Source organism: Actinopolyspora sabaoui, assembly GCF_051225635.1.
In the GTDB taxonomy this organism is placed as follows: Bacteria; Actinomycetota; Actinomycetes; order Mycobacteriales; family Pseudonocardiaceae; genus Actinopolyspora.
This window is the reverse complement of the sequence record NZ_JBMIHH010000002.1, coordinates 345,660-402,146: the sequence shown is the minus strand read 5'-3', so window position 1 is coordinate 402,146 and position 56,487 is coordinate 345,660. Positions and strand designations below refer to the sequence as shown.

The following is a 56,487-nucleotide window of genomic DNA, read 5'->3' as shown; positions in this document are numbered from 1 at the left end:
ATGGTCCTGGCCGTTCTGCGGGATCTGTTGGGTCGACGCTGTCACTGGTGACCTCCACGGTCGAACGAATGGTAACCGGGCATTCCGGTCGCATCCTGGCACTGATGGGGGCAGGTACTCGAACCGTTGGGTCCAGGTAAAGGGAAAGTAAGGGACGAAAGGTGCGGTTCGGGCGCGGTGAGGGTTCGCGGTGGCGTCCTCTACCCTGGCTGACGTGCAGCAACAGCAGCAGGAGACGCCCGAGGGCCCGGAGGAACCACACGGCGGGGAGACCTCCGGCGCGAACCGGCCACCGCGCGGTGGCGACCTCGCGCGGGACATCACGCTCTACACCGTCGCCAGGTTCGGACTGCTAGCCGTGATGGCCGGTGTGCTGGTGCTTTTCGATGTTCCGTTGCTGGTGGCGCTCGCGGTCGCCGTGGTGGTGGCGATGCCGCTCTCGCTGGTGGTTTTCTCCGGGCTGCGCCGCAGGGTAGCGGCGGGGATGGCCGAGCGGGCGGCCGAGCGTTCCGAACGTAAAGAACAGTTGCGGGCGCAGCTGCGCGGCGAGTCCGACGGCGTCGAGTCCGACCCGCCGGTGGACGACGAGGAGCCGGACTCCGACTCGCCTCGTGACTGAACTCACCTTCCGGTTCGGTGCTCACCCCCCCGTCCGGCGATTTCGCGAGAAATTGACAAGGCCCGGGGCGCACAGCGGCAGGCCGATGACTTCGGCGGTGGGCTGTTCGGCACGAAAGTATGCTTCCAGCCGCAGCACGGCCGGATGGTGTTCATTCGGAGTCCCCTCGCTTCCGTGGTTCCTCGGGAGCCGGTCCGGTGCTCGTGGGCGGAGCGTTCGGTGGCGGGCCGCCGAAGGCGAGTACGGCGGCGTAGTCGCTCAGTTCGTGGGACAGGTGCCGCAGTGCCGAGGCGGTTTCGGCGCACTGTCGGGCAGTGGCCTGACCGACCGCTATGTCGTGGATGGTGCGGTTCAGCAGTTCCGGATCGTGGTTCAGGGCGATGTTCGGCCGCATCGGGTGACCGGTCACGAGGCATCACCGGCGCGCGGCGCCGTTTCCGGCCCGGTTCCCCGCGTACGGGGAGCTCCGTGTTCGGCTGTTGTCATTCCGGTTGTCCTTTCCGCGTCGCTGGGTAGTTTCGGGAAGTCGTTGGGTCGTTGTGGGGAGTCGCTGGGTCGTTCCGGGAGTCGTTGTCGTTCCGGCGGTCGGGGCGCGTGGTTTTCGCGCCTGGTTGGGAACCGCCCGGCCGGGACGGGGAAGGGGAGCAGCCCGGCCGGGCGGCGGACGGTCCGACTCCGGAGGTCGGGGCTCACGGGGCCGGACCGTGGTTCACAGGGCGCGTAAGCCGGTGAGGATGCGGGCGAGCAGTTGCGGGTCCGGTGGGGCGAGAGTTGTCGGCGTGTTGGTCTCGGCGGCCCGCCGGGGTAAGTGGGTATTGCCGGGGCGGCGCTTCACGAGCGCGGGTAGTGGCAGCGTGCCGCGCCAGCGGGACCAGCGCCCCGTCCTGATCACGGGCATGATCTCCGTGGGAGCCGCGTCGGCCCGGAGTTGCGCTGGCGGGGGCGCAGTGGGCAGCGCTTCCGCGGGCGGGGCCTCAGGCATCCGATTCGTTCGCGTCGTCGGTGGGAGTGCTGTCGCCGGGGAGCTCGCCGGTGGGTAGCTCGCCGCTCGGCAGCGAGGTGGCGTGCTGGCGCAGTGCGGCGGCGAGTTCGTCGAGCACGGTGGCGGTGTCGCGGCACTGCGTCGCGGTGTAGCGCCGCCCGCCGATCTCGAAGGCGGCGTCGCTGAGCATCCACTCGCCGCGCCGCAGTAGGACGGACAGCTGGGTGTGCGGATGGCTCATGACCGCTCGCCCGCCTGGATCGCGACGTCGAGCACGTCCCGCAGCAGTTTCGCCTGCTCGACCGTCCACTCGGTCCGGTTGTAAACGGTCGGCGTGTCGATCCGGATAACCCTCGGCGTCCACTGTGACCGCCAGATCAGCAGCGATGACGAGCCCGACTCGTCCCGACACCGCACCCGGATGCCCGGGTGCGACACGTCGTAGGTGTGTGGCATCGGTGTTACCTCTTCTGTCCATCCATTCCATCGTTACGCGAAACAGATTGCCGCTAATGGAAACATTATTGCAATTCCCCAAACGGGGGATAGTACGCAGTACACACAAGCGGTTAATGTTTGTTTCATGCGGCGAAACAGTGGAGGAACACCGAAAGCGCGCGCTCTCGGTGCGGAGCTACGCGAAGTTAGAAGCAACGCAGGTTACAGCTTGCGGGATCTGGCCAGAGAACTCGAAGTGAGTCACGTGCGGCTTCAGCGTTATGAATCCGGTGAAACAGTTCCCGCGTCAGAATTCGTCGCCGCCTACGTGACAACGCTGAGCGCGCCCGCACAGACGCGAGAACGCCTCACGAACATGGCTCGCGACGCGGACAAGCTCGACTGGCTGTCGACCGCCACTTCAGGTGCGCGTAAAGAGCTGACCACACTGATCGAGTTCGAGCGCAGCGCGAGTCACATTACCGAAGTCGCTACCGGTGTGATTCCCGGTTTGTTGCAGACTTCGGATTACGCACGGGCCGTCATGCAACATCTCCCGCTCGACGAAATCGAAACGATGGTGCTGATGCGCGTCGGTCGCCGCGAGATCCTCACGAAGCCGAAGTCGCCACACCTGACGTGTTTCATCTCCGAAGCGGCTTTGCTTGAGACCATCGGCGGTCACGCTGTAATGGCCGAACAGCTTCGACATGCCGTGAAGATGAGCGAGTGGGACAACGTCGATGTTCGGGTGGTTCGTATCGGAGCGACCGCGCTGCACCCGGCACACATGGGATCGTTCATCCTGTTCGAGTTCCCGAAAGCCACTCCGATCGTGCACATGGAGCAGTACCACTCATCGGTGTCCCTGCACAATCCGGGCACCGCAAAGGCCTATCAGGACGCGGTTACTAGCCTGCACGAAGTGGCGATGAGCCCCGAGGCGTCGGCAGAGTTCATCGCCAACTGTGCAGATGAAAAGGAGAACGACATTGACGATACACCCTGAAGGTTGGCGGAAATCGAGCCGCTCAGGACAACGTACGAGCTGCGTTGAGGTCGGTCGTACTGCGGACGGCGCGGCGGTGCGCGACACCAAGGACCGCTCGGCCGGATACTTCACCACTACCGATTCCCAGTGGTCGGCGTTCATCGACGCGGTGAAGGCCGAGAAGTTCGACTGAGTCCGCGGTGAGAAGCCCAGCGCCTCCGGATCCGCTCCGGAGGCGCTTTTCGCGTGAGGTCAGCCCGTTCGAGCCGCTGTCGACGTGGCCTCGTAGTCTATGCCCCGGACTGCTAACCCTCGCCTGCGCGGGGCCTATCAACGTGGCACGGCGGCCCATCTTGTCCATCGAGGTCTATCCCCGCGTGCGCGGGGCCTATACGCGGCCCCGCGGTGCTCGCCGAGGGACTCGGGGTCTATCCCCGCGTGCGCGGGGCCTATACGATCCCGCGTGAGCCGAGGTGCGAGTAGAGGGGTCTATCCCCGCGTGCGCGGGGCCTATACTCACTGCGCTGGGATTCTAGCGGTGCGAACGCGCTGTGAGAACCACTTCGTGCTGTCCTCCGGTCGGCTGCTTGGGGCGACGAGCTTCGGGGCGTTCCGCGCCAGGAACGACATACGCTCGTGCTCCTGGGTGGCCCTACTGGTTCACGTCGGCGTCCACAGTGAACTCCAGGTGGCTGATCGAACCGATGTCGATCCCGTACCGAGCATAGATCTTGGTCGTGTTCTCGCCGGTGAGGTCTTGCTCGGCGTACCCGAGCCGGTCGGCGACAGCTAGTACCGCCGATGTGCTGTCGGCCTCGATCTCGGCATACGGCGGTATGTGCGGCCACGAATCGACGGTGACCTCGGCACCGTCGAGTTCGAACCGTACCCGCGTGTTCTCCTGGTATGCCTTCGGGCGGTATCCCAGCTTGTCGAGCAGGATGTTGGTCGTTTCGAAGTCCGAGACCGCGACCTCGGTTTCGGTGGTGCCGCCTATGCCGTCGTCAGCTATCTCCTTGATCGTGAGCGTGGTCTCGGTACCCGTGTCGCGCAGGCGAACCCATCGCGATTGATCTCCGACGACGATGTCGTAGACGTAGCGACGTTGCCATGCCTTGTCGATCCTGCGTCCGCCGAGCCCGACGACGCGGCGTTCGAACTCGTCCGGATCGATCTCCAGTATCTTCGCCTCGTGCTCGATCGCCATAACGTGATGATCCCTTCGTTGCTGTGAGGAGTGCGGCGTGCTCCGAGTCGGGGAGGTAGCGTGCTGAACGAGCCGGGCGTACTCCGCTTCGCGGAACCGTACGACCTCGGTGGCGAGCTCCCCCGATAGGAACTCGTCAAGAGGTTGACACAGGTCCATCCGTTGGATGCAGACGCCGATCATCCATCGACCGTCGCGAGCTCGGTACAGGCGCAAGCCGTAGAAGCCCTCCTGACAGTCGGTGCCGTTGTTGAACCAGCACCCGGCGCACGTGTCCGGCAAGCGTGTGGGGCGCAGCCGCTTGAACGAGATGTGCCTACCGTCAGCCATGCGGTACTCGGTCCGTGCACCGGAGACGCCTGCCGCGACATGGTTCGCGACGGCGACCGCGCCTCGCTCGGCGAGGACACGCTCGATCGCGTCGACTGAGGCCGCCCCGTGATCAAGGCTGTTCAACAGGCGAACCGAGATCGCTGCCGAGTACTCGTCGAGCAACCGGTGGACCCGTTCGACGTGCGTGTGGTCGAGCACGACGATGTTCGCTTGTGCTCCGATGCCGTGTCGTTCGCAAGCCGCGATGGAAGCACGCAGCGCCGCGAGCTTCTTCTCGGCCCGTGCAGTGTCCTGAAACCGCCTGCTCTGCACCTGAGCGAGCTCAGCCGCAGTGGTGCCGAACACCGAGAAGTTCACGTGATCGAGCCCAGCACGAGAGCAGGGGCCGAGCACCTCGGTGCCGTTCTCGCCGTTCGAGGTCATGCGTACTCGATACCCGGCGCCGCGAGCGAGGCGTACGAGCTCTGCCAACCGGGGGTGCAGGGTGGGTTCGCCTCCCGTGATGTGCAACTCGCTCAGTCCGAGCTTACGCAGCGCACGAAGGGCATGTTGGTATTCCTCGGTCGGTTCAACTGTCGTGGGCAAGAAATTCGCCCCATTGCTCGCCGCATAGATGGACATACGCCCCGACTTGCCCGTTGTGACGAATTCTCCCGCCGCTCGGCGCCGATTGTCAGCCACCACCGGCGTGCCCTCGTTGTGGCAAAACGTGCACGTCATCCCGCACGCGTCCACAACCTTGACTCGCAAAGTCGCATCCTTGTTCACATAGGTCGGAACGTTCGCGGCAAGATCCGACATCATTCGATCTCCCGAGTTGATTACAGCCCGTGGGGTGGAGTGGAGCAGGTCGAGTAGGTCGGACTTCGGCGTTACCGGTGCAGCAACGTCTCCTGATCAATTGGGCAGCCGGTACAGCACTCGTAACGGACGGGAGGAATACCGAACAACAGGAAGGCGAGGCAGCCGCACTCGGCGATAACCACTTCGCGGCCCTCGTAGAGCCGAATCATCGGCTGTTCAGGTACTTCATGCCGAACGAACTCTCCTCGAAGGCCTACCGCGTATACGCGTGCACCGTCCTCGGTCCGAGTCTTCGGAGGCGTGGTCCGCCCGCAGCGTTCGTGTGATGGCGCTGCGTGCGGGTGTTCGTACGTGAACCCCGGATGCGCTTCGGCGTGTCGCCCCCAGAAGAGTCTCGTAGTGCGCCGCGTTCGGCGCGGAGCCCGCTGCTCGCGTACGAACGGACGTTTCGCTGCTGCACGGGTCGCTCGCACGCTCGCGGTTGCGGCGGGCAGTGCGATCGATACGGGTCTCCGCATGGGTCCGACCTCTCCCTCGTTTCGGCAGTGACACGACGAGCCTCCGTCGTTGGGACCCGGGACGGGAGGGAGCGAGGTTGGGAGTGCAAGGGGAGAGTTCTGGGAGAGTTGAATTTCTCCGCTGGTAGTCGGTCCGTTACTGTCAGACACGGACTGATCGGAGGAGAAGGTGTGCCGGAGCCCAACGAAGCCCTACGCGTGGCACGGCAACGCCTTGGGTCGCCGTCATCACCAGGTCAGCCGATGACCCGCCAGGAACTGGCCGAAGCCGTGAATGCCCAGACCTACCGGCTGACGGAGAAGATCACCGAGGTCGACGCCAACCACATCGGCAAGTGGGAGCGCGGTGTCATCCGCTGGCCTGCCGCTCACTACCGGCAAGCGCTACGGCACATCCTGAATGCCGACTCAGACCTCGAACTCGGGTTCAGGAGAAGTGGCAACGGGTGTACCACTGAGAACGTGGACAGAAGGACCTACCTCGGAACGACCCTCGGGCTTGGAGTCGGCGTAGCGCTGGCACGAACTCGCGGTATCGGTGGGACGGGTGATTCGAGGGAGGGACTCGTCACGTCGATCGCGGCACCGACCGAGTCTTATCGGCGCATGGAAGCGTCGGTCTCTTCGCAGCACCTCGCGCCCGCCGCTGAAGGACATCTGCGGTTGGTGAAGCAAGTCGTTCGGGACAAGCTGCCCGACGCGCGGGGCTTCGCCGCTCTGAGCGAGGTCGCCGGTTTTTCGGCGTGGCTCGCGGCTGATCGAGGCGATACGGTCCTCGCACGTGCGCGATACCAGGAGAGCATCCGATTCGCCGAGTCAGCGAGGAATCCTCTGTTGGTGTCCTACATGATTGGAAGCCTGGGACACTTCGCCGTCGAGATCGGTGACCCGCACCAGGGTGTGCGACTGCTCGACAAGGCGGCTCGTCAGCTCGACAACAGTAGCCCGGTCGCCGCCCGAGCATGGCTCGCATCCTTGCGTGCGGTCGCCTTCGGCGCGCTACGAGATCGAGCGGCGATGACCGAAGCGCTCACGACTGCGGAAAGACTCGCTGATCGACCTCCCGGCGAGGCCCGATGGCCGTGGGTGTTCGCTTTCACGTCGGCGAAGGTGGCTCGCTATCAGTCCAGCGCGCTGGCGAAATTCGGTGACCTCTCGGCGGCGAGGAGTGTCTACGCTGCCGCCGTCCCGGACATGACGGCTCCCAAAGCCCAGGCGCTCGCGAAGACCGAGCATGCGTTACTACTGGCACGGACAGCCCATCAGGACGAAGCCGCCGAACTCGGCTTGGAAGCGCTGCGGGTCGGCAAGCGGTACGGCTCCGAGCGGATCGTGTCGAACGTCCGGAGGTTGCGGTCCGAGCTGCCGGAGCGCAGCCGTGAGGTCGAGGATCTCGATCGGATGTTGACCCAGCTCTACGACGAGGACCAGTGGTGACGAAGCTAGCTATCACGGGACACCGGGGTCTTCCCGGCGATACGGAACAACTCGTGGACATCGCGCTCCGCGAGGAGATAGCGGCTACCCCCGAGGTCGTCGGGCTGAGTTGTCTCGCGGACGGTGCCGACAGCCTCTTCGCCCGGGCTGTGCTCGATCATGGGGGAGAGCTCGTTGTCATCGTGCCTGCCGCGCAGTATCGGGAGGGGCTTCCCGCAGAGCATCACCCGACGTACGACGCTCTCATGTCACGTGCTTCGGACGTGGTGCGGCTCAACCACGTGGAATCGACCTCGCGGTCCCATATGGACGCCAGTCTCGAAATGATCGACCGAGCCGACCGACTGATCGCGGTGTGGGACGGTGAACCGGCACGCGGCTACGGTGGCACCGCTGACATCGTGACGGCGGCGGAAGATCGTGAACTGCCGGCCACCGTGATCTGGCCGGAGGGCGCCCGCCGCGACTGATCCCGGGCATACTCGGCTGGACCAGCGTGGTCTATTCCCGCGTGCGCGGGGCCTATGGTGTTCGCGGTCGCGTCCTGGCGGAGCCGGAGGGTCCATCCCCGCGTGCGCGGGGCCTATGCCCCGCCGGGCCGCCGGGGCGGGCCCCCCTTTGGTCCATCCCCGCGTGCGCGGGGCCTATGCGCTGCAGAAGATCCAGCCGCTGCTGCAGCGGGGTCCATCCCCGCGTGCGCGGGGCCTATACTCACTGCGCTGGGATTCTGGCGGCGTGAACGCGCTGTGAGAACCACTTCGTTCCGTCCTCCTCCGGCGTTCCGCTCATGACGACGAGGCTCAATCGCTCGTTCTCGCGAGCCACCCTCCCGTCGTCGCGTACGGCCATTGTGGACCGTGCTGTGTCGATTCGGCTCCAAGCCCCGGACGAGTTCTCTCCCGCTCTTCGGTGGAGCCTTTCTCACGTCGATCCCCTTCGTCCCTTTTCAAGATCGAGTTCCGCCGACCTCTTGTGATTGCCGCGCTTCGCCGTTAACGTTCCCAAAACTTACAGCGTTAGTTATCTGCGCCACACCCACCTGTCCGTGCGAGTCCCCGTAAGCTTCGACACGAAGGGTGCATACCAAATGGTCGGTACGTCCCAGCCGAACTCCCGAAAAGTGGCCTTCGCCAGCCTCATCGGCACCACCATCGAGTGGTACGACTTCTTCATCTACGGCACCGCCGCCGCGCTGGTGTTCAACAAGCTGTTCTTCCCCGAGCTCGACTCGATGGTCGGTGCGATCGCCTCCTTCGCCACCTTCGCCGTCGGCTTCATCGCGCGTCCACTGGGCGGCGTCGTGTTCTCCCACTTCGGCGACCGGCTCGGGCGCAAACCGATGCTGATCTGGTCGTTGATGCTGATGGGCGTCGCCACGCTGCTCATCGGACTGCTGCCCACCTACGAGACTATCGGTGCCTGGGCGCCGCTGCTGCTGGTCGCACTGCGCTTCGCGCAGGGAATCGGCGTCGGCGGCGAATGGGGCGGCGCCGCACTGATGGCCGTCGAGCACGCCCCCGAGAACCGCCGCGGCTTCTACGGCTCCTGGCCGCAGGTCGGCGTACCCGCCGGACTGCTGCTGGGTAACCTCACCTTCTCGGCGATCTCGGCCAGTGTCGGCAACGAGCAGTTCTTCGCCTGGGGCTGGCGGATTCCCTTCCTGCTCAGCGCGGTACTGATCGTGGCAGGCCTGGTCATCCGCATCACGATCAGTGAGAGCCCGGTGTTCGAACAGGTGATGAACACCAAGGAGAAGGCGAAGATGCCGGTGCTGGAGGCGCTGCGCTCGCACCCGAAGACGATCCTGCTGGCGACCGGCATGTTCCTGGGCACGCACGCCACCTTCTACATCACCAGCACCTGGATGGTCTTCTACACCACGCAGGAGGGGCTCTTCGAGCGAACCACGGTGCTCAACGCGAACTCGCTGCTGAGTTTCGTCGACATACCGCTGATGCTGCTGTTCGGGCTGCTGTCCGACTTCTTCGGCAGGCGCAGGATGGTGCTCGGCGGCATGGGCGTGATGGCGCTGATCGCCGTGCCCTACTTCATGCTTGTCGGCACTGGCTCGATAATGCTGTACCTGCTGGGCGGCATGGTGATGCAGCTGTGCCGGACCGCGGTCTACGGACCGCAGTCCGCCTACTTCTCCGAGCTGTTCTCCACCCGGCTGCGCTACAGCGGTATCTCGGTGAGCTACCAGCTCGCGTCCATCCTCGGCGGCGGCATCGCGCCGATGATCTGCACCTGGTTGTACGGCACCACGGGTTCGGCGATGTCCATCGCGGTGTACGTGATCGTGCTCGCGGTGATCTCGTTCGGCTCGGCTTATCTGCTGACCGAGACCTACAAACGTGACCTCACCGCCGACGAGTCGGTCACCACCCCGGCCGGGGAGCGCTAGGACGTTCGGTTTCCGATGTGGACACCGTGGGCGCCCAGGCTCGTTCGTCGCCGGGGCGCCCTCGGCGTGCACAACCGTCAATTTCTCGCGAAATCGCCGCCGCGCCCAGGCGTGGCAGCGCTGTCGGCGTCAATTTCCCAAGAAATCGCGCAGGCGCCGCGTAGTGTGACGATCTAGGGCATCCTGGGGAGCATGTCTTGTGCTTCTGGCGTCGGCTCCCGGTTCGGGCGCACCGGGATTTCCCGCGTTACGGCCTGCGCGGGTGCGCTGCTGGTATTCCTGAGCGGCTGCGGCGGTGGCGGCGGCACCGATACCGATTCCACCGGCACCGGGCGAACGTCGACATCGGCGCCGTCGTCCTCCGCGACCACCCCCACCTCCACCACTCCCACGGAGCAGCGCGACAAGCTGGCCGAACTCTCCGCCGAGCGGATGTGCTCGCTGGTCGAGCCCGCCGAGCTGCGTGAGCCCGCGTTCGCGGTGGGCAACGGCAAGCCGGAGGAGGTCAGTTTCGATCCCCCGGTGCGCGGCTGCCGCTTCCCCGCCAAGCAGGAGGCCGAGTCCGACGACTCGGTGCTCCTCGCCGCCCAGCCCGACGGTCTCGACCAGCTCGGTAGTGAACGGATCTCCGAGTTTCCCGTCGCGGCCAGCAGAACCTCCTACGCCAACGACTGCACCGTCTACTCCGACGTCACGGGAGCCACCCTGCAGGTCGTGGTCAGCGACCAGGAGTCCGGCGCCGAACAGTGCGAGGCCGCCAAGCGGATCTCGCGTCTGGTGTTGGAGTCCGTGGCGCACTGAGCGGAAAGCTCGCTCCGCCACCGAATCGAAAAGCCGGTTTTCCCCGGAACCGTCAACCGCCCGGCTGCGTCACAGTCGTGGTCCGAACGCGTGAGACGCGTCCGGCCACGTTCGGAATGGCTCTGCAGAGGGGAAACGGTGTCGGAGAGAGTCGAAGCCGTACCGTCGCGGCTCCGCGAGTACGGCGGTCTGTTGCGTCGCAACGCCGAGTCGTTCAACGGTATCGAGCGCTACGCCAACGAGACCGCCTCGGACACCAGCGGTTTCACCGGCGTCATGGCGACCCTGATTCCGGTGGTGCAGGGGGCCACCGCGCTCTATTCCGAAACCCTGCGACTGGCACACGCCAAGCTGCTCCGGGTCAGGGAAGAGCTGGACAACACGGCCGCCGATTACGAAGAACGTGAACGAGAGATCGAACAGCTGCTCAGCAGCATAGCGACCGCCTTGAGCGGAATGCGGCCCTGAGCGCTCGGTGCCGGAACGATCGACAGCACCGGATAACCGCATGGTGCCGGGCTCCGGAACGAGAGTCCGAGGGAAAAACGTGAGGCGAGTACCGGTGCGAATCAGTACGGGAACGGTTTCCCAGGGGGACGAATGGCATTCGCCGATGTGGACGATCCGATCGCGAAGCTCGAAGCTGAGACGGGCAAGGCGGACTCGGAGACCCTGAAATCGGCCATCGAGGGAGCGAGCTGGCAGGTCCAGGGCATCAACTGGATCTACGAGCAGGTGACGGGGCAGAACCTCGTCGAGTCCTTGATCTCGCCCATAACCGGTGACTTCGCCAAGATCGAGCAGAACGCCAAGGCGTGGAGCGACATCGGGGAGTCACTGCGTGCCGTGCGGCGCAACCTCAACCACGGTGTCAGCGATCTGCGGGAGAGCTGGGACGGGGCGGCGGCCGCGGCCTTCGAGTCCATGATGGTCGGTGGTTGGACGGTCGCGCTCGAAGCCGACGCCGCGATGGCCGAGCTGGTGAGCACGGCTTTCACCAAGGCGGCCGATACCTCGAAGATGCTCTGCTCGAAGATCCTGGAGCTGATCACCAAGCTCGTGAACCGGCTGATCCAGGCGGCTTGCACGGCCTGGATACCTGTCGGGGGCTGGGCGAACGCGGTTCGCATCGTGATCCGGTGCCTCGACATCGTGTTCATGATCATGGACATGATCCAGGCGATCATCCGGATGTACCAGGGCGTGAAGCAGGTGGTCGAGGGAGTCGAATCCACCGGTACCTCGCTCGCCAAGATCCAGGAGGTCGCCAGTGGTGATGGTCCACGCAGTACCGGCGACGCCGTCAATGCCGCGCTGGACCGGACACGTGAGCTCACCGGGGCCGTGTCCGGAGTGACGGACGGGGTCAACCAGGTGCGGGAAGGCGCGACGCGAGTGCGCAGCGGTGCCTCCGACGTGCGCCAGAGCGCGTCGGACATGCGCGGGGGTGAAAGTACCGGCCCACAGGACGGTCCGGGCCAGCAGGACGGTCTGGGCCAGCACGGCGGGACGGGCTCGCAGGACGGTTCGGGCCGTCGCACGAGCATGTCGGGAAAGCTGTGACGCCGGGAGCCCACCAACCCGTCTAAACCGGCGAATCCGAGGTGAGGACTTGCAGGACTGGAAAACACAGCGGATCCGCGACGCCGAGGCCGCGCTCGACGAGGCCTTGGTCGAAGCGGAGCGCGTCGCGGCGCGCGCCGACGAGCTGAACAACGAGCTACCGGAAGCGGAACTGTCCGAGGAGCAGACCGAACAGATCGAACAGCTCGTACGGCGGGGTGAGGCACCTCCCGAGATCGCCGAGTTGCAGCGGCGCATCGACGAGGGGGAGCTGAGCTGGCAGGAAGTGACCAGCGGTCGGGCGATGGCGGACGAGGGGGTGCAGCGCGCCTTCGAAGCGGGTGTACCCGCCATGCGGCAGGTCAAGGAGATGCTCGACGAGGGGCACGAGGCCACCGAGATAATCGCCAACGATCCGAACCGTGCCCCGGAACAGGACGACGAGGAACCGCCTGATTCGTTCCTGCAGCGCGGTAATTGGTGAGTGAGGACGGATGTTACGGAAAGCAGTGTTGTACCTGGCGATCGGCTGGGTCGTGCTCATGGTCGCCGGGTTCGGGGTGCTCTACGGAACCTCGATGCTGAATGCCACCACGTTGCACTCCAACAAACACGAGGGTGGGGTCGAGGCGGACGAGTACCGCTGGAGCGGGGAGACCATCGCGCTCTCCGACAACCTCCGGAAGAACGGCTGGGCCAGTTGCCATGTCGTTCCCGACAGCGGCGAAGAGCGCGACATCCGAAGCCCGCGCGAGGACGCCACGGTCTCCTACCGGCAGTACCAGCCGTGGTTCTCCGGTACCGCCACGGTGACCTGCGGCGAACGGGCCACCATCCGGTCGGGTAGCTCGCTGGCGATGTACAAACTGGCGACCTCGCGGCTGGTGCAGCTCGGAGCCGCGGCGCTCGCCGCGATCCCGCTGGTGCTCGCGCTGGTCTGGTACTACGGGCTGGTGCGGATCCGAAGGTGACGGCCTTCGGTGAGGCTCCGGACCCTGCGGCGGGATTCGGGAGTGGCGTCGTCCGCGTGGGCGGCGCCCACCGCGTCGTTCGACCCGGTACCGGTCCCGTCGCCCCTGACGTCGGCACTCCGCGACCGAAGGGCCACCCCTTAACCGATGGCCAGCCCCACCGCGGTCGCCACCGCCCACAGCAGCATCGCCAGCCCGGTGTCGCGCAGCACCGGAAGCAGGCTCAGTCCGGTGTCGCCGCGCGTAACCCGCCGTATCGGTGAGATCACCAACGCCAGCGCGACGAAACCGAGCAGCGCGGGAGTGATTCGCAGCCCGGTCAGCGTCGTGATCAGGAACGGCGCCAGCACCAGGGTCACGTACAGCGTCCGGGTGTCCCGGTCGCCGAGCAGCACCGCCAGCGTGCGCTTGCCGCTCTGCCGGTCGGTGGGGATGTCCCGCAGGTTGTTGGCCACCAGCACCGCGCTGGAGAACGCCCCCATCGCGACGGCCGCGCCGATCCCCGAACCGTTGATGCTGTCGGCCTGCACGTACATCGTGCCGAGCACGGCGGCGGGTCCGAAGAAGCAGAAGACCGCCAGCTCCCCCCAGCCCGCGTAGCCGTAGGGCCGCTTGCCGCCGGTGTAGAACCAGGCTCCCGCGATGCTGACCGCCCCCAGCAACAGCAGCCACCAGTGGCCGCTCAGGTAGAGCACCGCGAGTCCCGCGATCGCGGCGATGCCGAAGCAGCCCAGCGCCACCGCCAGCACGCTGCCCGGACGCGCCGAGCCCGACCCCACGAGCCGCTGCGGGCCGGTCCGAACCTCGTCGGTGCCGCGGATGCCGTCCGAGTAGTCATTGGCGAAGTTGACCCCCGTGATCAGGGCCAGCGCCACCACCAGCGACAACAACGCCAACGGCAGGTCGAATCCGGCTGCTCCGGCAGCGGTGGCGCTGCCCGCGATCACAGGGGCCACGGCGTTCGGCCAGGTCCGGACCCGAACCCCCTCCACCCATTCAGCGACTGAGGCCATGCCGTAATCCTCGCGCACCGGTGATTCGTGCTCTCGCCCCAGGGCGTTCCGCCCGATCTCGGCCACCGAGCGGTGACGGTGCGCGACACGGCGCGCACGCGAGGGGGAACGGTCAGCCGAACATCTCCAGCAGCGCCCGCCTGTCGGGTTTGCCCGGTCCCCGCAGCGGCAGCTCGTCGAGCATCACGAACCGCTTCGGTGCCGCCGCCGCGCCGAGCCGCTGCCGAACCCGCGTGCGCAGCTTCCACTCGTCCGGCACGCCGCGCTCGGGAACCACGGCCGCCAGCACTGCCTGGCCCCATTCGGGATCCGGCCCGCCGAGCACGCACGCCTCCCGGACGTCGGGGTGCTCGGTCAGCGCGCGTTCCACCGCCGCGGGCACCACCTTGACGGCGCCGGTGACGATCATGTCGTCGGCCCTGCCCAGTACTTCGAGGGTTCCGTCGCGCCACTGGCCGACATCGCCGGTGCGGAACCAGCCCGCCTCGAACGCCGCCCTCTCGGCGGTGCGTCCTGCGTCGAAGGTGTGACCTGCGTCGGAGGAGTGGCGGTTCTCGGGGGCGCGGCGATAACCACGCGCCAGCGTCGGCCCGGACAGGCTGATCCGGCCCGGCTCCGGGGAGTCGACGTGAACCCCGACACCGGGCAGCGGGATGCCGTCGTAGACACAGCCGCCCGCCGTCTCGCTCATGCCGTAGGTGGTGACCACGTTCACCCCGGCCTCGCGTGCCCGCTCCAGCAGGTCCGGCGCCGCCGCCGCGCCGCCGAGCAGCACCGCGTCGAAGGCACGCAGCGCCCGGAGCCCGCGCGGCTCGCTCGCCGCGTCGAGCAGTCGCCCCAACTGGGTGGGCACCAGCGCGGTGTAGTGCCGGTGTTGCGTTCGCAACAGCGGTTCGGCCGCGTCGGCGAACGCCTCGGCGGTGAAGCCCCCGCGCGTGTCCACCGCTTCCGTGGTGTGCCCCGCCACGATCGAGCGGATCAGCACCTGGATTCCCGCGACGTGCTGGGCGGGCATCGCCAGCAACCACTGCCCGGGGCCGCCGAGATGCTCGTGGGTGGCCAGGGCCGAACTCCGCAGCGCGGACGCCGGCAGCAGGACCCCCTTGGGCGTGCCGGTCGAGCCGGAGGTCGCGATCACCAGGCTCGTGGGATCCGACTCCGAGTCCTCGTGCTCGGCCAGTGGTTCCCCGGCGCCGAGCGCAACGGCCTTTTCTCCTGCGGCGGGATCGTCCGCCGCCAGCGGCAGCAGCGCAGGGCCGGTCCCGTCCAGCGCGGTCCGCAGCTCCGCGATCACTGCCCTCAGCTCGCCCGGATCCCGGGGAATCGTCAGGGCGCGAAGTTCTCTGGCGCTGCTCATGGCCACCATTGTCCGCCCGGTGGGGCAGTGTGTTCCGCTGTCCCCGCCCGCGGCGCGCCCGGTGCCGAGCCGACCGCGTCGAGGTCCGCCGTGCCACGCCGTCCGGACCGCCGAGCGGCCGAACCTGCGAAAGTCGAGGTGAGGCGGGTCTGTAGAGTGACGCGCAGTCCATCGCAGCTCTCCCGGACACCGGGGTGATCCATTGAATCCCGCTACGGCCCAGGCCGAGGTGATCGTCGACGAGCTGGTGCGCAACGGGATGCGCCACGCCGTGCTCTCCCCGGGGTCGCGAAACGCCGCGTTGGCTTTCGCGCTGCACCGCGCGGCCGAGCGACGGCGTCTCGCGCTGCACGTGCGGATCGACGAGCGCAGCGCGGGGTTCCTCGCCCTCGGCATCGCCGCCGCGACGGGCGAACCGGTGGCCGTGGTCTGCACCTCCGGCACCGCCGCGACCAATCTGCACCCGGCCGTGACCGAGGCGGGTCACGCCGGGGTGCCGCTGCTCGTGCTCACCGCCGACCGACCGCCCGAACTGCGCGCGGCCGGAGCCAACCAGACCATCGACCAGCACGGGCTCTACGGCACCTCGGTGCGATGGTTCGAGGAACTGGCGGTCGCCGAGAACCGTCCAGGGCAGCACGCCTACTGGCGCGGTCAGACCTGCCGTGCCGTGCACGCGGCGCTCGGGGGTGTTCGCCCGGCCGCGCCGGTGCACCTCAACCTGCCGTTCCGGGAACCACTCGTGCCCGACGAACCACTCGTGCCCGACGAACCGGCCGCTGCCGTCCCGACCGGCTCGGACGACGAGCCGGCGTCCGGCCCAGCGGAGTGGTGCGAATCCCTCGCCGGGCGCCCCGACGGACGCCCCTGGACCGAGTTCGTGACGGCGCCACACGAACCCGCCCGCTACACGCCCAGCTCGCCGTACGGGCTGGTGCTGCTCGCCGAGGACAGTGGGGAGCACGACCTCGACTGGGCGAGGCGACTCGGCTGGCCGGTGCTCGCCGAGACCGGCGGCGTGGGACACGGTGGGGAGACGCTGCTGCCCACCGGGATGTGGCTGCTGGAGACGGCCGAGTTCCTCCGCGTCAACCGCCCCGACCAGGTCGTCTGCGTCGGCAGGCCCACGGTGTTCCGGCAGGTGCAGCGGCTGCTGGCCGACCGCGAGGTGGAGACCGTCCTGCTGCACGACCAGCCGGAATCCTGGCCCGCACCCGCGCACGACGTCTCGCTGCTCGCCGACTCGGTGGACCCCTCGGCGGTGACCCCTGACCCGACGTGGTTGGAGGCGTGGTCGGCGGCCGACCACAAGGCGGGTGAGGAGCTGTCCGCCGCGCTGGACCGGGAGTCCCGCTCGCACGGCCCCGTGGTCGCCGCCCGAGTGCTCGACGAACTTCCGGCCGACTCGACGCTGGTCGTGGGGTCCTCGAATCCCACGCGCGACGTGGCGCTGTCCGCAAGGGCACGCCCCGACGTGCGGGTGCACCGCAACCGGGGTGTGGCGGGCATCGACGGCACGGTCTCCACGGCGCTCGGCGTGGCCCTGGCCCGCGGGACACCCACCTACGCGCTGTTGGGCGATCTGACCTTCCTGCACGACGCCAACGGCTTGTTGCTCGGGCCGTACGAACAGCGCCCGGATCTGACGATCGTGGTGTGCAACGACGACGGCGGCGGGATCTTCGGGCTGCTGGAGCAGGGACGCTCGGAGTACGCCGAGACGTTCGAGCGGGTCTTCGGCACCCCGCACGGCACCGATCTGGCCGCGCTGTGCGCGGCGCACGGGGTGCCGCACCGGTTGGTGGACGACGGCGAGGACCTCGGTGAGGCGCTGCGCTACCGCCCGGGGCCGCGCGTCGTCGAGGTCCGCACCGCGCGGGAGGGGCTGCGGGAGCTGCACCAACGGCTGTCCGAAGCCGTCACATCCGCCGTGCTCGGCTGAGCGGAGCCGAGATCAGCGAATCAGTCGGACCTCCACGCCGGTAGCCAGATCCTTCCAAGCCCGAACAGCGGTGACGGCCGGGACGTTCAACCGGGTCGCGACGGCCGGACACGCGCTGTTCTCGAGACCTCGACAGCGGCGGCCGCACGGCGGTCGGCCAGCAGTTCGGCCACGGTGGAGACTTTGGCGTCCCGGACCGCTGCCGTGTCCCGTCGGATTCGTTCGATCAGATGAGTACGGATTTCGATGCGCACGCGTCCGGTGTTACCGAATTCGACGGCGGCTCGTGCGGACACCCCTCGTGTCGGACCGGTGACGGTGCGAGACTGTCTGATCACGGGCCGCCGTGCCGCCGAACGCACGCGGCGCCGTTCCGTCGGAACCCGACCACGGGAGCAGCGATGACCCGGTTGTACACCGCCGAGGAGATCACCGACCAGCACTACGAACCGATCGTCGACCAGGAGCGGGCGACCGTCGGCTACGAGGTTTTCGTCGCCGGGGATCACCTCGGCAGCGTCGTGTACAACGTCGATCCGGCCGGGTGGATCGCCTACACCACTTACACCGACGTGCCGATCCCGCACCGGCGCGGCCCGATCGCGGGCACCAGTGTCGAGGCCGTGCTCGACCTGTTGCAGCACCTGCGCGATCACGACCACATCGGACCGGCCATGCCCGAGAGGGAGTGACGGTTCCTCGTGCGGCCCCGGTGCCGCGAAAAATGTCACTCGTCAGTGTGGTCGTGGCGTGTTTCCCGTGCCGGATTCGTCTCCGACGCGCGATCCCGCACCGCTGATTCGATCCGCAGTCCCGTACCCACCACGCAGAGCATGAGGGCCACGACGTAAGGGCCGCCCGAGGTGTGACTACCCGTCGACAGCTGTATCGCGGTGATGATTCCGGCCGCGAGCAGGGCGGTGCTCCCGATCGGACGGACGCTCGGGGCGGCTCCCCGGGTGCTGTTCGACATGCCCGCATTGTGCGTCCGAGCCTTCGGGGATCGACAGGATCCGCCCCACAGCTCGGGATTCGGGCGGTGCCCGCCACTCGCCGATGCGGGGCGTCCCGGGGCGGGCCGTCCCGATGCGGGACGGTTCCCGGTTATCGCCGTGCTCCCGGTAAATCCCGTGATCACCACGTACTGGTCACCGATCGGGTGCTGGCAATAGAGTCAGCCCGCTGATCCGGCCCGATATCGCTTCGTATGCGTATGATCACTGGTTGTGTTCCGAATCCGGCACCGTGTTAGGAGTTGTCACTTGTTGCGGAGACGAGCGCTGCGCACCGCCGTCGCCACCTGCGCCGCGACGGCGGTTCTCGCGACCCCCGCCCTGGCGGGAACCGCTGGTGCGGGTGCACCAGGCGTCGGCGATTCGTACTACCCGGAAGCGGGTAACGGTGGCTACGACGTGTCCCACTACGACATCCGGCTGCGCTACCAACCCAAGAACGACCTGCTGCGCGGCACCACGACCATCGTGGCCGAGCCGACCGAGGACCTGAGTTCGTTCAACCTGGACTTCGCGCTGCGGATACGGTCCGTGCGGGTCAACGGGGCGCCCGCGCGGGTCGAGCGGCAGGGCGCCACCGAGGTGACCGTCACGCCGAAGCGAGCACTGCGCGAGGGAAGCCTGGCCACGTTCGTGGTCAGCTATGCCGACAAGCCCTCCACGGTGAAGGTGGACGGTCAGACCCCCTGGAAGCGCACCGAGAACGGGGCCGTCGCGGTCGGACAGCCGCTGATCTCCGAGTGGTGGTTCCCCGGCAGCGACCACCCTTCGGACAAGGCATCCTTCGACATCTCGGTGGCCGTGCCGAACGGAACCGAGGTGCTGTCCAACGGCAGGATGACCGCTCGTAGTCGCCAGGGCGATTGGACCCGCTGGAACTGGCGCATGCCCAGCCCCAGCGCCACCTACCTCGCGTTCCTGGCCATCGGGCAGTACGACGTACACGGCAAGCAGGGTGCCTTCGACCAGCCGATGATCACCGCCTACGCCGACGGGCTGGGTGATCTCAAGGGGCCCGCCGAGGCCAGTCTGGAACGCACCCCGGAGATCCTGGACTTCCTCTCGGGAATCGTCGGGCCGTATCCGTTCGAGACCCAGGGGGGTGTGGTCCCCGCCGAAGGGCTCGGTTTCGCGCTGGAGAACCAGACCAGGCCCGTTTACAGCCCGAACTTCTTCCGGATCGGTTCCAACACCTCGGTGGTCACCCACGAGCTCGCGCACCAGTGGTTCGGTGACTCGGTGGCCGTGGCGGACTGGTCGAGCATCTGGCTCAACGAGGGATTCGCGAGTTACGCCGAGTGGCTGTGGGCCGAGCACCAGGGCAACGGAACGGCCCAGGAGCTGTTCGACCACTACTACTCCTCCTACCCGGCCGGCTCGCCGTTCTGGCAGGTCACGCCGGGTGACCCCGGCAAGGAGGACCTGTTCCACGCCTCGGTCTACAACCGGGGCGCCATGACGCTGCACGCGTTGCGGAACCGGATCGGCGACGCGAAGATGCTGCGCACCGTGCGGACCTGGTTCGAGCGGAACCGGGGCGGCAACGCCACCGTCTCGGAGTTCGTCGAGCACGCCGAGCGCGTCTCCGGACAGCAGCTGGACGGCTTCTTCGACAAGTGGCTGTTCAGCAAGGGTAAACCGCGGGTGGGCAGCGAGACCGGAGTCTCGCGGACCGCCGCCGCGCGGCCCGCGGACGCGCCCGCGCCGAAGGCGGTCGAGCAGCTGAACCACACTCACGAGTTGCTGGCCAGGACGCACAATCACGGCTGAATTGGCCGGTCCCGTAACCGTCCCCGTTCGCCCGGTGCGAGCGGGGACGGTTTTTCGTGTCGCTCGACGTCCGCGCGAGTCGTACCTTCGCGTGAATTCCGGTGCGGCGGCTTTGCGCGAATCGGCTGTCCCGCTAGCGTTCGAGTGGAAGCACCTGGTCGGTCCGGTGTGGAGTCCAGGATTCGCGGAGCCGCATCGTCGGCCAGGCGCGCTCGTGGAGGTCCGAAGAGGATGTTGTTGCACGACGAGACGTCCGGACAGCTCAACACGACCGGAGCCCGGGTGCTGCGCGATCTGCTCAACGGGGAGGACCCCGATCGGGTGGCCGAGAAACTGGTCATCGCCTACCGGGCGGATCCCCGCGCGGCGGCCGACGACGTGAACGCGGTGCTGCGGAAACTACGCGAGGCGTGCCTCGCCGAGCACGAGTGAACACCTTCCGGAAGGGAGTTCGGGATTCGCCGACCGTTCGCGCTCAACGCACTCCTTCCAACGCCTCCCGCACGGGAAGAAGTTTCGCCTCCGCCTCGGTGACCTCGGTGTCCGGATCGGAGTCGGGAACCACACCGCAGCCCGCGAACAGTCGCGCCCGTGAGCCCGCGCCGGACTGCCACGTGAGCCGCGCACAGCGCAACGCGATGCCGAACTCCCCGTTTCCGTCCGCGTCCACCCAGCCGACCGGACCCGCGTAGCGCTCCCGGTTCATCTCCTCCAGCTCCTCGATCAGCTCGAGCGCGCCCGTGGTGGGGGTTCCGCCGACCGCGGCCGTGGGATGCACCGACTGCACCAGTCGCAGCAGCCCGGCGTGGCCGTTCTGCGCGAGCATCGGGTCCAGTTGTCCGGAGACGTCCGAGGCCAGATGCATCACGTTGCGCAGCCGCAGCACCTCGGGACTGGTGGGTACGTCCAGTTCCTTGCAGAACGGCTCCAGCCCGTTCGCCAGCGAACGCACCGCGTAGGTGTGCTCCCCGCGGTTCTTGGCCGAGCCCAGCAACTCCGACATCAGCTGTTGCTGGGTGCGTCCCTCGTGTGGCCACGCCGTCCCGGCGAGCACCCGGGAACTCACCTCGTTGCCGTTGCGCTGCAACAGTAATTCCGGAGTGGCTCCCACCAATCCGTCGACGGCGAACGTCCAGCACCCCGGGTAGCGCCTGCCCAGATTCCCCAGCAGGTAGCGCGAGCTCAGCGGTTCCGAGGTGGTGGCCAGCAGATCGTGCGCCAGAACCACCTTGCTCAGCTCGGTCGAGCCGCGCATCCGGCGTACCGCCTCGGCCACCGCCTGCCGATAGCGTGTGGTGGGGAACTCGCCGTCGCTGTAGCGGATGGTGCCGGGGGACCGTGCGGGAGCGGCGCGGGAAAGCTTCCGGTCGTGCTCACCGATGGTGGTGATCCAACGCACCCCGCCGCGCTGCCCGACCACGACCTCGGGAACTATCAGCACCGAGGAGCCGGGGGCGTCGCCGAAGGCGATGCTGGCGAATGCAACCGGGCCGGTTCCCGGCAGCTTCACCTCGTCGTCGACCTCCATTCGCGCCGCGAGTCGTTGCCATCGCTCGTCCGCCGTCACGAACCGCTCGCCGCGCGCTGTCTCGATGCGCAGCGCTTCCCCCCAGCCGACTACCCCTTCACCGTGTCGCGTCCAGCAAAGTGGCCCCGAATCGGGTGATATCCCTTCGGGCAACAGGTCCAAAAGATCGTAGTGTCCCTCTGGCGACGGAACCCTACGTGTGCGGACAGTCAGATTCTGCTGGAAGTGCTCCACGTTTCGAGGGTAGGTGTCCTGCGACTCTGTCGGGTGACACCCGTCTCGCGCGTGCCCGCCACCACATCGGGGGTGGCGGCCGTCACCGGAACGCGTGCCGTGCGTCGCGACGCGAAGCGGGCCTGCGCGCACGGGAGAGCGGCTCCGCTGTTCGGGACTTCTCGTGGCACCGCCTGCTCGGGCGAGCCGGTGAGCGGCTCGGAACAGCGTTTTCGATCACCTCGCACGAACGAGCGGGGCCACGTACGGAAAGTCCTCCGACCGGGGCAGGCGTGCCTGCTGTTGCCCTCCGAACGGGTCGTTTAGCGATCCGGTTCCTCGGGCGCATTACAATCACCGGTTGTGACTGGCGAGACGCGAGCGGAGCGGGCGGTCGGCACCGCGGAACCGAACACCGCCGACAACCGTTCGGGAACGCGGTGGTTCCCCCGTGGGTTCCGGCGCCTCGCACCGTTGCTGGTGCTGGCGGTGGGGGGTTTCTTCACCGCGCTTGGGCTGGCGTTGCTGCTGGCCTGCCACATCGACGACCGCACCATCGAACAGGACATGGGAACCGCCTCCGCCGAGGTCGTGGAGAAGTCCTACCTGCGTACCGTGGTCCGGTTCAACACCGACAGCGGCCGGGTGTACACCCCGCCGAACGGCGTGCTCTACCCCGTGGGACTGCAGGAGGGGCAGCTGGTCAGCGTCGAGTTCGAGAGGGAGAACCCGGATCTCGTGCGCGTGGCGGGCAGGAACATGTCGGTGGCGATCCTGCCGATCGGCAGTGCCCTGGCCGTACTGTGGGCGATCGTGCTGCCCGCTTACTGGCTGACGCGGCGAGCCGCCAGCGCTCGAAGTTCCCCGGCTGTGCTTTGAAGTCCCCCGATGGTGGTGGAAGTGCCCCGGTGGTGATGGAAGTACCGCGGCCACCTGTCACTCTATTGGGGGTATCGCGTTGCGGTGGGAGAATGGCGGTGTGACCCGGCACTGACAGTCGAACCAGTAGTTGACAGCCGAACCAGTGCTGACAGCCGAAGTGACATCCCGCGGTCCGGGGTCAGCGCACCGGAACCGAGGGAGCCGGGGTGGAACGGGGGCGGCTATGGTTACTTCCGGAATCGGCGACGCACGGCGGTGGTTCCCCACGCGGCGGGGAACTCGCGAGGGCGGGGGCACCGCCACGCCCGAAAACGTTTCGAACTCCCCCGGTGAACAGCAGCGTTGGACAGTCCGAGCGGCGGGCACCCCACTGGCCACCACGGATCGCGGCGTTCCGGAGGATGTTTCCGCGGCCGACCTCTCGGTCTACTGCATGATGCTGGGCGACGACGCCCTCGTGCTGGCACGACGTCAGGTCGGTTGGTGCCAGCACTCCCCGGATCTGGAGGAGGACTGCGTCCAGGTCGGCATCTTGCTGGAGTTGCTCGGCCACGCCCGGGAGCTGTTGAATCGCGCCGCGACCGTGGAGGACAGCGGGCGTGACGAGAACCTGCTGGCACACGAACGGGGCCTGGAGGAGTTTCGCAACGTTCGGCTCGTCGAGCTCGATTGCGGCCCCGGGGCGGGTGGGGACTTCGCCGTCTCCATCGCCAGACTGATGGTCTGCGCGGCCTGGCGGACGGCCCTGTTCGGCAGGCTCGTCGCCAGCCGTGATCCGGTGCTCTCGGAACTGGCGCGGGTGGCGCTGCCGGAAGTGCGCGGCCACCGTGATCACGCCGCGCAGTGGGTTATTCGCCTCGGCGACGGTACGACCACTTCACGGGAGCGGATGAGCACCGGACTGGCCCGGGTCTGGCCGATGACCGGCGAACTGTTCGTCCCGCATCCCGTGGAACGCCGGTTGGCCGACCTCGGCTTCGCCGTGGATCCGAGCGGACTGCGTAACGAGGTGGCCGCGTTGCTCGACGAGGTGCTCTCGGTGGCGCGCCTGGAACCGCCCGACGCGCGGGTCTTCTACGACGACGTGGAGCCGCTGGGGCGTTCCGGTGTGCACACCAGCGCGCTGGAGTTCCTGCTCGCCGAGATGCGGCAGTACGAGACGATCGAGGCCTGAGCACATCCGGATTCCGCGAGCCCCGTGAACCCACGAGCCCCGTGAACCCGAGAGCCTCTCGGAAACTCCACCGGTCGGTATTTGAGTACTTTCCCCCAAGCGAAGCGGACCCTTTCCCGGGCACACTCTCCGAGTGGCGTAGTGCGCGCCCCGGGGGTTCCCGTGGAGCGGGGTGTTCCATCCGCTCCGCTCGGGAGGGAACCCCGTCACACGGCCAGGGGGAGTTCGAGCGAAGGGCACCGCGGGAAATGGGCGGATTCTGGACGCACCTGATCGTGGCGTTGGCCGCCGGCGTGCTCGGTGTGCTCCTGGGGGTGTTGGCCCGACGTTCGTCGAGCGCACCTCCGGTACCCGAAGAGCAGCCGGAAACCACGCCGGGCACTACCCGCACCGACTCCCGTGCCGGGCTCGAACACGCGTTGACCGAGCACCGCGACGCGTGGCTGTGCGAACTCAACCGGTGCGAGCAGGCCGTGCACCGAGCGGTTCGAGCCGCTGACACGGTCTCCTCACTACCGGTGCGGCGCGGTTTGCGGCAGGTCGTTTACCGCATGGACGCCGAACTGCCCACGGTTCGAACGCTGGTGCAGCTGGCCCGCGAGCTCGACGCCGGTGACTCTCCGGTCGCCACCGCCGATTCGACGCGGCGGGCCGCCCTCCGCAGGATTCAGGAGGGTGTCGTGGTGGCGGTCTCGCGGTTCACCGAGCTGGGAGATCAGTTGGGCGGTGTGGTCGCCGAGCTGGCCGCGGGAGCCGACCAGGAGCACGCCCAACGCCGTATCGCCGCGTTGCGGGAACGCTTCCCGCTGTTACCCGCGATGTCCGCGATCCTGGAAGGCCGGGCCGGTTCGGGTGGAACGCCCGAGACGTCCTCGTTGGTGAGGGCACAGGTCTGAACGGAAGTTCCCTCGCGTCTCGGGCTGATCGCGCGCACCGACCGGACGCGCCGGCACGAGAACGGCAGCGCCGGTCGGCTCGAACGGTGGGCTGTTGATCAGCCCACTTCCGAGGCCTGCCACCACCACCCGAACGCGGTCTCGGTGATCCCGGGAGCGGCCACCAGGAGACCGTCGTGCGGCAGGGTCGCCGGTCTTCCGTAGCTGTCCAGCACGTTGGCGCCGGATTCCACGGCGAGAGCCAACGCACCCGCCACGTCCCACTCCCCGTAGGAGGGAAGCACGGCGGCCACCGCCTGCCCGAGTGCCACCTGCGTGATCGCCAGCGCGGGTGATCCGAGAACCCGAACCCCCACATGATCGGCCGCGGCGTTGGCTATGAACCTGTCCATACCCCGCCAGGGGCCGAACCTGGTGAACTCGGTGCAGACGATGCTCGCCCTGGGGGAGCGTTCCTCCGTCAACCGCACCGGTTTTCCGTTCGCCCGCATCCCCCGATCACGGGCGGCCGCGTATATCTGGGCCCGGTAGGGGTCGGCCACCACCCCGACCACGGGGCCCTGGGCGTCGAGCATCGCCAGGCTGTAGGCACACCAAGGCACCCCGGCGACGTAGTTCGCCGTGCCATCCACCGGGTCGACCACCCAGCGGAAATCGCCCTGGGCCTCGCCCAGCGCGGCCGCGTCGAACTCCTCGCCGTACACCGGTATTCCCGGAAAATGCTCCGCCAGGATCCTTCGGGTGTGCCGTTCGAGGGTGCGACCCACATCGGTGACCCAGTCGAAGGGGGAGTCCGGCTCCGACGGTGGTGTGTCGTGTCCCGCCGTTGCCGTGATGACATCGGCCGCTTCGTTGGCCAGCCGCCCCGCGGTCTCCAACGCGCGCGAGATCAGCGCCTGCTCCGCACGGCCGGTCTTCGGGGGAGGCGAAACACTCATACCGCATCATTGTGGTCGCTATGGGTAACCGGCAGACCAATTGCGTGTGGACGCGCGGCGATGCTCCGGTCAAGAATCCTGGGCTGCTCCTTGGCTGTGCCCGGACGGCGTACGGAACAGTGCGGGGTGCACCCGGTCCGCTGGTCCGCACGCAGTGCGTGCCACGCCCGATCGGCCGAGAGGGATCCTAACCGCTCGGCACCACAGGCGGTACCGCTTTCGGGACGGGCGGCGCCAATTTCCCACGAAATCGCCGCGCCGCTGGGGCGGTGCGGTCCCCCCCGGGGCGTCAATTTCCCACGAAATCGCCGCGCATTCGATGCGGACCGCACCCCTCACTACCGTTGCGCCAGCCGGGCGAGAGGTTTCGCCACGAAACCGGCCGGGCAGTCCGGCCGGAAGAGTTCGATCAGTAGGGTTTCGAGGCGTGGTGGAGGGCGACGATTCCTCCGGTGAGATCACGCCAGGCCACCTCGGACCAGCCGGACCGGGCGATCGTAGCGGCGAGCTCCCGCTGGTCGGGCCAGGCGAGGATCGACTCGGCCAGATAGACGTAGGCGTCCGGGTTGCTGGCGACGGTCCGCGCCACCGGCGGAACCGCGCGCAACGCGAGGTTGCGGTAGGCGGCGCGCAACGGCCTGCTGGTGGGGGTGGAGAACTCGCAGATCACCAGCCTGCCGCCGGGGCGGACCACGCGTGCCATCTCCCGCAGTCCGGCCTCGGTGTCGGCCAGGTTGCGGAGTCCGAACAGCATGGTGACCCCGTCGAAGGCACCGTCGGCGAACGGGAGTCGCAGCGCGTCGGCCGCCACCATCGACAGTTCCCGGTGACCGCCGGCGGCGAGCATCCCCAGTGAGAAGTCGGCGGCCACGCAGTACGCGCCCGAGCGGGAGAACTCGGCGGTGGAAACGCCGGTTCCGGCGGCCAGGTCCAGGATCCGTTCCTCCGGAGCGGGAGCGAGCGCCCGACGGGTCGCGTTCCGCCAGTGGCGGTCGAGCCCGAAGGAGAGCACCGTGTTGGTGCGGTCGTAGCCACGGGCGACGCCGTCGAACATCGCGGCTACCGCACGGGGATTCCTGTCCAGGCCGGCTCGAGACACACCCGCAGCCTACTAGTGGGAGGTCGGCGACTCGGCTTCCGTGGGTAGGGGTCCGGCCCGTGGGAGTGGTGGGAGTTCGGCACCGCATCGCCGGCCCGGCGATTTCGCGGGAAATTGAACCGCCCAAACGGGGTAGCCGGGGCCGCACCGCCGCACTGCGGCGGCGATTTCGCGGGAAATTGACGGCGCCCGAATGGCGTAGCCGGCAGCCCCGAGTGGAAGTAGCGCCCGGTACTGCTTCGGGCGGACGGTGTTGTCTCCCGTCCCGCTCCGTGATGGCCCGCCCTGTGTTGCCCCGCCCCGTGTTCGTGTCTTCCGTACGACTTCCGCCGCGCCCGTGAGTTCTTCCGCTCGCGATGTCTCGATCGAGCGGGATGTCCGTCCTAGACTCGTTAGTGAACTTATTCACAAGGTCGCCGATGTCGCTCGGGCGGTGCGGCGGCGTGTTCCGCCGGGATCATCGAGGGGGAACGACGTCGATCCGAACAGCAAGGCTGGACAAGGAGCACCATGACAACCACCCCCATTCGAGGCCGGGCCACCGACGACGCCGAGGTCATCGTCGTCGGAGCGGGACCGGCGGGGGCAACCGCCGCCACCTATCTCGCCAAGGCGGGCCTGGACGTTCTCGTCCTGGAGAAGAGCGCCTTCCCCAGGGAGAAGGTGTGCGGCGACGGCATCACACCGCGCGGGGTCAAGGAACTCATCGACCTCGGGGTGGACACTCGCCCGGAGGCGGGCTGGCTGCACAACCGGGGCCTCCGGGTCGTCGGAGGCGGAGTGCGGCTGGAACTGGACTGGCCGGAACTGGCCGAGTACCCGCCCTACGGCGTCGTCCGCCCCAGGAACGACTTCGACGATCTGCTGATCCGCCACGCGCAGCGGGCGGGAGCCAGGCTGGTGCAGCGCACCTCGGTGACCGAGGCCATCACCGACGACCGAACCGGTCGTATCACCGGGGTGCACGCCAAGTCCGGACCGGAACGCGCCGAGGTCAGCTACCGGGCGCCGCTGGTCATCTCCTGCGAGGGGGTCTCGGGCAGGCTGGCGCTGTCCATGGGACTGCAGCGCAGGGAGGACCGCCCGATGGGTGTGGCAGTCCGGCGATACTACGAGAGCCCGCGCGCCGACGACGACTACCTGGAGTCGCACGTGGAGCTCTGGAACGGCTCGAATCCGAAGGACGCCGAGCTGTTGCCCGGCTACGGCTGGATCTTCGGCATGGGGGACGGCACCGTCAACGTGGGCCTGGGTGTGCTGTCCACCTCGAAGGCCTACGGCAAGACCGACTACCGGGCGCTGCTGCGCACCTGGTTGGACGGCACGCCCGAGGAATGGGGGCTCCGGGAGGCCAACGCCACCGGCAGGATCGGCGGTGCGGCGCTGCCGATGGGGTTCAACCGAATGCCGCACTACAGCTCCGGCCTGTTGCTGGTGGGTGACTCCGGCGGAATGGTCAACCCCTTCAACGGCGAGGGGATCGCCTACGCGATGGAGGCCGCACGGTTGGCCGCCGAGTGCGTGATCCAGGCCAGGTCCCGTACGGATGCCGCGGCCAGGGAGCGTGCGCTGGCCCGCTACCCCGGTGCCGTCGCCGAGTCGCTGGGCGGCTACTTCCGGATGGGAAACCTGTTCAGCAGGATCATCGGTCACCCGACGGTGATGCGCACCGCCACCAAGTACGGCCTTCCCCGCAAGGCGCTGATGCGCTTCGTACTCAAACTGCTGGCCAACCTCTACGACAGCAGGGGAGGTGACGCCGTGGATCGTGTGATAAGTACCACTACTCGGCTCACGCCTAGCGCCTGAGGGCGCCTGTCTGATCAGATTCCGGCGGCCCTGTGCGGTAACTCATAAAGTTAGGTTCACCTCAATACGGGGTGCGTGCAACCGGGCGCATAAAGTGCTGAGTGTGGTCGCCGAGCTCGCTCGGGGCGTAGCGGGAACTGGATTAAGGAGGCAGGCACAGTGCTGGATCCCTACATCCCGCTGGTGCTGATGTTCGCGTTGGCGTTCGGCTTCGCCGCGTTCTCCGTCGCGATCGCGCCGCTGGTCGGTCCGCGTCGGTACAACAAGGCCAAGCTCGACGCCTACGAGTGCGGGATTGAACCCTCGCCGCAGCCGGTAGGTGGCGGTGGCCGCATGCCGGTCGCCTACTACCTCACGGCCATGATGTTCATCCTCTTCGACATCGAGATGGTCTTTCTGTTCCCCTACGCCGTCTCCGCGGACGCTCTCGGGCTCTACGGCGTGGTCGCGGTGATTCTGTTCATCCTGACCTTCGGTTTCGCCGATCTCTACGTGTGGCGGCGTGGTGGTTTCGATTGGAACTGACCGGCGAAGTGAGTACGACAGCCGCCCGGTGCGGGCGCGTCGGGATCGGTGGTGGTGCCCCGTTCGCCGGGGCGACTCGTGGGAAGGAGTGCCGAGATGGGGCTTGAGGAAAGCCTGCCCAACGGCATCCTGCTGGCCAATGTGGAAAAACTCGTCAACTGGACCCGTAAGACCTCGATGTGGCCCGCCACGTTCGGGCTGGCCTGCTGCGCCATCGAGATGATGACCGTGGGCGGTTCCCGCTACGACATCGCCCGATTCGGGATGGAGCGGTTCTCGGCCACACCTCGGCAGGCCGATCTGATGATCGTCGCGGGCCGGGTCACCAACAAGATGGCCCCGGTGCTGCGGCAGATCTACGACCAGATGCCCGAGCCCCGCTGGGTGCTCGCGATGGGGGTCTGCGCCTCCAGTGGCGGGATGTTCAACAACTACGCGGTCGTGCAGGGCGTGGACCACGTGGTTCCGGTGGACATGTACCTGCCCGGCTGTCCGCCGCGTCCGGAGATGCTGCTCGACGCGATCCTCAAGCTGCACGCCAAGGTCATGGACGAGCCCATCAACGGCAAGCGCGCGGCCGAGCAGGTGGAGCAGGGGCACCGTACGGAGCTGCCCGCCTCCTCCGAGAAGTACGCACCCCGGCGTGGGTCCAAGCGGCGCATGGCCGAGCGGCAGCAGAACGCGCAGCGCCGCGAGATGGGCGCTGAGGGCGAGCTGGGCGCCGCCGGTATCGAGAATCTGCCACCCGGTGACTCCCGCGGCCGCGTGGAACCGGAACGAGACGACGGCGGGCAGGTGATTCGGCGATGAGCGGCGACGAAACCACCGGGGGACTCCCGGAGACGGCGGCCGAGCACACCGGCCCCACGGAGGAAGCGGCCCCCGAGCAGGTGGTGGCGGGCCGCGCCCGGAAGGGCATGTTCGGTGTGACCGGCAGCGGGGACACCTCGGGCTACGGCGGTCTCCGGGTGCCCGCCTACGTGCCGCCGGAGGCGGAACGGCCCTACGGTGGCTGGTTCGACGAGGTGGCCGACGAGCTGTTCGACGGCATGAAACGGCGCGGTATCCCGGACTCGACGGTACTGCGGATCACCGTGGACCGCGGCGAGATCACCTTCTACGTCGACCGGGAGCATCTGGTCGGGATCTGCCGGACGTTCCGCGACGAGCCCGCGCTGCGGTTCGAACTCTGCAGCAGTCTGTCCGGGGTGGACTACGGTCCCGACGTGCCGCAACGGCTGCACTCGGTCTGCCACCTCACCTCGCTGACCTACCGGCGTCGGATCCGCGTCGAGGTCGCCGTGGATGTGGCCGACCCGCACGTTCCCTCGGTGGTCGACGTCTATCCGACGGCCGACTTCCAGGAACGGGAGGCCTGGGACATGTACGGCATCGTCTACGACGACCACCCGGCCCTGACACGGATTCTCATGCCGGACGACTGGGACGGCCACCCGCAGCGCAAGGACTATCCGCTCGGTGGCATCCCGGTGGAGTACAAGGGAGCCGAGGTTCCACCGCCCGACCAGCGCAGGTCCTACACGTGAGCGGGCCTGGATCCATCGGGTGCGGCCTCCGGACTCGGAGCCGGGTGGCCGCGCTGTTCGAGGAGGCAGCATGAGTATCGACGCCGAAACCCCCACCGGTTCCCGACCGGGTGGTGACGGGTCCGGCGGTGATCGGTCCGGTGGCGACCCGTTCGCCGCCTCCGCCCGGGAGACCACGGAGGGCAGGGTCTACACGGTCACCGGTGGTGACTGGGAGGACTTCCTGGACGACACGCAGGAGGAGGAGCGCGTCGTCATCAACCTCGGCCCGCAGCACCCCTCCACCCACGGCGTGCTGCGGCTGGTGCTGGAGCTCGAGGGCGAGACAGTCACCAAGGCCCGCTCGGTGATCGGCTACCTGCACACCGGTATCGAGAAGAACACCGAGTACCGCACCTGGACCCAGGGCGTCACGTTCGTCACGCGGATGGACTACCTGGCACCGCTGCACAACGAAACCGCCTATTCCCTGGGTGTGGAGAAGTTGCTGCGGGTGTCCGCGCCGGAACGGGCGCAGACGATCCGGGTGCTGCTGATGGAGCTCAACCGGATCTCCTCGCACCTGGTCTTCCTGGCCACCGGCGCGATGGAACTCGGTTCCACCACCGGCATGACCTTCGGGTTCCGCGACCGCGAAGAGGTGCTGCACCTGCTGGAGTTCCTCACCGGACTCCGGATGAACCACGCCTTCATCCGACCGGGCGGGGTCGCCCAGGACATCCCGGAGAACTCCAGGGAGAAGGTCCTGGAGTTCTGCAAGGTCATGGAGAGCAGGCTGCCCGACTACGACAAGCTGTTCAGCGGCCAGCCGATTTGGAAGCAACGCCTCAAGGGCGTCGGCTACCTGCCGTTGGACGCCTGCCTGGCGCTGGGCACCACCGGGCCGATCCTGCGCTCGGCCGGACTGGCCTGGGACCTGCGCAAGGTCGAGCCCTACTGCGGCTACGAGCAGTTCGACTTCGAGGTTCCCACCAGCACCGACGCCGACTGCTACGCGCGGTTCCTGCTGCGCGTGGAGGAGATCCGGCAGTCGCTGCGGATCGTCCGGCAATGCATGGACAAGCTGGAACCCGGGCCGGTCATGGTCGACGACCCCAAGATCGCCTGGCCCGCACAGCTGAGCATCGGGCCGGACGGCATGGGCAACTCGCTGGACCACGTCCGCAAGATCATGGGTCAGTCGATGGAGTCGCTGATCCACCACTTCAAGCTGGTCACGGAGGGATTCGACGTCCCGCCGGGCCAGGCGTACACGCCGGTCGAGGCTCCTCGGGGCGAGCTGGGCTACCACCACGTGTCGGACGGCGGAACCCGCCCGATGCGGGTGCACGTCCGGGACCCCAGCTTCGTGAACCTGGAGGCGTTCCCGGCGATGGCCGAAGGTGGGCTCGTCGCCGACGTGATCGCCGTCGTGGCCTCGATCGATCCTGTGATGGGTGGGGTGGACCGCTAGATGACCGAGCAGTTCGACTACACGACCACCGAGCACGTGCTCACCCCCGGCGGGCAGTCCCCGACCGAGTCGGCGGAGCAGGCCGCGGCCGGGGAGGCGGTGTTCGGCGAACGCGTCCGGGCCGAGGCGCGGAGCATCATCGAGCGCTATCCCGAGTCCCGCTCGGCGCTGCTTCCGATGCTGCACCTGGTCCAGTCGGTGCAGGGGCACGTCACCGCTGAGGGAATGCGGTTCTGCGCCGAGCAGCTCGCGCTGTCCACGGCCGAGGTCAACGCGGTCGCCACGTTCTACACGATGTACAAGCGGCAACCGTGCGGGCAGTTCCTGGTCAGCGTGTGCACCAACACGCTGTGCGCGGCGATGGGCGGCGACGAGGTCTACCGTGTGTTGTCCGAGGAGCTGGGCGCGGGTCACGAGGAGACCGCGGGCACCCCCGGGGCCGAGGGATCGGTGACGCTGGAGCACGCCGAGTGCCTGGCTGCCTGCGACTTCGCGCCGGTGCTGCAGGTCAACTACGAGTACTTCGACAACCAGACGGCCGAGAGCGCGCTGGAGACGGTCCGGGCGCTGCGGCGTGGTGAACGGCCACTGCCCAGTCGCGGTGCGCCGCTGACCGACTTCCGGGACACCGAGCGTCAGCTGGCCGGGTTCTTCGACGGCCCCGGCGCGGCGGAGGCCGCCGAGTCGTCGGCCGCGGCCCCCGAGACGGTGCGCGGTGCCGAACTCGCACGTGAGCAGGGCTGGAACGCACCACCGATGCCCGACGAGGTCGAATTTCCGCCCATTCCGGAGAAGAAGTGAGGGCAGGCGATGACCGAAGCGAACGCATCAGACGGCAACGCCCCGGAACGGGCCGCGGTGAGTCCACTGACTCCCGTGCTCACCCGCCGCTGGCTGTCCCCGGAGTCCTGGTCGTTGCGCACCTACGAGCAGCTGGAGGGCTACACCGCGCTGCGCACCGCGCTCTCGGCCGATCCCGACCAGCTCATCGAACTGGTCAAGACGGCCGGACTGCGCGGCAGGGGCGGTGCGGGTTTCCCCTCCGGGGTGAAGTGGGGCTTCATGCCCAAGGACCGTTCCCGGCCGCACTACCTGGTGATCAACGCCGACGAGGGTGAACCGGGGACGTGCAAGGACGTTCCGCTGATGATGGCCGACCCGCACTCGCTGATCGAGGGATGCGTCATCGCCGCCTACGCGATGCGGGCGAGCACCTGCATGATCTACGTGCGCGGCGAGGCGCTGCACTGCATCCGCAGGCTGCACCACGCGGTGCGCGAGGCGTACGAGGCGGGCTATCTGGGCAAGAACATCCTGGACTCCGGGTTCGACCTGGACATGGTGGTGCACGCCGGAGCCGGTGCCTACATCTGCGGTGAGGAGACCGCGCTGCTCGACTCGTTGGAGGGCAAGCGCGGCCAACCCAGGCTGAAACCACCGTTCCCCGCGCAGGCGGGGCTGTACTCCTCGCCCACCACCGTGAACAACGTCGAGACGATCGCCTCGGTGCCCTACATCGTCAACGGCGGTTCGGACTGGTTCCGCGCCATGGGGCGGGAGAAATCCCCCGGGCCGAAGATCTTCTCGCTGTCCGGGCACGTGGAACACCCCGGGCAGTACGAGGCTCCGCTGGGCACGACGCTGCGGGAACTGCTGGAACTGGCGGGCGGGATGAAGGACGGGATTCCGCTGAAGTTCTGGACTCCGGGCGGCTCCTCCACGCCGCTGTTCACCGCCGACCACCTCGACGTGCCGCTCGACTTCGAGGGGGCCACCGAAGCCGGATCCATGCTGGGCACCACCGCGTTGATGATCTTCAACGAGACGGTTTCCGTGCCGTGGGCGGTGATGAAGTGGACCCAGTTCTACGAGCACGAGTCGTGCGGCAAGTGCACCCCGTGTCGCGAGGGGTGCTTCTGGCTGGCGCAGGTGCTGGAGCGAATGGTGGACGGGCGCGGCTCCGAGCAGGACATCGACACGCTGCTCGACGTCTGCGACAACGTGCTCGGCCGTTCGTTCTGCGCGCTGGGTGACGGCGCTGTCAGCCCGATCACCAGCGGCATCAAGTACTTCCGCGAAGAGTTCCTCGCGCTGTGCGAGAGCAACCGCGGGCAGGACACGACAGAGGAACCCGCACTGGCAGGAGTGGCCCGATGACGGTGGCATCCGCGTCCGGAAACGACACCGCGCAGTCCCGTCCGGTACCGGAAGGGCACGTTCGGCTGACCATCGATGGTATCGAGGTCGACGCCCCGAAGGGCGAGCTGGTGATCCGTACCGCCGAGCGGCTGGGCATCGTGATTCCCCGGTTCTGCGACCATCCGCTGCTCGATCCGGCGGGTGCCTGCAGGCAGTGCCTGGTCGAGGTCGAGGTCAACGGCAAACCGATGCCCAAACCCGCGGCCTCCTGCACCACGGCGGTGGCCGACGGGATGGTGGTGCGGACCCAGCAGACCTCGCAGGTGGCCGACAAGGCCCAGCAGGGTGTGATGGAGCTGCTGCTGATCAACCACCCGCTGGACTGCCCCATCTGCGACAAGGGCGGGGAGTGCCCGCTGCAGAACCAGGCGCTCAAGCACGGGCGCAGCGAGTCGCGTTTCGTGGACAAGAAGCGCACCTTCGCCAAACCGGTCTCGATCTCCTCGCAGATCCTGCTGGACCGGGAGCGCTGCGTGCTCTGCCAGCGCTGCACCAGGTTCTCCAAGCAGATCGCCGGTGACCCGTTCATCGAACTGCTCGAACGCGGCGCCACGCAGCAGATCGGCATCGGTGAGCAGCAGCCGTTCCAGTCCTATTTCTCCGGGAACACCATCCAGATCTGCCCAGTGGGAGCGCTCACCAGCGCGGCGTACCGATTCCGCTCCCGCCCGTTCGACCTCGTGTCCACCCCCGGTGTCTGCGAGCACTGCTCCTCGGGCTGCTCGCAGCGCACCGACTGGCGCCGCGGCAAGGTGATGCGCAGGCTCGCGGGCGAGGATCCCGAGGTCAACGAGGAGTGGAACTGCGACAAGGGGCGCTTCGCGTTCCGGTACGCGACCGCCAGTGACCGGATCACCCGCCCCATGGTGCGGGACACGGACTCGGGCGAGCTGCGGGAGACCTCCTGGACCGAGGCGCTGCGCCGGGCCGCGAACGGGCTGCTCACCGCGCGCGACTCGCGCGGTGTAGGAGTGCTGCCCGGAGGCAGGCTCACCCGCGAGGACGCCTACGCCTACGGCAAGTTCGCCCGGATGGCACTGGGCACCAACGACATCGATCACCGCGCCAGGCCGCACTCCACCGAGGAACTCGACTTCCTGGGTGCCTCGGTGGTCGGAACCGGGCCGGAGGACGGCGTCAGCTACTCCTCGCTGGAAGCGGCCCCCACGGTGCTGTGCGTGGCCTTCGAACCCGAGGAGGAGTCGCCCATCGTCTTCCTCCGGCTGCGCAAGGCCGCCCGCAACGGAAGCACCAGGGTGTTCCACCTCGGACAGTGGGACTCGCCAGGGGTGGAGAAGACCACCGACATCGCCGACTCCGGCAGCCCCATCCACAGCGGGGGACTGCTGCCCTGCCTGCCGGGCGGGGAGGCCGCCGCGCTGTACGAACTTCCGGCCGAAGTGGAACAGGCGCTGTCCGAGCCGGGTGCCGTCCTGCTGCTGGGTGAGCGGTGCGCCCAGGTGTCCGGGGTCTACACCGCCGCGACGCAGGTGGCCGAACGCACCGGTGCGGGCATCGCCTGGATCCCGCGCCGTGCCGGGGAACGCGGTGCGGTGGAGGCGGGGACGCTACCGACGCTGCTTCCCAACGGGCGCCCCGTCTCCGACTCGGTGGTGCGCTCGGGGATCGAACAGGCCTGGGGCGTCCCGGAGGGCAGCCTGCCCAGCATCCCCGGCCGAGAGCTCGACGGCATCCTCGCCGCGGCCGAGTCCGGTGAGCTCTCGGGGCTGCTGGTCGGCGGGGTCGATCCCGACGATCTGCCGGACCCCGAACAGGCTCGTCGCGCGCTGCGCTCGGCCGGGTTCGTCGTCAGTCTCGAACTGCGCCCCTCCGGTGTGACCGAGCACTCCGACGTGGTGCTGCCCATCGCGCCCACGGTCGAGAAGTCCGGCACCTTCCTCAACTGGGAGGGACGGCCCCGCGAGTTCGAGATCACCATCGAGGGCACCGGCGCGCTGCCGGACTGCCGGGTGCTGGACACCCTCGCGGTGGAGATGGACGTGGACCTGTTCACCCAGACCCCTGCCGCGGTGGCCGCCGAGATCCGGCGGTTGGGTGCGAACCCCGGAGCCCGGCCGAAACCCCCGGACATTCCGGCCGAGCCGGTGGCCGAACCGGTCGGGGACAAGGCACTGCTGGCGAGCTGGCGGCACCTGCTGGACAACGGCTCGATGCAACACGACGAACCGAACCTCGCGGGCACCGCCCGGCCACCCGTGGCGCGCGTCTCCCGGGACACCGCGCGGCGGCTCGGCATCGAACCGCACCAGCCGATCCGCGTCAGCACCGAGCGGGGAACCGTCGCGCTGGAGTCCGAGATCGTCGAGATGCCGGACGGCGTGGTCTGGCTGCCGGGCAACTCGGGGCCCGCCAAGGTCCACAGCGTGCTCGGTGCCGGGCACGGCGCGGTGGTCGGCCTCACGGCCGGGCCGCTACCCCCACCCGGTGGTGGGCCGAAAAGCCCGGAACCGGCTGAAACAGCGGCCGGGGACACGGCCTCGGCGATGAGCAACGGCCATGGCGCCAACGGGCACAGCGACAGCGCCAACGGTCACGGCGCGGGCGGCCTCGGTGCCCCCGGACACGGTCCGAACGGCAACGGTCACACCGGCACCGACGGGGGTGTCGCATGAACGAGACGGCACGACTGATCTCCGACGACCCCATCTGGCTCATCCTGATCAAGGTCGTGGCCACGTTCGCCTTCCTGGTGGTCATGACGCTGCTGACCATCTGGGCCGAGCGCAGGGTCATCGGCAGGATGCAGCAGCGTCCGGGGCCGAACCGCGCGGGGCCCTTCGGGATGTTGCAGTCCCTGGCCGACGGGCTCAAGCTCGCGTTCAAAGAGGACATCCGCCCGGTGATGGCCGACAAGTGGATCTACATCCTCGCGCCGGTCATCTCGGCCACCCCCGCGCTGATCGCGTTCTCGGTCATCCCGATCGGCGGCGAAGTCACCATCCTCGGCGAGCCCACCGCACTACAGCTGGTGGAACTTCCGGTCAGCCTGCTCGTGGTGCTGGCCTGCGCCTCCATCGGGGTTTACGGCATCGTGCTGGCGGGCTGGTCGTCCGGATCCCCCTACCCGCTGCTCGGCGCGCTGCGCTCCGCCGCGCAGGTGATCTCCTACGAGATCGCGATGGGACTCTCGTTCATCGCGGTCATCCTCTACGCGGGCACGCTTTCCACCTCGGGAATCGTGGCGGCACAGCAGAACGGCTGGTTCTTCGCGCTGCTGCCGTTCAGCTTCCTGGTCTACGCCATCGCCATGGTCGGCGAGACCAACCGGGCGCCCTTCGACCTGCCGGAGGCCGAGTCCGAGCTGGTCGGCGGGTTCCACACCGAGTACTCCTCGCTGAAGTTCGCGCTGTTCTTCCTGGCCGAGTACATCAACATGGTCACCGTCTCGGCCCTGGCGACCACCCTGTTCCTCGGCGGTTGGCACGCCCCCTGGCCGCTGTACCTGATCGGCGACGGAGTCCTCAACACCGGCTGGTGGCCGGTGCTGTGGTTCCTGGGCAAGACCCTGTTCTTCCTGTTCGTGTTCGTCTGGCTGCGCGCCACGCTGCCGAGGCTGCGCTACGACCAGTTCATGAACCTCGGCTGGAAGATACTGGTGCCGCTCAGCCTGGTCTGGATCTGCGCGGTCACCGCCATCCGAGGCATCCGCAACGCCGACCTGCTCGGCTCGCAGCAGTTCCTGTTCATCGGGGGCGGCATCGTCGTGCTGCTGCTGATCGTGGCCTTCCTCGTGCCGGACCGGAAACCGCCGGAGGAGGAGCAGGAGGAACCGCGGGCACCGCTGTCCGGCGGTGGCTACCCCGTGCCGCCGCTCGATCTCAAGGTCCCCGAAACCCCCAGGGAAACCAGGGTTTCGGCCACCACGGGTACGCGATCCCGGCTGCCGGAAGCCGGGCAAGAGCCCACCAGCTCAACGAAGGAGGCACCCGATGGGAATGACTGATCCCCTGAAGGGCTTCGGCGTCACCCTGTCCAAGATGTTCAAAACGGTGCTGACCGAGGAGTACCCCGAGGTCAAGAAGATCCCGGCTCCCCGGTTCCACGGCAAGCACCAGTTGAACCGGCATCCGGACGGGTTGGAGAAATGCGTCGGGTGCGAGCTGTGCGCGTGGGCGTGTCCAGCCGACGCGATCTTCGTGGAAGGCGGGACCAACACCGACGACGAACGGTACTCGCCCGGCGAGCGCTACGGCTTCGACTACCAGATCAACTATCTGCGCTGCATCGGCTGCGGGTTGTGCATCGAGGCGTGCCCGACACGGGCGCTGACGATGACCAACGAGTACGAAACGGCCGACGACAACCGGCAGAACCTGATCTACACCAAGGAGGACCTGCTCGCGCCGCTGCTGCCCGGTATGGAACAGCCGCCGCACGACATGCGGCTGGGTGAGGACGAGCAGGACTACTACGTCAACGGACCGGAACTCGCCCGCGGGCAGGGAGTACCCGACGGCACCACGGTCGAGACCGGTGGCGAGGAGGCCGTTCGGTGATGACCATGACGGCTACCACCGAGGTGCTCGTGCGGACGCCGCTCGCGCAGACCGCGCAGCAGGGCGTCGTGGGTACCGGAGAGACGGTGGTGTTCTGGATCCTCGGGCCGCTGGCACTGCTGGGCGCGCTCGGGATGGTTTTCGCGCGCAGCGCGGTGCACTCGGCACTGTGGCTGGTGCTCACCATGCTCAGCCTCGGGGTGCTGTACATGGCCCAGAGCGCGCAGTTCCTCGGATTCACCCAGATCATCGTCTACACCGGCGCGATCATGATGCTGTTCCTGTTCGTGCTCATGATCGTCGGTAGGGACGCCTCCGACTCCGTGGTCGAGGTGCTGCGCGGGCAGCGGCTGGCCGCGGGAGTGCTCGGAGTGGCGCTGGCGGTGCTGCTGGTGGCGGGCCTGGCGCGCTCGCTCGACGCGGTGGTGCCCGCCGCCCCGTTGAATCCGTGGTCACCCGGTGGCGGAGCCGCGGGCGGCCTGGGGCAGGTGATCTTCACCGATTACCTGTTCCCGTTCGAGCTCACCTCGGCGCTGCTGATAACCGCCTCGCTCGGGGCGATGGTGCTGGCCTACGGCGGCAAGGGACGCCAGCCGCGCATGACGCAGCGGGAAACCGTGGAGGCCAGGTTCCAGGGGAAGTACTCCAGGCCCTCCCCGCTGCCGGGTCCCGGTGTCTACGCCACGGCCAACTCGGTCGCCACCCCGGCACTGCTCCCGGATGGCTCCGTCGCGGAGGACTCACTGTCCGAGATCCTGGACAACACCCCCGTGGAACGGCTGCGCCCCGACCGGGACGCGGTCTCCGGCAGTGGCCCCCGCCCCGACGCGCACGCGCTGACCGGAACCGGCCACCAGGAGCACGGGTCCGGCCGGAGCACGACGGAGTCCACGCCGGCCCCGGAGGGGGAGGAAACCCCCGGCAACGGTTCCGGTGACGACACGCCGGGCGACGGTGGCGGCAAGAACGGCTCCGGCGGCCACGCCGGGAGCAACGGTTCGGCGGGCTCCCCCGAGGACCCGCAGTCCCCGGATGACAACGCGCGCCCGGACGCCGGTTCGAGTTCCCCCGAGGAGGTCAGGCAGTGACCCCCACCTACTACCTGCTGCTTTCGGCGCTGCTATTCACCATCGGCACGGTCGGGGTGCTCATACGCCGCAACGCGATCGTGCTGTTCATGTGCGTGGAGCTGATGCTCAACGCGGTCAACCTTTCGCTGGTGACGTTCGCGCGTATCGAGGGATCGATCGACGGGCAGGCCATGGCCTTCTTCGTGATGGTCGTCGCCGCGGCCGAGGTCGTGGTCGGACTGGCCATCATCATGTCCATCTACCGCACCCGCCGGTCGGCCTCCGTCGACGACGCCAACCTCCTGAAGTACTAGCCCGACGGAACGAAACGCACAGCGAATGGACCAACGGAACGGATTGGAAGACGGCGTGACAACCTCCATGCTGGCCGCTCCGGAGCCGGTACAGGCCGCTCAGGGAGCGATTCAGAACAATGCGTGGCTGATCATCGCGATTCCGTTGCTCGGTGCCGCGGTGCTGCTGTTGGCGGGCAGACGCGCCAACGGGTGGGGACACCTGCTGGGCTGTGCCACGGTGATCGCCTCCTTCGGCTACGCCCTGGCGCTGTTCACCTCCGTGGGAGGAGCGGAACAGGCCGCGCGTTCGCTGCACCTGTTCTCCTGGATCCCCGTCAACTCCCTGCAGGTCGACTTCGGGCTGCGCATCGACCCGCTGTCGCTGGTCTTCGTGCTGCTGATCACTGGGGTCGGCGCGCTGATCCACATCTACTCGATCGGCTACATGGCCCACGACCAGCAGGGGCGCACCGGGCGGGGCAACACCGAGCGGCGCCGCTTCTTCGGGTACCTGAACCTGTTCGTGGCGGCGATGCTGATCCTGGTGCTCGGCAACAGCTTCGTGACCCTCTACCTCGGCTGGGAAGGCGTCGGGCTGGCCTCCTATCTGCTCATCGGCTTCTGGCAGCAGCGCCCCAGCGCCGCGGGGGCGGCCACCAAGGCCTTCGTGATGAACCGGGTCGGCGACGTCGGACTGGCGCTGGCGATCTTCCTGCTGTACGCCAGGCTCGGAACCACCCAGTACTCCGAGGTCTTCGCCCGCGCCGGGGAGCTCTCCACCGGAACGGTGCTGGCCATCTCGTTGTTGCTGCTACTGGGAGCCTGCGGCAAGTCCGGCCAGGTGCCGCTGCAGGCGTGGCTGCCCGACGCCATGGAGGGCCCCACCCCGGTCTCGGCGCTGATCCACGCGGCCACCATGGTCACCGCGGGGGTCTACCTGATCGCGCGGGCCAATCCGCTCTACACCATGACCGAGACCGGACAGCTGGTGGTCGCGCTCGTCGGGGCGGTCACGCTGCTGGTCGGCTGCGTGATCGGCTGCGCCTACGACGACATCAAGAAGGTGCTGGCGTACTCCACGGTCAGCCAGATCGGCTACATGATGCTCGCCGTCGGGCTGGGCCCCGCCGGGTACGCACTGGGAATCATGCACCTGCTCACGCACGGTTTCTTCAAGGCGGGACTGTTCCTCGGTGCGGGCTCGGTGATGCACGGCATGCGCGACGAGGTCGACATGCGCAAGTTCGGCGGACTCTACCGCTACATGCCGATCACCTTCGCGACCTTCGCGCTAGGCTACCTGGCGCTGATCGGTTTCCCGTTCCTGTCCGGCTACTACTCCAAGGAAGCCATCATCGCGGCGGCCTTCGGCGCGCCCGGTTGGCAGGGTTGGGTACTCGGCGGTGCGGCGGTACTCGGTGCCGGGCTCACCGCCTTCTACATGACCCGCCTGATGCTGCTGACCTTCTTCGGGGAACGGCGCTGGCAACACCGGACCGCCGCCGACGGCGGGGAGTTCCACCCGCACGAGTCGCCACCGGTGATGACCGGCCCCATGATCGTGCTCGCCGTCGGCTCGGTGGCAGCGGGTTTCCTGTTCACCAGCGGCGAGCGGTTGGTGCACTTCCTCAGCCCCGCACTGGGTGAGCTCCACGAGGGACACGCGGTGCTGCCGCACTCGGTGATCCCGGTGTTCACGCTCGGGTTCTCCGCGCTCGGTGTGTTGGCTGCCTGGCTGCTCGTGGGGCGCCGTCCCGTTCCCGAAACCGCGCCGTCCCGGGTTTCGCCGCTGGTGCGTGCGGCCCGTGCCGACCTCTACGGCAACGCGCTGAACCGCGCGGTGGCGGTGCGGCCGACCGTGGGACTGGCCGACGGGCTGGCACGGTTCGACCGGGCCGGTGTCGACGGCACGGTCAACGGGGTCGCCACGACCCTCGGCGCCGCCTCGCAGGTGCTGCGGCGTTGGCAGACCGGCTTCGTCCGGTCCTACGCGATGTCCATGTTGGTCGGCGGCGTCCTGTTGGTGGCCGCCCTGCTCTCGGTGGGAACCCCATGACGACGGCCCGCTGTGCGAATTCCCGCGAAATAGCCGGAGAAGGGGAGACGCGATGAACCTGCTCCTCGCGCTGATTCTGTTGCCGCTGCTCGGCGCGATCGTCGTGGCGCTGCTGCGCGGCAACGAACGCGCGGCCAAACCGGTAGCCCTGGGCTTCTCGCTGGTCGAACTGGTGCTCGCGGCGGTGGCCTGGCTGAGTTACCAGCCCGGTGGGGCCAGGCTGCAGCTGGGCGGCTCCGTCGAGTGGATCCCGCAGTACGGCATAAGCCTCTCGTTCGGGCTGGACGGCATCGCGCTCGTCATGGTCGCGGTGATCGCGCTGCTGATGCCGGTGGTGCTGGGATTCAGCTGGCGGGAACGGCTTCCCGCCGAGCGCACTCGGGGTGGCTTCTTCGCGCTGCTGCTCGTCGAGCAGGCACTGACCGTGGCGGTGTTCGCCACCACCGACCTGTTCGTGTTCTACGTGCTGTTCGAGATCATGCTGATCCCGATGTACTTCCTGATCGGCGGCTACGGCGGCAGCAGGCGGCAGTACGCGGCCGTGAAGTTCTTCCTGTACTCCTTCCTCGGTGGACTGATCATGCTGGCCTCGGCCATCGGGGCCTACTCCTACGCGGCGAGCGCCACCGGGCGGGGAACCTTCGACTGGGCCACGCTGCGCGGAGTGCTCGCCGACGCGCCGACCTCGGTGCAGGTGTGGATCTTCCTCGGTTTCTTCACCGCGTTCGCGATCAAGGCACCGCTGGTTCCGCTGCACACCTGGTTGCCCGACGCCACCGAACAGGCCCCCATCGGGGTGGCGGTGATCGTGGTGGGAGTGCTGGACAAGGTGGGCACCTTCGGATTCCTGCGCTACAGCCTCCCGCTGGCTCCCGAGGCGTCCCAACTGCTGGCACCGTTGGTGCTGACGCTGGGAGTGATCGGCGTGCTGTACGGCTCGCTGCAGGCGTTCGGGCAGACCGACCTCAAACGGTTCATCGCCTACGTCTCGATCGCCCACTTCGGATTCATCGCGCTGGGAATCTTCGCGTTCACCTCGCAGGCGCAGGTGGGCGCGGCTTCCTACATGGTCAATCACAGCATCGCCACCGGGATGCTCGTGCTGGTGATCGGGATGATCATCGCGCGTGGCGGTTCCAGCAGGATCGCCGACTACGGCGGTATGGCCCGAGTTACCCCGGTGCTGGCCGGGATGCTGCTGATAGCCGGACTGAGCACCCTGTCGCTGCCGGGAACCAACTCGTTCATCAGCGAGTTCCTCGTGCTGATCGGTTCCTTCACCACCCGGCCGGTGTTCGCGATACTCGCCACCGTCGGGATGGTGCTGGCGGCGGTCTACGTACTCCGCCTCTACCAGCGGGTGATGCAGGGACCGCTCTCGGGGACCGCCCTGCTCGACTCGGTCGGCGGCCCGGGAGCCGCGACCGATCCGGAGGTCGCGGGGGGCAGCGGCTCCGGACCCGGGGCCAGTCGGCTCGCCCTCCGCGATCTCGACGGCAGAGAGATCGGTGTCCTGGCTCCGCTCGTGGTGCTGATCGTCCTGCTGGGGCTGTACCCCGCCCCGGTGCTGGACGTGATCACCCCCTCGGTGGAAGCAACTATGAGCGAGGTCGGCGTCACCGATCCCGTGACCTCTCAGGGAGGTAACTGAAAGTGGGAGTGGTAGCGCGAACCGGTGCCCCGGACCGGCATTCCGAACTGCTGGCCCAGCAGCCCACCGACATGCCGACGATCGACTACGCCGCCATCGCGCCGGTGCTGATCGTGCTGGTCGCGGCGTGTCTCGGTGTGCTGATCGAGGCTTTCGTACACCGGCGACAGCGTTGGGCCGCGCAGGTGGTGCTGAGCCTGCTAACGGTGATCCTCGCGGGTGCGCAGGTGATCCGGCACGCGAGGGAGATCAACACCGGCGGCACCACCCTCTCGGACACGGTCGCCGTGGGGCCGGCGACCCTCTTCCTGTGGGGAACGCTGCTCGCCTTGGCCTTGGGGGCGATCCTGCTGATCGCCGACCGTTCGATCGAACCCGGCGGTGCGTTCGTCGCCGAGACCAATTCCGAGGCGTCACGACACCCCGCCGACGCGCCGGGTGCGGCCTCCGCCGAGGTGATGAATCGCGCCACCGCCTCGGTGGCCGGGATGCGCACCGAGGTTTTCCCGCTCACGCTGTTCTCCCTCGGCGGGATGATGGTGTTCTGCGCGGCCAACGATCTGCTGACGATGTTCGTCGCGCTCGAAGTGCTGAGCCTGCCGCTCTACCTGCTGTGCGGGCTGGCCAAGCGGCGCAGGCTGCTCTCGCAGGAAGCGGCGGTCAAGTACTTCCTGCTGGGCGCCTTCGCCTCCGCGTTCTTCCTGTACGGGCTGGCCCTGCTCTACGGCTACGCGGGTTCGGTGAAGTTCTCCGACATCGCCGACGCCACGGCGGGAAGCCTGCGCTCGGACACACTGCTGTTCGCGGGCCTCGGTCTGGTGATCATGGGGCTGTTGTTCAAGGGTTCGGTGGGGCCGTTCCACCTCTGGACCCCCGACGTCTACCACGGTGCCCCCACCGCGGTGACCGGCTTCATGGCGGCGTGCACCAAGGTGGCCGCCTTCGGCGGGATGCTGCGCCTGCTGCACGTCGCCTTCGGCGCCTCCAGCTGGGAGTGGCACTGGGTGCTGTGGACCGTGGCGGTGCTGTCGATGGTCATCGGGGTGGTTTCCGGGCTGACGCAACGGGACCTCAAACGCATGATCGCCTACTCCTCGATCGCGCATGCGGGATTTCTCATGGTCGGGGCGATCACGCTGACCGAGCGTGGCCTGTCCGCGACGCTGTTCTACCTGCTCGCCTACGGGTTCACCACGCTGGCCGTGTTCGGCGTCATCGGCTTGGTCCGCACCTCGGAGGGTGAGGCAACTCACCTGTCGGACTGGGCGGGGTTGGCCAAGCGCTCGCCGCTGCTGGCCACGGTGTTCACGTTCCTGCTGCTCGCGTTGGCCGGTATTCCCGCGACCAGCGGTTTCATGGGCAAGTTCGTGGTGTTCTCCGCCGCGTTCTCGGCAGGTATGGGACCGCTGGTGGTCATAGCGCTGCTGGCCAGCGCGCTGGCCGCCTTCCTGTATCTGCGCGTGATCGTGCTGATGTTCTTCAACGATCCGGCGCCCAACGGGCCCACCGTCAGCGTGCCCGGGGCTTTCACCACCGCGGCCATCACGCTCGGGGTGGTTGTCACGTTGCTGTTCGGGCTGGCTCCGATGCTGGCGCTGGACTGGGCGAGTGTCGGTGGCTTCGTGTCGTAAGGTGTCCCTCGCAGGGCATTTCCGGGGGAGACGAAGGCGACGGTGACGTGACCAGCCCAGTTGGTGAGCCGACCGGCGGTGTCCCGTGGGAGACGGGCACCGCGGTCGGTGGTTTCGACATTGCCGATCCACAGCTCGCCGAATCGGTGCGGGCCGGGATGACGCGGGTGGAACGACTGCTGCACGAAGCGGTGCACAGCGATCTGGACTTCGCCACCCGCGCGTCCCTGCATCTCGTCGAGGCAGGTGGCAAGAGGTTCCGGCCGCTGTTCACGCTGTTGGCCGCCGAATTCGGCGAACCGGAGCGGGAAGCGGTGACCAAGGCGGCCGTGATCCTCGAAATGGTCCACCTGGCCACGCTCTACCACGACGACGTGATGGACGAGGCCACCATGCGGCGCGGCGCGACCAGCGCCAACGCCAGGTGGGACAACTCGGTCGCCATTCTGACCGGTGACTTCCTGTTCGCGCAGGCGTCCCAGCTGGCGGCCGATCTGGGCAGCGACGCGGTCCGCATGCTGGCTCGTACCTTCGAATCCCTGGTTACCGGCCAGATGCGCGAGACCGTCGGTGTCGAGGGCGGCGAGGATCTCGTGGCGCACTACCTTGAGGTGATCGACGAGAAGACCGGCTCGCTGATCGCCACCTGCGGCAGGTTCGGTGCCCTGTTCTCGGGCGCGCCGCAGGAGCAGATCAGTGCGCTGGAACGGGTGGGGAAGATCGTCGGCACCGCCTTCCAGATCTCGGACGACATCATCGACATCGCCTCGCCACCGGACGAGTCCGGCAAGACGCCCGGTACCGATCTCCGCGAGGGAGTTCGTACACTGCCGATGCTCTACGAGTTGACCGCTTCCGACTCGGACACACGGTTACGTGAGCTGCTTTCGGGATCACTGACGGCTGATGCCGAAGTGCAGGAGGCGTTGCGACGGTTGCGTGACTCGTCCGGGTTGGTTCGTGCCCGTCGAACCCTCGATACTTACGCTGAACAGGCGAGGGCCGAGCTCGCCCGACTGCCGGACTGTCCGGCACGGCAGGGGCTGTTCGCGTTGGTCGACTACGTCGTGGCCCGCACCCGATGAGGTGTCCCGGCGTGTCGTTCGCCACCGTGCCGGTGTCGGTCGTGGTCGCACTCGTCGACGGTTGACTTCGCGAGAGAAAGGACCGCAGCGGTGACGTGGCTGTTTACCCAGGTGTGGCTGTGGAGCCTGGCCGCGTTCGCGGCAGGTGTGGCGGCCACCTGGCTGCTGTTCGTGCGGCCCGCTCACCAGCGGCTGCGTGAGTTGCGGGACCACTCGTCCGCCGCGGGCGACATCCCGCTGTGGGACTCCGAATCGGTCCCGGACAGCGAGTTCCACCGTTATTCCGAGTTCGACCGGGACACCGGGGGGACCCGCGACACCGCGGTCCAGCCGGTTCCGGAGGACGGGACAGTGCGCGACCGTGTCCCGGAGTCCGGCGCCGAAGCCACCGCGCGGTACCCCGAGCCCTCCGAAGCGGGCGCCCCCTCCGAAGCGGGCGCCCCCTCCGAAGCGGGCGCCCCCTCCGAAGCGGGCGCCCCTTCCGACGCGAGCGCCGTCGAATGGCCGACCGAGCACGTGCCCCGGCCGCTGGGAAGCCAACGAGCGCGCTGGATGGAAGCCGCCTCCGAGGACTTCGGCGGCTCCGTCTTCGCGGCCGCACCCGCGCCGGAGGGTGCGAGTACCTCCGCGACGGGTGAATGGCAGCCCGTTCAGGAGACACCGTACGGTTCCGACACCGCCTCCTTCGACGAGTCCGAGCTGCGGCTGGAGCGGGAACGCGAGCTGCGCGAAGAACATCCGCGCAGGCAACCTCCCGAAACGGCCCCCGCACCGGGCGGCGCCGATTGGTCCGCGACGCCCACCGCACCGGCCGAGGTGAGCCACGGGGCGGAGTTCTCCGGTCCCGCCGGGGACCACACGTGGTTCTCGGCCGCCGAGTTCGACATGTACGACACCGACAACATCGCATCGGAGACCGCCCCGCGCCAGTTCGGCGGTGGCGGTTCCGAGCGTTCCGGTTCGGGCGCGGAACCGGGCGAACCCGACCAGGGAGCGGCAGCCGGTGGCTATTCCGATGCACCTTCCGAAGGAGAACTCACCGGTAGGCTGCGCTCCCTGTTCGAGCCGATGGTGACGCCCGGAATCGATCCCGACCGCAGCGGTGCCGAACTGCCGGACAGCTCGGCCTCGCCGGTGACCGACGGTGCGGGGTCCGCCCCGAATCCCGAGGAGACCGCGGGCGGTACCGGACCCCCTGACTCCGAGTCGGGAGGTACCTCGGGTGTCGAGGAGACCCCGGAGGGACTTCCCAGAAGAGTCCCCGGCGCCAACACCCGGGGCGGTGGTCCCGCCGCCAACGCCCACTCCGCGTTCAGTGGAAACGTCCTCGGCGACCCGGCGTCGGGAAGATCTTCGGACGCGACGGCCGGTGAGTCCGACACCACCTCCGGGCACGAACCGCAGGAGTGGTACCCCGACGAGAGGTATCCGGAACGGCCGAGGCCGGACGAGAGCTACACGGTCAAGGGGCAGTTCGGCTCGCGGCGGTACCACACCGCCGAGTCGCCCTATTTCGATCGGGTGGTCGCGGAGGTTTGGTTCCGCGGCCCGGCTGATGCCGAGCAGGCCGGTTTCGTCGCCTGGGACGGCCGCTCGCGCTCCTGAACGGGCTTGTTCCCGGCGGCAAGGCGGCCGGGCAGTCCCCCTTCAACGTGGCGGTGTCAATTTCTCGCGAAATCGCCGGAACGATGCCGCTGTGTGGCCCCTTGGCCGTCAATTTCTCGCGAAATCGCCGCGCCGCTACGACGCAGTGCCGAACCCCGACCACTCCCGCAGGGCGAACCCCGACCACCCTCGCCACTGGCACCGCCGCGGGTTCTCCGGTGCGGCGTCAATTTCTCGCGAAATTGACGCCGCTGCACCGGGACCGTCCGTCGAGAAGTGCCCGTGCGGGTCGCAGCGCAGGTGTCCCCGGTGCGTGAGTCGGATGCATCGCAAGGCCGAGCCGCTCGCCGCGTAGGTCGCTACTCAACCACTGCTCCGAGGCCGATCCGCTCGATTCCTCGGCGCGTGAGCGCCGAACCGCTACTCACGCAGCAGGACCGACCGCGGGTTCTCCGGGGCGGCTCTCGCGAGGACGGCCCCGACGTTGTGTAGGTCGCTACCCGATGTCGGGGGACCCACAGCGAGAGCCGTGCCAGAGGTTCCGCAACGGCACCAACTATGCCCCGCACGCCGAGCACAGTTCTACGCCTGGGGTGGTCTGTCTAGTAACCGGGAGAGCACCACGGTGGAAACCGTTCGGTTGATGAACTCGACAGCACGCAGCCGTTCCAGCGCGGTCTCGAGGTGATGGATGTCGGCCGCGCGCAGGTGCACGATCGCGTCCGCCTCCCCGGAGACGGTGTAGGCGCGAACCACCTCCGGCAGTGGTTCCAGCCCCGCGAGCAGCCGGTCGGTGGGCACGTTGCCGTGGCAGTGCACTTCCACGAAGGCCTCGGTCCCCCAACCGAGTGCCTCCGGATCCACCACGGCGGTGAAGCCCTGCAGCACGCCGTTGTCCAGCAGTTTGTCCACACGTCGTTTCACGGCGGGCGCGGAGAGTCCCACCGCTTCGCCGATCTCCGCGTAACTGGCCCTGGCGTCGGTGACCAGTTGCGAAACGATTCGTTGATCCAGGGGGTCCATGTGCAACATTCTGCCGTATTCACCGCAATGAAGGTGCATTGAATGCCGCAAAAGCAGGAATTAGATTAAGTAATATGTCGGTGTCCACTGTCGCAGCGCCCGATCCGGTTCAACGGCCCGACACGGCCGAGAATGTACCGACGAGACGTCACTACGTGATGTGTCCTCCGGAACACTTCACGGTGGAGTACTCCATCAACCCGTGGATGAACCCGGACGAGCCCGTCGACACCGAACTGGCGATGTCGCAGTGGCGGGAACTCGCGGGCATCTACCGGCGACTCGGCCACACCGTCGATACCGTGCCGCCGCAGCCGGGACTGCCCGACATGGTCTTCTCCGCGAACTCCGCCACGGTGATCGGTGGCCGAGTGCTCGGTGCCCGGTTCAGGTCACCCGAGCGCGCCCCCGAGGCCGAGCACTTCCGGCGGTGGTTCTCCACGAGCGGCTACCGTGACCTGGTGATGCCCTCCCGGATCAACGAGGCCGAGGGGGACTTCGCCTGGACCGGGCAGCTGCTGCTGGCGGGCAGCGGTTTCCGAACCGATCCGCAGGCCCACGCCGAGGCACAGGAGGTGCTCGGTGTCCCGGTCGTATCGCTGCGGCTCACCGATCCCCGCTACTACCACCTGGACACCGCGCTGTTCGTCCTCCGCAAGGGTGATCGACCCCAGGTCGCCTACTATCCCGAGGCGTTCTCCGAGGGGTCGCGACAGGTACTGCGCAGGCTCTTCCCCGACGCGGTGATCGCCGACTCCGCCGACGCGGAGTGCCTCGGACTCAACGGCGTCTCCGACGGCAGGAACGTCGTGCTGCCCAGCGAGGCCACCGGTCTCGCCGAACGACTGCGCGCGCACGGCTACGAGCCGTTGCTCACCGACATCTCGGAGCTGCGCAAGTCGGGTGGTGGCCCCAAGTGCTGCACCATGGAGCTACACGAGTAGCCACCGCGGTGGCGGCCGATCCGTCCCTCGGCACCCGGCGGCAGAGCGGGGGCCGGGTCGGTGCCCGACGCGCGTTGTCCGACTCGGCGCTGGACGGTGACCGAGCGGGCACGCGAGATCCGTCAGGACCTCCCGGGTCACTCCTCCAGCACAGCCTGCACGTCCAGCTCGATCCGCACCGTCGGGCCGACCACTCCGATCCCCTTGCTCAACAGCTGCTGCCAGTTGACCGCGTAGTCCTCCCTGCGCAGTTCCGTGGTGGAGTGGCACGCCGTTCGGGTGCCGTTCCAGGAGCGCGTTCCCAGGTAGGTGGTGTCCAGCTGCACGGGGCTGCTCCTGCCGCGCAGCGTCAGCTGGCCACCGACCGCCCAGCGGTCACCGCGCAGCTGGGTCAACCTGTCGCTGCGGAAGTACAACCTCGGGTGGTTCGCCACGTCCAGAAAGTCCGCGGAGCGCAGATGGTCGTCACGCATGCGTACCCCGGTGTCGATGCTGGACGCGTCGATGGCGACCTCGACCACGGACTTCTCGAACGGTTCCCGGACGGTGACGCGTCCCTCCAACTCGCGGAAGGCTCCGTGAATCTTCGACATGCCTATGTGCTGCGCGATGAACCGGATCTCGGTGTGGTCCGGATCAAACGTCCAGACACCGGGCTCGGGGAGTGAACTCTCCGGGTCCCGCTCCAACCGCACCGAGCCGATCGCGGTGTGCCGGTTGGTGCGAACCTCGGCCCTGGTGCCCGTGCGTTGGTAGCCACCCGCGGTGATCGAGACCTTGTGGGTTCCCGGCTGCACCGTCGCGAGGAAGAAGCCGTAACCGTCGGTGGTTCCGCTGGCCACCTGCTGATTCAGTCGGTTCACCACTGTCACGGTGGCCTCCGGGAGCGGGCGGTCGGCTTCGTCGTGTATCTGACAGCTCAGCGTCCCGCCATCCAGCGGGGTGGGAGGCAGAGCGTTGCTGGCGCCTTCCCGGCCGGGTTTGCGCGCGGCACCACGGCCGAGCAGTTTCGACAAGACCAATCCGAATCCTCTCCGCCGCCTCCCGGATTCCGGTGGCGGCAGTACGCCCCTGAGCTCGTCCTCCGACTGCGGGACCGGACGAGCGGCCTCGTCCCTCCCACTGTCTCGTCCGGCGGGGGAGTGCGGCGGACGGGCTCCGCCGCTTAGCCACCACAGCAGCCGGTTGGACAACGTTCCACCGCTGGGCGCGGCCTCGCGTGTCGGTACGGGCCGAGCGCGTGAGTCGTTTACAAGTGTTCCACAGTTTAGTTTCTTCGCGAGAGAAAGTTGATCGGTGGGGCCATGAGCTCGATCTCCACCGATACTGTGACGTGTTCGGCGTGGCGTGTTAAGGAACTGGCGATCCTCGCGCGACGTTGTCCGAGTGAGTTCTTCCCGGGGCGCCCGGCCGGCGTGAATCGCCGCTCACCGTGCGTGCTTCCCGGTCACCGCCGAAGGTGATCGGCCCCGGAAACTGGTCCGGAAACCGGGCGGAGGCGGGAGTACCTTGCACAGGCATTGGAACGGAGTAAAAACGGCGCTCTTGCTCGGTGCCATGAGCGCACTCATCGTGTTGCTCGGGTCGCTGTTCGGGCGGTCCGGCATGGTCGTGGCGCTGTTGATCGCGCTCGGAATGAACGGCTACGCGTACTTCAACTCGGCCAACCTCGCGTTGCGGTCGATGCGTGCGAGACCGGTTTCCGAGGCGGAGCAGCCCGCGATGTACCGCATCGTGCGTGAACTCGCCACCTCCGCGAAGCAGCCGATGCCCGCGCTCTACATCAGTCCCACCGTGGCGCCCAACGCGTTCGCGACGGGGCGCAACCCCCGTAACGCCGCCGTCTGCGCCACCGCAGGGATCCTGGAACTGCTCGACGAGCGGGAACTGCGCGCCGTGCTGGGGCACGAGCTGTCGCACGTCTACAACCGCGACATCCTGATATCCAGCGTCGCGGGTGCGCTGGCCAGTGCGGTCACCTTCATCGCGAACTTCGGGATGATCTTCGCCAGCTTCGGTGGGGACGACGAGGAACGCCCCAACCTGATCGCGCTGTTGCTGGTGTCGCTGCTCGGGCCGGTCGCGGCAGCCGTGGTCCAGATGGCGGTGAGCCGCTCCCGCGAGTACCAGGCGGACTCCTCGGGAGCCGAGCTGACGGGGGATCCGCTTGCCCTGGCATCGGCGCTGCGCAAACTCGAACGGGGGACCAAACAGGCCCCGCTGGCGGCCGAACCGAAGCTGGTCAGTGAATCCCACCTGATGATCGCCAACCCGTTCCGCTCCGGGGAGCGGATGACGAAGTTGTTCTCCACCCACCCGCCCATCGCCGACCGGGTTCGGCGGCTGGAAGGACTGGCAGGGCGCAAGCTCCCCACCCATTATTAAGAGTGCGCAGCAACACTCGTGTGCGTGGCCGGTTAGCCGGCACGTGAGTCGGCGCCTTGCTGTGTTGGGCCGGCTCTTGAGTAGCGACTACGCGGCGAGCGGCCCGGCCTTGCAATGCATCCGACTCACGCACCGGGGAAACCCGCGCTGCGTGGCCTCGGGAGATGGATTCCGTGGCCCGGTGGGGTGGTCGGGCTGCGTGAGTGGCGGGAGCTCGGCATCACATCGCCGCACTGGCCCGGCGATTTCGTGGGAAATTGACGCCGCCGGGGCCGCGCCGCCCTACCTACCCGGCGATTTCGTGGGAAATTGACGGACGTCCGGAAACCGACGTCGTCGAGACGGCTCGGTCTCATTCGGTCCTGGCGTCCAGCTCCCGCCCGGCAATGGCTTCGGCGATCTCCATGACGTACTGGCCGTAACCGGACTTGGACAGCCGTCGCCCCAACTCGTGACACTCCTCGGGTGTGATGTATCCCATGCGCAGTGCGATCTCCTCCAGGCAGGCGATGCGCACTCCTTGGCGGTGTTCCAGCACCTGCACGAACTGACCGGCATCCAGCAGCGACTCGTGCGTGCCCGTGTCCAGCCAGGCGTAACCGCGATTCAGCTCGATCAGGTGCGCACGGCCCTGCTCGAGGTACGTCGTGTTGATGTCGGTGATTTCCAGCTCACCACGACTGGAGGGGCGCAGCTTGCGCGCTATGTCGACCACCTCGTTGTCGTAGAGGTATAGGCCGGTTATCGCCTTGTTGGAGCGGGGCGCGGCGGGTTTCTCCTCCAACGAGACCAGCCTGCCCTCGCCGTCGGTCTCGCCGACGCCGTAGCGTTGCGGATCGCGCACCGAGTAGCCGAACAGCGTGCAGCCCTTCAGCTCGGAGGTGCTGCGTTGCAGCAGTTTCGAGAAGCCCTGACCGTAGAAGATGTTGTCGCCGAGTACGAGCGCCACCGAGTCGTCGCCGATGAAGTCCGCGCCGATCAGGAAGGCCTCGGCCAGCCCGTTGGGCTCGCTCTGGGTCGCGTACTCGATGCGCAGCCCGAGGCTGCTGCCGTCACCGAACAGGCGACGGAACAGCGGCAGGTCCTCGGGTGTGGAGATCAGCAGGATGTCGCGGATCCCGGCCAGCATCAGCACCGAGAGCGGGTAGTACACCATCGGCTTGTCGTAGACCGGGAGGAGCTGCTTGGACACCACCTGGGTGACCGGGTGCAGCCGCGTACCGTTGCCCCCGGCCAACACGATTCCCTTCACCGAGCTCTCTCCCGTCGACGGCTAGCAGTACTGTGCGAGCGGCGACGTCCCGTGCCCGACGACGTCGCCCACGTCCCTCAACGGTAGTTCTCGAACTGCAGCGCCACGTCGAAGTCGCTGCTTTTCAGCAGCGAGATCACTGCCTGCAGGTCGTCCTTCTTCTTGGCCGAGACCCGCAACTGGTCGCCCTGGATCTGCGCCTGCACCCCCTTGGGGGCCTCGTCGCGGATCTTCTTGGAGATCTTCTTGGCCGTTTCCTGCGCGATCCCCTGCTTGAGGCTGCCGGAGACCCGGTGCACCTGACCGGAACTGACCGGTTCGCCCAATTCGACCGCCTTCAGCGAGATGCCCCGCTTGACCAGTTTCTCCTTGAAGACCTCGACCGCTGCTTTGCAGCGCTCCTCGGTCTCGGACTCCAGGGTCACGGCCTCCTCTCCGGACCAACTGATCTTCGTGCCGGTTCCCCTGAAGTCGAAGCGGTTCGCGAGCTCCTTGGCAGCCTGGTTGAGTGCGTTGTCCACCTCCTGCCGGTCGACCTTGCTCACTACGTCGAACGACGGGTCCGCCATGTCGGAAACTCCTCACGTGGGCTGTTGTGGTGAGCGAATAGGCTACCCGGACCCCCTTACACGAGCGCGGGTGCCGGTATGTAAGATTTTGGTACAAGCCAACAGCGGATGGCTGATGAGCCGGGTTGCCCGAGCGGCCAAAGGGAGCTGACTGTAAATCAGCCGCGCAAGCTTCAGAGGTTCGAATCCTCTACCCGGCACAACTGGGAAACCCGCCCCCTGACCTGTACAAACAGGACAGGGGGCGGGTTTCGTTTGTACCCGGTTGCGCCCGAAACTCCCCGAGCCCTCCGGCCAATGGCTGACCACGACCTCAGCCCGAGGATCGGTCTACGCGTGCTCCCCCGAGTCTCGTGCTCCTCGTCGTCGGAGGCGGGAAGTTCTCTGATCACGGGATGAGTAGGGTCTTTCCGATCACGGTGCGGGCGGTGATGTCGGAGTGAGCTCGCGCGGCAGCCTCGAGGGGGTAGGTCTGCCCGATGGTGGCTCGCAGGCTCTTCGTTGACCCCAGGGCAAGGGCTTCCTCGACGAGGCCGTAGAGGCTGCCGGGGGTACCGCCGATCGCGTCTAGGCCGATGCGGGTGATCCCGCGCGAGGTGGCCTTTTCGTCAGGGCTTGCCCAGGTGCCGCTGGCGGCTCCGTGCGCGACGTATCTTCCACCTCGTCGTACCAGCGGGTGAAGGGCGTCGGCAGTGGTGCCACCGACGCCGTCGAACACGACATCAACTCCGGAGGGTGCGGCCTCCCGCAGTGCCGATGCCCATTCGGGGGCGCGGTAATTTACCCCGGTGCCGGCGCCGAGACCGCGCGCGTGTTCCACCTTCGAGGCGGAGCCGGCGAGTGCGATCACGCGGGCGCCTGCGGTGGCGGCGAGCTGGACGAGAAGACCGCCGACTCCCCCCGCGGCAGCGGTGACCACCACGACGTCACCGTGTTCGATTTTCGCTGCGGCGTGGAGTCCTACGGCGGTGCGTCCGTCGGCGAGCAAGGTGGCCGCTTCCCGTGCCCCCAGGGTCTCGGGAACCCGGTGCAGGTCGGACACTCGGGCCACAGCCTGGTCGGCGTAACCACCGGTGCCGCCGGTGGAGGTCACGACCAGGGCGTTCTTCCATGCGGGGTCGACGTCCTCTCCGAGCGCATCGACGTACCCACTGACACCGTTGCCTAGTACGGCCGGGAACTCGATCCGGGGGCCGATCGAGGTTCCGGAGCGTATCTGGGTGTCGATGAAGGTGATCGCGGCGACCTCTACGGCGATTCGGACCTGTCCGGGTCCGGGGACGGGGTCGGGCAGCGTGGTCGGTCGGAGCACCTCGGGTCCCCCGGGTTGGTCGACGACGATGGCGCGCACGTGTCATGTCCTTTCGTGGGGTGCGAAGGATGGTCGGAGGTGACTGGACGGGCAGGTAGGAGGACAGCGGAGATGAGAGTCGCCGTCGCGAAGGTGGCGGCCCACCAGAACGTGTGTGAGAACCCCGCGGCGGCATCGCTGTCGGCGAGGTTCGAATTGGTGAGGTTCAGTTGCAGAATGATCGCCATCACGGTGGTTCCGAGAGCCGCGCCGAGTCGTTGCACGACGTTCAGCAGGCTGGTGGCGTGCGTGACAGAGGGTGGAGGGACGTCGCGGTAGGCAGCACTTGAGACAGCGACGCCGGTCGCGCCGAAGCCGCCCCCAAGCAGCAGTAGGTATAGGGAGAGCTTGGGCGTGGTGGCGGAGGCGCCGGTCGCCGCGAGTCCTGTCGTACCGGCTATGGACATGAGGGTTCCGAGGACGCCGAGAAGTCGCGGGCCAAGCCGGTGGGCCCACCGTCCGGCGAAGTACAGCGCGGCCATGGTGCCCAGTCCCTGTGGTGCGAGCAGTAGTCCGACATCGCCCACCTCGACCTCATGGACCCGCTGATAGAACAGTGGCAACAGGATCAGGCTGCCGTAGAGCGAGAAGCCGAACTGCAACATCATCAAGGTCGCGACGCCGAA

General features: G+C 67.8%; 56 protein-coding genes and 1 tRNA gene (2 of these 57 running past the window's edge). 38 read left to right on the top strand and 19 right to left on the bottom strand.

The features are described 5' to 3' along the window. On the bottom strand, positions 1–45 hold the 5' end (the start) of the coding sequence (locus tag ACOQFL_RS04375) for a BldC family transcriptional regulator (RefSeq protein WP_435542770.1). Its footprint begins 198 nt before the window's first position; 45 of the gene's 243 nt are visible here — the first part of the coding sequence; its start codon is at positions 43–45; the stop codon falls past the left edge of the window. 169 nt (positions 46–214) lie between these two features. Here ACOQFL_RS04375 and ACOQFL_RS04370 point away from each other — a divergent pair, with 169 nt between their 5' ends. After that, positions 215–619 carry a DUF4229 domain-containing protein gene (locus ACOQFL_RS04370; protein WP_435542769.1) on the top strand — a complete coding sequence of 135 codons (405 nt, stop codon included), beginning with the start codon at positions 215–217 and terminating at the stop codon, positions 617–619. A gap of 151 nt (positions 620–770) precedes the next feature. Here the strand turns inward: ACOQFL_RS04370 and ACOQFL_RS04365 are convergent, their stop codons facing one another. From ACOQFL_RS04365 to ACOQFL_RS04350, 4 genes are all read right to left on the bottom strand, one after another. Further along, positions 771–1,028: a hypothetical protein gene (locus ACOQFL_RS04365; RefSeq protein ID WP_435542768.1), complete on the bottom strand. Its 258-nt coding sequence runs from the start codon at positions 1,026–1,028 to the stop codon at positions 771–773. Between the two features lie 300 nt (positions 1,029–1,328). Next, complete coding sequence (locus tag ACOQFL_RS04360; protein ID WP_435542767.1) at positions 1,329–1,517, bottom strand: hypothetical protein; 189 nt, start codon at positions 1,515–1,517, stop codon at positions 1,329–1,331. A 76-nt stretch (positions 1,518–1,593) separates the two neighbouring features. Next, complete coding sequence (locus tag ACOQFL_RS04355; protein ID WP_435542766.1) at positions 1,594–1,842, bottom strand: hypothetical protein; 249 nt, start codon at positions 1,840–1,842, stop codon at positions 1,594–1,596. Beyond that, the gene (locus ACOQFL_RS04350) at positions 1,839–2,057 is read right to left on the bottom strand and encodes a hypothetical protein (protein ID WP_435542765.1); all 219 of its coding nucleotides are present in this window, start codon (positions 2,055–2,057) and stop codon (positions 1,839–1,841) included. The genes ACOQFL_RS04355 and ACOQFL_RS04350 overlap by 4 nt, the downstream gene beginning before the upstream one ends. Before the next feature lie 127 nt (positions 2,058–2,184). Here ACOQFL_RS04350 and ACOQFL_RS04345 point away from each other — a divergent pair, with 127 nt between their 5' ends. Then, entirely contained in the window at positions 2,185–3,048 is an 864-nt protein-coding gene (locus ACOQFL_RS04345; RefSeq protein ID WP_435542764.1) for a helix-turn-helix domain-containing protein, read from the top strand. Beyond that, positions 3,032–3,223, top strand: a complete 192-nt coding sequence (locus ACOQFL_RS04340) for a DUF397 domain-containing protein (protein WP_435542763.1) — start codon at positions 3,032–3,034, stop codon at positions 3,221–3,223. Before ACOQFL_RS04345 ends, ACOQFL_RS04340 begins: the two co-directional genes overlap by 17 nt. A 459-nt stretch (positions 3,224–3,682) precedes the next feature. Here ACOQFL_RS04340 and ACOQFL_RS04335 read toward each other — a convergent pair whose 3' ends face one another. Beyond that, a complete protein-coding gene (locus tag ACOQFL_RS04335; RefSeq protein WP_435542926.1) occupies positions 3,683–5,371 on the bottom strand; it encodes a radical SAM protein in 1,689 nt (562 codons plus the stop codon). Between the two features lie 764 nt (positions 5,372–6,135). Between ACOQFL_RS04335 and ACOQFL_RS04330 the strand changes: the two genes are divergently transcribed. The 8 genes from ACOQFL_RS04330 to ACOQFL_RS04295 all read left to right on the top strand — a co-directional run bounded on the left by ACOQFL_RS04330 (position 6,136) and on the right by ACOQFL_RS04295 (position 13,068). Further along, a complete protein-coding gene (locus ACOQFL_RS04330) occupies positions 6,136–7,329 on the top strand; it encodes an NsdA family TPR-like regulatory protein (RefSeq protein ID WP_435542762.1) in 1,194 nt (397 codons plus the stop codon). Next, positions 7,326–7,799, top strand: coding sequence for a hypothetical protein (locus tag ACOQFL_RS04325; protein WP_435542761.1), 474 nt, complete (start codon positions 7,326–7,328; stop codon positions 7,797–7,799). Before ACOQFL_RS04330 ends, ACOQFL_RS04325 begins: the two co-directional genes overlap by 4 nt. A 617-nt stretch (positions 7,800–8,416) precedes the next feature. Next, positions 8,417–9,733, top strand: coding sequence for an MFS transporter (locus ACOQFL_RS04320; RefSeq protein WP_435542760.1), 1,317 nt, complete (start codon positions 8,417–8,419; stop codon positions 9,731–9,733). 192 nt (positions 9,734–9,925) lie between these two features. After that, on the top strand, positions 9,926–10,534 hold the full coding sequence (locus ACOQFL_RS04315) for a DUF3558 family protein (protein ID WP_435542759.1): 609 nt from the start codon (positions 9,926–9,928) through the stop codon (positions 10,532–10,534). A gap of 138 nt (positions 10,535–10,672) precedes the next feature. Continuing rightward, positions 10,673–11,002 (top strand): hypothetical protein, encoded by a 330-nt coding sequence (locus ACOQFL_RS04310; protein WP_435542758.1) that lies wholly within the window; start codon positions 10,673–10,675, stop codon positions 11,000–11,002. A gap of 132 nt (positions 11,003–11,134) precedes the next feature. Then, positions 11,135–12,097, top strand: coding sequence for a WXG100 family type VII secretion target (locus ACOQFL_RS04305; protein WP_435542757.1), 963 nt, complete (start codon positions 11,135–11,137; stop codon positions 12,095–12,097). A gap of 49 nt (positions 12,098–12,146) precedes the next feature. Further along, a complete protein-coding gene (locus ACOQFL_RS04300) occupies positions 12,147–12,581 on the top strand; it encodes a hypothetical protein (RefSeq protein WP_435542756.1) in 435 nt (144 codons plus the stop codon). A 10-nt stretch (positions 12,582–12,591) separates the two neighbouring features. Beyond that, on the top strand, positions 12,592–13,068 hold the full coding sequence (locus tag ACOQFL_RS04295) for a hypothetical protein (RefSeq protein WP_435542755.1): 477 nt from the start codon (positions 12,592–12,594) through the stop codon (positions 13,066–13,068). A gap of 140 nt (positions 13,069–13,208) precedes the next feature. On the opposite strand, the gene ACOQFL_RS04290 is transcribed toward ACOQFL_RS04295, so the two are convergent. Together ACOQFL_RS04290 and menE are read right to left on the bottom strand one after the other, a co-directional pair. Continuing rightward, positions 13,209–14,081, bottom strand: coding sequence for a 1,4-dihydroxy-2-naphthoate polyprenyltransferase (locus ACOQFL_RS04290; RefSeq protein ID WP_435542754.1), 873 nt, complete (start codon positions 14,079–14,081; stop codon positions 13,209–13,211). Positions 14,082–14,193: 112 nt separating this feature from the next. Next, positions 14,194–15,438 (bottom strand): o-succinylbenzoate--CoA ligase, encoded by a 1,245-nt coding sequence (menE, locus tag ACOQFL_RS04285; RefSeq protein ID WP_435542753.1) that lies wholly within the window; start codon positions 15,436–15,438, stop codon positions 14,194–14,196. 202 nt (positions 15,439–15,640) lie between these two features. Between menE and menD the strand changes: the two genes are divergently transcribed. Further along, the gene (gene menD, locus ACOQFL_RS04280; protein ID WP_435542752.1) at positions 15,641–17,380 is read left to right on the top strand and encodes a 2-succinyl-5-enolpyruvyl-6-hydroxy-3-cyclohexene-1-carboxylic-acid synthase; all 1,740 of its coding nucleotides are present in this window, start codon (positions 15,641–15,643) and stop codon (positions 17,378–17,380) included. A gap of 86 nt (positions 17,381–17,466) precedes the next feature. Here menD and ACOQFL_RS04275 read toward each other — a convergent pair whose 3' ends face one another. Further along, complete coding sequence (locus ACOQFL_RS04275) at positions 17,467–17,634, bottom strand: hypothetical protein (protein ID WP_435542751.1); 168 nt, start codon at positions 17,632–17,634, stop codon at positions 17,467–17,469. 147 nt (positions 17,635–17,781) lie between these two features. Between ACOQFL_RS04275 and ACOQFL_RS04270 the strand changes: the two genes are divergently transcribed. Then, positions 17,782–18,072, top strand: a complete 291-nt coding sequence (locus ACOQFL_RS04270) for a hypothetical protein (RefSeq protein ID WP_435542750.1) — start codon at positions 17,782–17,784, stop codon at positions 18,070–18,072. A gap of 35 nt (positions 18,073–18,107) precedes the next feature. Here the strand turns inward: ACOQFL_RS04270 and ACOQFL_RS04265 are convergent, their stop codons facing one another. Further along, positions 18,108–18,353: a hypothetical protein gene (locus tag ACOQFL_RS04265; RefSeq protein WP_435542749.1), complete on the bottom strand. Its 246-nt coding sequence runs from the start codon at positions 18,351–18,353 to the stop codon at positions 18,108–18,110. A 289-nt stretch (positions 18,354–18,642) separates the two neighbouring features. Between ACOQFL_RS04265 and ACOQFL_RS04260 the strand changes: the two genes are divergently transcribed. Beyond that, the gene (locus tag ACOQFL_RS04260; protein ID WP_435542748.1) at positions 18,643–20,163 is read left to right on the top strand and encodes a M1 family metallopeptidase; all 1,521 of its coding nucleotides are present in this window, start codon (positions 18,643–18,645) and stop codon (positions 20,161–20,163) included. A gap of 231 nt (positions 20,164–20,394) precedes the next feature. Beyond that, a complete protein-coding gene (locus ACOQFL_RS04255) occupies positions 20,395–20,595 on the top strand; it encodes a PqqD family peptide modification chaperone (protein ID WP_435542747.1) in 201 nt (66 codons plus the stop codon). A 43-nt stretch (positions 20,596–20,638) separates the two neighbouring features. Here the strand turns inward: ACOQFL_RS04255 and ACOQFL_RS04250 are convergent, their stop codons facing one another. Beyond that, the gene (locus tag ACOQFL_RS04250) at positions 20,639–21,844 is read right to left on the bottom strand and encodes an isochorismate synthase (protein ID WP_503169958.1); all 1,206 of its coding nucleotides are present in this window, start codon (positions 21,842–21,844) and stop codon (positions 20,639–20,641) included. Between the two features lie 423 nt (positions 21,845–22,267). On the opposite strand from ACOQFL_RS04250, the gene ACOQFL_RS04245 reads away from it, so the two are divergent. The 3 genes from ACOQFL_RS04245 (at position 22,268) to ACOQFL_RS04235 (ending at position 24,856) form a co-directional block, all read left to right on the top strand. Next, positions 22,268–22,783, top strand: coding sequence for a DUF3592 domain-containing protein (locus tag ACOQFL_RS04245; RefSeq protein WP_435542745.1), 516 nt, complete (start codon positions 22,268–22,270; stop codon positions 22,781–22,783). A gap of 226 nt (positions 22,784–23,009) precedes the next feature. After that, a complete protein-coding gene (gene paaC / locus ACOQFL_RS04240; protein WP_435542744.1) occupies positions 23,010–23,960 on the top strand; it encodes a 1,2-phenylacetyl-CoA epoxidase subunit PaaC in 951 nt (316 codons plus the stop codon). A 248-nt stretch (positions 23,961–24,208) separates the two neighbouring features. After that, on the top strand, positions 24,209–24,856 hold the full coding sequence (locus tag ACOQFL_RS04235) for a hypothetical protein (RefSeq protein WP_435542743.1): 648 nt from the start codon (positions 24,209–24,211) through the stop codon (positions 24,854–24,856). 98 nt (positions 24,857–24,954) lie between these two features. Here ACOQFL_RS04235 and ACOQFL_RS04230 read toward each other — a convergent pair whose 3' ends face one another. Together ACOQFL_RS04230 and ACOQFL_RS04225 are read right to left on the bottom strand one after the other, a co-directional pair. Further along, on the bottom strand, positions 24,955–25,794 hold the full coding sequence (locus tag ACOQFL_RS04230) for an inositol monophosphatase family protein (protein ID WP_435542742.1): 840 nt from the start codon (positions 25,792–25,794) through the stop codon (positions 24,955–24,957). Positions 25,795–26,203: 409 nt separating this feature from the next. Next, positions 26,204–26,893: a demethylmenaquinone methyltransferase gene (locus ACOQFL_RS04225; protein WP_435542741.1), complete on the bottom strand. Its 690-nt coding sequence runs from the start codon at positions 26,891–26,893 to the stop codon at positions 26,204–26,206. Between the two features lie 510 nt (positions 26,894–27,403). Between ACOQFL_RS04225 and ACOQFL_RS04220 the strand changes: the two genes are divergently transcribed. From ACOQFL_RS04220 to ACOQFL_RS04140, 17 genes are all read left to right on the top strand, one after another. Next, positions 27,404–28,702: a geranylgeranyl reductase family protein gene (locus tag ACOQFL_RS04220; protein ID WP_435542740.1), complete on the top strand. Its 1,299-nt coding sequence runs from the start codon at positions 27,404–27,406 to the stop codon at positions 28,700–28,702. Positions 28,703–28,861: 159 nt separating this feature from the next. Continuing rightward, on the top strand, positions 28,862–29,227 hold the full coding sequence (locus tag ACOQFL_RS04215) for an NADH-quinone oxidoreductase subunit A (protein ID WP_092626373.1): 366 nt from the start codon (positions 28,862–28,864) through the stop codon (positions 29,225–29,227). A 96-nt stretch (positions 29,228–29,323) separates the two neighbouring features. After that, positions 29,324–30,037, top strand: coding sequence for a NuoB/complex I 20 kDa subunit family protein (locus ACOQFL_RS04210; RefSeq protein ID WP_435542739.1), 714 nt, complete (start codon positions 29,324–29,326; stop codon positions 30,035–30,037). After that, entirely contained in the window at positions 30,034–30,774 is a 741-nt protein-coding gene (locus ACOQFL_RS04205) for an NADH-quinone oxidoreductase subunit C (RefSeq protein WP_435542738.1), read from the top strand. Before ACOQFL_RS04210 ends, ACOQFL_RS04205 begins: the two co-directional genes overlap by 4 nt. Before the next feature lie 70 nt (positions 30,775–30,844). After that, complete coding sequence (locus tag ACOQFL_RS04200; RefSeq protein WP_435542737.1) at positions 30,845–32,227, top strand: NADH-quinone oxidoreductase subunit D; 1,383 nt, start codon at positions 30,845–30,847, stop codon at positions 32,225–32,227. Further along, positions 32,228–33,028, top strand: a complete 801-nt coding sequence (gene nuoE / locus ACOQFL_RS04195; RefSeq protein ID WP_435542736.1) for an NADH-quinone oxidoreductase subunit NuoE — start codon at positions 32,228–32,230, stop codon at positions 33,026–33,028. 9 nt (positions 33,029–33,037) lie between these two features. Beyond that, positions 33,038–34,384: an NADH-quinone oxidoreductase subunit NuoF gene (gene nuoF, locus ACOQFL_RS04190; RefSeq protein ID WP_435542735.1), complete on the top strand. Its 1,347-nt coding sequence runs from the start codon at positions 33,038–33,040 to the stop codon at positions 34,382–34,384. Next, positions 34,381–37,059 (top strand): NADH-quinone oxidoreductase subunit G, encoded by a 2,679-nt coding sequence (locus tag ACOQFL_RS04185; protein WP_435542734.1) that lies wholly within the window; start codon positions 34,381–34,383, stop codon positions 37,057–37,059. Before nuoF ends, ACOQFL_RS04185 begins: the two co-directional genes overlap by 4 nt. Further along, positions 37,056–38,390, top strand: coding sequence for an NADH-quinone oxidoreductase subunit NuoH (nuoH, locus tag ACOQFL_RS04180; RefSeq protein WP_435542733.1), 1,335 nt, complete (start codon positions 37,056–37,058; stop codon positions 38,388–38,390). The genes ACOQFL_RS04185 and nuoH overlap by 4 nt, the downstream gene beginning before the upstream one ends. Then, positions 38,377–38,943 carry an NADH-quinone oxidoreductase subunit NuoI gene (gene nuoI, locus ACOQFL_RS04175; protein ID WP_092626359.1) on the top strand — a complete coding sequence of 189 codons (567 nt, stop codon included), beginning with the start codon at positions 38,377–38,379 and terminating at the stop codon, positions 38,941–38,943. The genes nuoH and nuoI overlap by 14 nt, the downstream gene beginning before the upstream one ends. Before the next feature lie 5 nt (positions 38,944–38,948). Further along, the gene (locus tag ACOQFL_RS04170) at positions 38,949–40,031 is read left to right on the top strand and encodes an NADH-quinone oxidoreductase subunit J (RefSeq protein ID WP_435542925.1); all 1,083 of its coding nucleotides are present in this window, start codon (positions 38,949–38,951) and stop codon (positions 40,029–40,031) included. Beyond that, positions 40,028–40,327, top strand: coding sequence for an NADH-quinone oxidoreductase subunit NuoK (gene nuoK, locus ACOQFL_RS04165; RefSeq protein ID WP_092626357.1), 300 nt, complete (start codon positions 40,028–40,030; stop codon positions 40,325–40,327). Before ACOQFL_RS04170 ends, nuoK begins: the two co-directional genes overlap by 4 nt. Positions 40,328–40,394: 67 nt before the next feature. Continuing rightward, positions 40,395–42,365 (top strand): NADH-quinone oxidoreductase subunit L, encoded by a 1,971-nt coding sequence (nuoL, locus tag ACOQFL_RS04160; protein ID WP_435542924.1) that lies wholly within the window; start codon positions 40,395–40,397, stop codon positions 42,363–42,365. Between the two features lie 52 nt (positions 42,366–42,417). Further along, positions 42,418–44,016 carry an NADH-quinone oxidoreductase subunit M gene (locus ACOQFL_RS04155; protein WP_435542732.1) on the top strand — a complete coding sequence of 533 codons (1,599 nt, stop codon included), beginning with the start codon at positions 42,418–42,420 and terminating at the stop codon, positions 44,014–44,016. Positions 44,017–44,087: 71 nt separating this feature from the next. Continuing rightward, positions 44,088–45,647: an NADH-quinone oxidoreductase subunit NuoN gene (gene nuoN, locus ACOQFL_RS04150; protein ID WP_435542923.1), complete on the top strand. Its 1,560-nt coding sequence runs from the start codon at positions 44,088–44,090 to the stop codon at positions 45,645–45,647. A gap of 158 nt (positions 45,648–45,805) precedes the next feature. Next, the gene (locus ACOQFL_RS04145; RefSeq protein WP_435542922.1) at positions 45,806–46,732 is read left to right on the top strand and encodes a polyprenyl synthetase family protein; all 927 of its coding nucleotides are present in this window, start codon (positions 45,806–45,808) and stop codon (positions 46,730–46,732) included. Positions 46,733–46,822: 90 nt separating this feature from the next. Then, positions 46,823–48,337 carry a sunset domain-containing protein gene (locus ACOQFL_RS04140; protein WP_435542731.1) on the top strand — a complete coding sequence of 505 codons (1,515 nt, stop codon included), beginning with the start codon at positions 46,823–46,825 and terminating at the stop codon, positions 48,335–48,337. 582 nt (positions 48,338–48,919) lie between these two features. Here ACOQFL_RS04140 and ACOQFL_RS04135 read toward each other — a convergent pair. Then, entirely contained in the window at positions 48,920–49,360 is a 441-nt protein-coding gene (locus ACOQFL_RS04135) for an Lrp/AsnC family transcriptional regulator (protein WP_165400710.1), read from the bottom strand. Between the two features lie 74 nt (positions 49,361–49,434). On the opposite strand from ACOQFL_RS04135, the gene ddaH reads away from it, so the two are divergent. Then, positions 49,435–50,304, top strand: a complete 870-nt coding sequence (gene ddaH / locus ACOQFL_RS04130) for a dimethylargininase (protein ID WP_435542730.1) — start codon at positions 49,435–49,437, stop codon at positions 50,302–50,304. A gap of 137 nt (positions 50,305–50,441) precedes the next feature. Here ddaH and ACOQFL_RS04125 read toward each other — a convergent pair whose 3' ends face one another. Continuing rightward, the gene (locus ACOQFL_RS04125) at positions 50,442–51,326 is read right to left on the bottom strand and encodes a YceI family protein (protein ID WP_435542729.1); all 885 of its coding nucleotides are present in this window, start codon (positions 51,324–51,326) and stop codon (positions 50,442–50,444) included. A gap of 487 nt (positions 51,327–51,813) precedes the next feature. Between ACOQFL_RS04125 and htpX the strand changes: the two genes are divergently transcribed. Next, positions 51,814–52,689 (top strand): zinc metalloprotease HtpX, encoded by an 876-nt coding sequence (gene htpX / locus ACOQFL_RS04120; protein ID WP_435542728.1) that lies wholly within the window; start codon positions 51,814–51,816, stop codon positions 52,687–52,689. A gap of 352 nt (positions 52,690–53,041) precedes the next feature. On the opposite strand, the gene rfbA is transcribed toward htpX, so the two are convergent. Both rfbA and ACOQFL_RS04110 read right to left on the bottom strand, forming a co-directional pair. After that, entirely contained in the window at positions 53,042–53,941 is a 900-nt protein-coding gene (gene rfbA, locus ACOQFL_RS04115) for a glucose-1-phosphate thymidylyltransferase RfbA (RefSeq protein WP_435542727.1), read from the bottom strand. A gap of 77 nt (positions 53,942–54,018) precedes the next feature. Then, a complete protein-coding gene (locus tag ACOQFL_RS04110; RefSeq protein ID WP_435542726.1) occupies positions 54,019–54,510 on the bottom strand; it encodes a YajQ family cyclic di-GMP-binding protein in 492 nt (163 codons plus the stop codon). A gap of 119 nt (positions 54,511–54,629) precedes the next feature. On the opposite strand from ACOQFL_RS04110, the gene ACOQFL_RS04105 reads away from it, so the two are divergent. Continuing rightward, a tRNA-Tyr gene (locus tag ACOQFL_RS04105) sits at positions 54,630–54,710 on the top strand. 188 nt (positions 54,711–54,898) lie between these two features. On the opposite strand, the gene ACOQFL_RS04100 is transcribed toward ACOQFL_RS04105, so the two are convergent. Together ACOQFL_RS04100 and ACOQFL_RS04095 are read right to left on the bottom strand one after the other, a co-directional pair. Next, the gene (locus ACOQFL_RS04100; RefSeq protein ID WP_435542725.1) at positions 54,899–55,822 is read right to left on the bottom strand and encodes a zinc-binding dehydrogenase; all 924 of its coding nucleotides are present in this window, start codon (positions 55,820–55,822) and stop codon (positions 54,899–54,901) included. Beyond that, on the bottom strand, positions 55,759–56,487 hold the 3' portion of the coding sequence (locus ACOQFL_RS04095; protein WP_435542724.1) for a DHA2 family efflux MFS transporter permease subunit. The gene runs 828 nt beyond the window's last position; only the last 729 of its 1,557 coding nucleotides appear in the window; its start codon lies beyond the right edge, outside the window; its stop codon occupies positions 55,759–55,761. The genes ACOQFL_RS04100 and ACOQFL_RS04095 overlap by 64 nt, the downstream gene beginning before the upstream one ends.

Coding starts and splice junctions, on each gene's coding strand:
- ACOQFL_RS04360 (WP_435542767.1), bottom strand. CDS start 1,517: ATGCCCGTGATCAGGACGGGGCGCTGGTCCCGCTGGCGCGGCACGCTG.
- ACOQFL_RS04355 (WP_435542766.1), bottom strand. CDS start 1,842: ATGAGCCATCCGCACACCCAGCTGTCCGTCCTACTGCGGCGCGGCGAG.
- ACOQFL_RS04350 (WP_435542765.1), bottom strand. CDS start 2,057: ATGCCACACACCTACGACGTGTCGCACCCGGGCATCCGGGTGCGGTGT.
- ACOQFL_RS04345 (WP_435542764.1), top strand. CDS start 2,185: ATGCGGCGAAACAGTGGAGGAACACCGAAAGCGCGCGCTCTCGGTGCG.
- ACOQFL_RS04335 (WP_435542926.1), bottom strand. CDS start 5,371: ATGTCGGATCTTGCCGCGAACGTTCCGACCTATGTGAACAAGGATGCG.
- ACOQFL_RS04330 (WP_435542762.1), top strand. CDS start 6,136: ATGACCCGCCAGGAACTGGCCGAAGCCGTGAATGCCCAGACCTACCGG.
- ACOQFL_RS04320 (WP_435542760.1), top strand. CDS start 8,417: ATGGTCGGTACGTCCCAGCCGAACTCCCGAAAAGTGGCCTTCGCCAGC.
- ACOQFL_RS04315 (WP_435542759.1), top strand. CDS start 9,926: ATGTCTTGTGCTTCTGGCGTCGGCTCCCGGTTCGGGCGCACCGGGATT.
- ACOQFL_RS04305 (WP_435542757.1), top strand. CDS start 11,135: ATGGCATTCGCCGATGTGGACGATCCGATCGCGAAGCTCGAAGCTGAG.
- ACOQFL_RS04295 (WP_435542755.1), top strand. CDS start 12,592: ATGTTACGGAAAGCAGTGTTGTACCTGGCGATCGGCTGGGTCGTGCTC.
- ACOQFL_RS04290 (WP_435542754.1), bottom strand. CDS start 14,081: ATGGCCTCAGTCGCTGAATGGGTGGAGGGGGTTCGGGTCCGGACCTGG.
- menE (WP_435542753.1), bottom strand. CDS start 15,438: ATGAGCAGCGCCAGAGAACTTCGCGCCCTGACGATTCCCCGGGATCCG.
- ACOQFL_RS04270 (WP_435542750.1), top strand. CDS start 17,782: ATGACCCGGTTGTACACCGCCGAGGAGATCACCGACCAGCACTACGAA.
- ACOQFL_RS04265 (WP_435542749.1), bottom strand. CDS start 18,353: ATGTCGAACAGCACCCGGGGAGCCGCCCCGAGCGTCCGTCCGATCGGG.
- ACOQFL_RS04255 (WP_435542747.1), top strand. CDS start 20,395: ATGTTGTTGCACGACGAGACGTCCGGACAGCTCAACACGACCGGAGCC.
- paaC (WP_435542744.1), top strand. CDS start 23,010: ATGGTTACTTCCGGAATCGGCGACGCACGGCGGTGGTTCCCCACGCGG.
- ACOQFL_RS04235 (WP_435542743.1), top strand. CDS start 24,209: ATGGGCGGATTCTGGACGCACCTGATCGTGGCGTTGGCCGCCGGCGTG.
- ACOQFL_RS04230 (WP_435542742.1), bottom strand. CDS start 25,794: ATGAGTGTTTCGCCTCCCCCGAAGACCGGCCGTGCGGAGCAGGCGCTG.
- ACOQFL_RS04220 (WP_435542740.1), top strand. CDS start 27,404: ATGACAACCACCCCCATTCGAGGCCGGGCCACCGACGACGCCGAGGTC.
- ACOQFL_RS04210 (WP_435542739.1), top strand. CDS start 29,324: ATGGGGCTTGAGGAAAGCCTGCCCAACGGCATCCTGCTGGCCAATGTG.
- ACOQFL_RS04205 (WP_435542738.1), top strand. CDS start 30,034: ATGAGCGGCGACGAAACCACCGGGGGACTCCCGGAGACGGCGGCCGAG.
- ACOQFL_RS04200 (WP_435542737.1), top strand. CDS start 30,845: ATGAGTATCGACGCCGAAACCCCCACCGGTTCCCGACCGGGTGGTGAC.
- nuoE (WP_435542736.1), top strand. CDS start 32,228: ATGACCGAGCAGTTCGACTACACGACCACCGAGCACGTGCTCACCCCC.
- nuoF (WP_435542735.1), top strand. CDS start 33,038: ATGACCGAAGCGAACGCATCAGACGGCAACGCCCCGGAACGGGCCGCG.
- ACOQFL_RS04185 (WP_435542734.1), top strand. CDS start 34,381: ATGACGGTGGCATCCGCGTCCGGAAACGACACCGCGCAGTCCCGTCCG.
- nuoH (WP_435542733.1), top strand. CDS start 37,056: ATGAACGAGACGGCACGACTGATCTCCGACGACCCCATCTGGCTCATC.
- nuoI (WP_092626359.1), top strand. CDS start 38,377: ATGGGAATGACTGATCCCCTGAAGGGCTTCGGCGTCACCCTGTCCAAG.
- ACOQFL_RS04170 (WP_435542925.1), top strand. CDS start 38,949: ATGACGGCTACCACCGAGGTGCTCGTGCGGACGCCGCTCGCGCAGACC.
- nuoL (WP_435542924.1), top strand. CDS start 40,395: ATGCTGGCCGCTCCGGAGCCGGTACAGGCCGCTCAGGGAGCGATTCAG.
- ACOQFL_RS04155 (WP_435542732.1), top strand. CDS start 42,418: ATGAACCTGCTCCTCGCGCTGATTCTGTTGCCGCTGCTCGGCGCGATC.
- nuoN (WP_435542923.1), top strand. CDS start 44,088: ATGCCGACGATCGACTACGCCGCCATCGCGCCGGTGCTGATCGTGCTG.
- ACOQFL_RS04145 (WP_435542922.1), top strand. CDS start 45,806: ATGACGCGGGTGGAACGACTGCTGCACGAAGCGGTGCACAGCGATCTG.
- ACOQFL_RS04135 (WP_165400710.1), bottom strand. CDS start 49,360: ATGGACCCCCTGGATCAACGAATCGTTTCGCAACTGGTCACCGACGCC.
- ddaH (WP_435542730.1), top strand. CDS start 49,435: ATGTCGGTGTCCACTGTCGCAGCGCCCGATCCGGTTCAACGGCCCGAC.
- ACOQFL_RS04110 (WP_435542726.1), bottom strand. CDS start 54,510: ATGGCGGACCCGTCGTTCGACGTAGTGAGCAAGGTCGACCGGCAGGAG.